General features: G+C 47.1%; 51 protein-coding genes and 1 riboswitch (2 of these 52 running past the window's edge). Of the genes, 13 read left to right on the top strand and 38 right to left on the bottom strand.

All coding sequences use genetic code 11. The annotated features are described in order from the left end of the window. The 7 genes from C792_RS0108250 to C792_RS0108280 all read right to left on the bottom strand — a co-directional run. On the bottom strand, positions 1–1100 hold the 5' portion of the coding sequence (locus C792_RS0108250; protein ID WP_017548997.1) for a M20 metallopeptidase family protein. The gene continues 37 nt to the left of window position 1, outside the view; the window shows 1100 of its 1137 coding nt (coding positions 1–1100); it begins with the start codon at positions 1098–1100; its stop codon lies beyond the left edge, outside the window. Then, entirely contained in the window at positions 1093–1809 is a 717-nt protein-coding gene (dapD, locus tag C792_RS0108255) for a 2,3,4,5-tetrahydropyridine-2,6-dicarboxylate N-acetyltransferase (protein ID WP_017548998.1), read from the bottom strand. Before dapD ends, C792_RS0108250 begins: the two co-directional genes overlap by 8 nt. Positions 1810–1813: 4 nt before the next feature. Beyond that, the gene (dapB, locus tag C792_RS0108260; protein ID WP_017548999.1) at positions 1814–2545 is read right to left on the bottom strand and encodes a 4-hydroxy-tetrahydrodipicolinate reductase; all 732 of its coding nucleotides are present in this window, start codon (positions 2543–2545) and stop codon (positions 1814–1816) included. Then, entirely contained in the window at positions 2542–3435 is an 894-nt protein-coding gene (dapA, locus tag C792_RS0108265; protein ID WP_017549000.1) for a 4-hydroxy-tetrahydrodipicolinate synthase, read from the bottom strand. Before dapA ends, dapB begins: the two co-directional genes overlap by 4 nt. 6 nt (positions 3436–3441) lie before the next feature. Beyond that, entirely contained in the window at positions 3442–4422 is a 981-nt protein-coding gene (locus C792_RS0108270) for an aspartate-semialdehyde dehydrogenase (protein WP_017549001.1), read from the bottom strand. An 18-nt stretch (positions 4423–4440) separates the two neighbouring features. Beyond that, positions 4441–5643 carry an aspartate kinase gene (locus tag C792_RS0108275; protein WP_017549002.1) on the bottom strand — a complete coding sequence of 401 codons (1203 nt, stop codon included), beginning with the start codon at positions 5641–5643 and terminating at the stop codon, positions 4441–4443. A gap of 80 nt (positions 5644–5723) precedes the next feature. Then, positions 5724–5901: riboswitch (Lysine riboswitch) on the bottom strand. 85 nt (positions 5902–5986) lie between these two features. After that, positions 5987–7591, bottom strand: coding sequence for an ABC-F family ATP-binding cassette domain-containing protein (locus C792_RS0108280; protein WP_017549003.1), 1605 nt, complete (start codon positions 7589–7591; stop codon positions 5987–5989). An 85-nt stretch (positions 7592–7676) separates the two neighbouring features. Between C792_RS0108280 and C792_RS0108285 the strand changes: the two genes are divergently transcribed. Together C792_RS0108285 and C792_RS0108290 are read left to right on the top strand one after the other, a co-directional pair. Then, positions 7677–8402 carry an NAD-dependent protein deacylase gene (locus C792_RS0108285; RefSeq protein ID WP_017549004.1) on the top strand — a complete coding sequence of 242 codons (726 nt, stop codon included), beginning with the start codon at positions 7677–7679 and terminating at the stop codon, positions 8400–8402. A gap of 11 nt (positions 8403–8413) precedes the next feature. Further along, positions 8414–9283, top strand: coding sequence for a CvfB family protein (locus C792_RS0108290; protein ID WP_017549005.1), 870 nt, complete (start codon positions 8414–8416; stop codon positions 9281–9283). Positions 9284–9326: 43 nt separating this feature from the next. Here C792_RS0108290 and pepF read toward each other — a convergent pair whose 3' ends face one another. After that, entirely contained in the window at positions 9327–11132 is a 1806-nt protein-coding gene (gene pepF / locus C792_RS0108295; protein WP_017549006.1) for an oligoendopeptidase F, read from the bottom strand. Between the two features lie 146 nt (positions 11133–11278). Between pepF and C792_RS0108300 the strand changes: the two genes are divergently transcribed. After that, positions 11279–11626, top strand: coding sequence for a hypothetical protein (locus C792_RS0108300; protein ID WP_026090294.1), 348 nt, complete (start codon positions 11279–11281; stop codon positions 11624–11626). Between the two features lie 562 nt (positions 11627–12188). Here C792_RS0108300 and C792_RS0108305 read toward each other — a convergent pair. Next, complete coding sequence (locus tag C792_RS0108305) at positions 12189–12749, bottom strand: recombinase family protein (protein WP_017549008.1); 561 nt, start codon at positions 12747–12749, stop codon at positions 12189–12191. Positions 12750–13183: 434 nt separating this feature from the next. Here C792_RS0108305 and C792_RS0108310 point away from each other — a divergent pair, with 434 nt between their 5' ends. Then, entirely contained in the window at positions 13184–14743 is a 1560-nt protein-coding gene (locus C792_RS0108310) for a BCCT family transporter (RefSeq protein WP_017549009.1), read from the top strand. Positions 14744–14820: 77 nt separating this feature from the next. Here C792_RS0108310 and C792_RS0108315 read toward each other — a convergent pair whose 3' ends face one another. From C792_RS0108315 to C792_RS0108330, 4 genes are read right to left on the bottom strand one after another with little or no spacing between them, the layout of a single operon-like run. Further along, a complete protein-coding gene (locus tag C792_RS0108315) occupies positions 14821–15117 on the bottom strand; it encodes a hypothetical protein (protein ID WP_017549010.1) in 297 nt (98 codons plus the stop codon). A 53-nt stretch (positions 15118–15170) separates the two neighbouring features. Further along, positions 15171–16415, bottom strand: a complete 1245-nt coding sequence (locus C792_RS0108320) for a peptidoglycan bridge formation glycyltransferase FemA/FemB family protein (protein WP_017549011.1) — start codon at positions 16413–16415, stop codon at positions 15171–15173. Between the two features lie 24 nt (positions 16416–16439). Next, positions 16440–17702, bottom strand: a complete 1263-nt coding sequence (locus tag C792_RS0108325) for an aminoacyltransferase (protein ID WP_017549012.1) — start codon at positions 17700–17702, stop codon at positions 16440–16442. A 10-nt stretch (positions 17703–17712) separates the two neighbouring features. Beyond that, positions 17713–18972, bottom strand: coding sequence for an aminoacyltransferase (locus tag C792_RS0108330; protein ID WP_017549013.1), 1260 nt, complete (start codon positions 18970–18972; stop codon positions 17713–17715). Between the two features lie 197 nt (positions 18973–19169). Between C792_RS0108330 and C792_RS0108335 the strand changes: the two genes are divergently transcribed. Then, complete coding sequence (locus C792_RS0108335; protein ID WP_017549014.1) at positions 19170–19826, top strand: sigma factor-like helix-turn-helix DNA-binding protein; 657 nt, start codon at positions 19170–19172, stop codon at positions 19824–19826. Continuing rightward, positions 19823–20167: a hypothetical protein gene (locus tag C792_RS0108340; RefSeq protein ID WP_017549015.1), complete on the top strand. Its 345-nt coding sequence runs from the start codon at positions 19823–19825 to the stop codon at positions 20165–20167. The genes C792_RS0108335 and C792_RS0108340 overlap by 4 nt, the downstream gene beginning before the upstream one ends. 24 nt (positions 20168–20191) lie before the next feature. On the opposite strand, the gene C792_RS0108345 is transcribed toward C792_RS0108340, so the two are convergent. Continuing rightward, the gene (locus C792_RS0108345; protein ID WP_017549016.1) at positions 20192–21454 is read right to left on the bottom strand and encodes a Y-family DNA polymerase; all 1263 of its coding nucleotides are present in this window, start codon (positions 21452–21454) and stop codon (positions 20192–20194) included. A 93-nt stretch (positions 21455–21547) separates the two neighbouring features. Next, on the bottom strand, positions 21548–21952 hold the full coding sequence (locus C792_RS0108350) for a sporulation protein (protein ID WP_017549017.1): 405 nt from the start codon (positions 21950–21952) through the stop codon (positions 21548–21550). 128 nt (positions 21953–22080) lie between these two features. Between C792_RS0108350 and C792_RS0108355 the strand changes: the two genes are divergently transcribed. Beyond that, entirely contained in the window at positions 22081–23094 is a 1014-nt protein-coding gene (locus C792_RS0108355; protein WP_017549018.1) for a cation diffusion facilitator family transporter, read from the top strand. A 33-nt stretch (positions 23095–23127) separates the two neighbouring features. On the opposite strand, the gene C792_RS0108360 is transcribed toward C792_RS0108355, so the two are convergent. Then, a complete protein-coding gene (locus C792_RS0108360; protein WP_017549019.1) occupies positions 23128–24096 on the bottom strand; it encodes an LCP family protein in 969 nt (322 codons plus the stop codon). 160 nt (positions 24097–24256) lie between these two features. Between C792_RS0108360 and C792_RS0108365 the strand changes: the two genes are divergently transcribed. Further along, a complete protein-coding gene (locus C792_RS0108365) occupies positions 24257–25210 on the top strand; it encodes a DUF1002 domain-containing protein (RefSeq protein WP_040608784.1) in 954 nt (317 codons plus the stop codon). Positions 25211–25249: 39 nt separating this feature from the next. Here the strand turns inward: C792_RS0108365 and C792_RS0108370 are convergent, their stop codons facing one another. The 3 genes from C792_RS0108370 to parE form a co-directional block, all read right to left on the bottom strand. Further along, entirely contained in the window at positions 25250–26719 is a 1470-nt protein-coding gene (locus C792_RS0108370) for an alanine/glycine:cation symporter family protein (RefSeq protein WP_017549021.1), read from the bottom strand. Between the two features lie 71 nt (positions 26720–26790). Then, positions 26791–29202, bottom strand: coding sequence for a DNA topoisomerase IV subunit A (parC, locus tag C792_RS0108375; protein WP_017549022.1), 2412 nt, complete (start codon positions 29200–29202; stop codon positions 26791–26793). Then, positions 29199–31178, bottom strand: a complete 1980-nt coding sequence (parE, locus tag C792_RS0108380; protein ID WP_017549023.1) for a DNA topoisomerase IV subunit B — start codon at positions 31176–31178, stop codon at positions 29199–29201. The genes parC and parE overlap by 4 nt, the downstream gene beginning before the upstream one ends. A 217-nt stretch (positions 31179–31395) precedes the next feature. Here parE and plsY point away from each other — a divergent pair, with 217 nt between their 5' ends. Both plsY and C792_RS0108390 read left to right on the top strand, forming a co-directional pair. After that, positions 31396–31980 carry a glycerol-3-phosphate 1-O-acyltransferase PlsY gene (gene plsY, locus C792_RS0108385; protein ID WP_017549024.1) on the top strand — a complete coding sequence of 195 codons (585 nt, stop codon included), beginning with the start codon at positions 31396–31398 and terminating at the stop codon, positions 31978–31980. A gap of 17 nt (positions 31981–31997) precedes the next feature. Then, positions 31998–32279, top strand: a complete 282-nt coding sequence (locus tag C792_RS0108390) for a HesB/YadR/YfhF family protein (protein WP_017549025.1) — start codon at positions 31998–32000, stop codon at positions 32277–32279. A 60-nt stretch (positions 32280–32339) separates the two neighbouring features. On the opposite strand, the gene acnA is transcribed toward C792_RS0108390, so the two are convergent. Together acnA and C792_RS0108400 are read right to left on the bottom strand one after the other, a co-directional pair. Further along, complete coding sequence (acnA, locus tag C792_RS0108395; RefSeq protein WP_017549026.1) at positions 32340–35042, bottom strand: aconitate hydratase AcnA; 2703 nt, start codon at positions 35040–35042, stop codon at positions 32340–32342. 174 nt (positions 35043–35216) lie between these two features. Then, positions 35217–35579, bottom strand: coding sequence for a hypothetical protein (locus tag C792_RS0108400; RefSeq protein ID WP_017549027.1), 363 nt, complete (start codon positions 35577–35579; stop codon positions 35217–35219). Positions 35580–35791: 212 nt separating this feature from the next. Here C792_RS0108400 and mscL point away from each other — a divergent pair, with 212 nt between their 5' ends. Continuing rightward, positions 35792–36166 (top strand): large conductance mechanosensitive channel protein MscL, encoded by a 375-nt coding sequence (gene mscL / locus C792_RS0108405; protein ID WP_017549028.1) that lies wholly within the window; start codon positions 35792–35794, stop codon positions 36164–36166. Between the two features lie 45 nt (positions 36167–36211). Here mscL and C792_RS0108410 read toward each other — a convergent pair whose 3' ends face one another. The 17 genes from C792_RS0108410 to C792_RS0108490 all read right to left on the bottom strand — a co-directional run bounded on the left by C792_RS0108410 (position 36212) and on the right by C792_RS0108490 (position 55997). Then, positions 36212–37621 carry a YfcC family protein gene (locus tag C792_RS0108410; RefSeq protein ID WP_017549029.1) on the bottom strand — a complete coding sequence of 470 codons (1410 nt, stop codon included), beginning with the start codon at positions 37619–37621 and terminating at the stop codon, positions 36212–36214. 134 nt (positions 37622–37755) lie between these two features. Next, positions 37756–39027: a bifunctional folylpolyglutamate synthase/dihydrofolate synthase gene (locus C792_RS0108415; RefSeq protein WP_017549030.1), complete on the bottom strand. Its 1272-nt coding sequence runs from the start codon at positions 39025–39027 to the stop codon at positions 37756–37758. A 3-nt stretch (positions 39028–39030) separates the two neighbouring features. Then, positions 39031–41658, bottom strand: a complete 2628-nt coding sequence (locus C792_RS0108420) for a valine--tRNA ligase (RefSeq protein WP_017549031.1) — start codon at positions 41656–41658, stop codon at positions 39031–39033. A gap of 290 nt (positions 41659–41948) precedes the next feature. Then, a complete protein-coding gene (locus C792_RS0108425; protein WP_017549032.1) occupies positions 41949–43022 on the bottom strand; it encodes an AbrB family transcriptional regulator in 1074 nt (357 codons plus the stop codon). 88 nt (positions 43023–43110) lie between these two features. Continuing rightward, the gene (locus C792_RS0108430) at positions 43111–43650 is read right to left on the bottom strand and encodes a c-type cytochrome (RefSeq protein ID WP_017549033.1); all 540 of its coding nucleotides are present in this window, start codon (positions 43648–43650) and stop codon (positions 43111–43113) included. Positions 43651–43723: 73 nt separating this feature from the next. Beyond that, on the bottom strand, positions 43724–45010 hold the full coding sequence (gene hemL / locus C792_RS0108435; RefSeq protein ID WP_017549034.1) for a glutamate-1-semialdehyde 2,1-aminomutase: 1287 nt from the start codon (positions 45008–45010) through the stop codon (positions 43724–43726). Between the two features lies 1 nt (position 45011). Continuing rightward, positions 45012–45992, bottom strand: coding sequence for a porphobilinogen synthase (gene hemB / locus C792_RS0108440; protein ID WP_017549035.1), 981 nt, complete (start codon positions 45990–45992; stop codon positions 45012–45014). Continuing rightward, positions 45982–46695: a uroporphyrinogen-III synthase gene (locus tag C792_RS0108445; RefSeq protein ID WP_040608788.1), complete on the bottom strand. Its 714-nt coding sequence runs from the start codon at positions 46693–46695 to the stop codon at positions 45982–45984. Before C792_RS0108445 ends, hemB begins: the two co-directional genes overlap by 11 nt. Next, positions 46682–47605 carry a hydroxymethylbilane synthase gene (hemC, locus tag C792_RS0108450; protein ID WP_017549037.1) on the bottom strand — a complete coding sequence of 308 codons (924 nt, stop codon included), beginning with the start codon at positions 47603–47605 and terminating at the stop codon, positions 46682–46684. The genes C792_RS0108445 and hemC overlap by 14 nt, the downstream gene beginning before the upstream one ends. A gap of 14 nt (positions 47606–47619) precedes the next feature. Further along, on the bottom strand, positions 47620–48444 hold the full coding sequence (gene ccsA / locus C792_RS0108455) for a cytochrome c biogenesis protein CcsA (RefSeq protein WP_017549038.1): 825 nt from the start codon (positions 48442–48444) through the stop codon (positions 47620–47622). A gap of 15 nt (positions 48445–48459) precedes the next feature. Next, entirely contained in the window at positions 48460–49809 is a 1350-nt protein-coding gene (hemA, locus tag C792_RS0108460; protein WP_017549039.1) for a glutamyl-tRNA reductase, read from the bottom strand. Between the two features lie 137 nt (positions 49810–49946). Next, entirely contained in the window at positions 49947–50534 is a 588-nt protein-coding gene (gene yihA / locus C792_RS0108465; protein WP_017549040.1) for a ribosome biogenesis GTP-binding protein YihA/YsxC, read from the bottom strand. Between the two features lie 66 nt (positions 50535–50600). Continuing rightward, complete coding sequence (gene clpX / locus C792_RS0108470) at positions 50601–51860, bottom strand: ATP-dependent Clp protease ATP-binding subunit ClpX (protein WP_017549041.1); 1260 nt, start codon at positions 51858–51860, stop codon at positions 50601–50603. A 143-nt stretch (positions 51861–52003) separates the two neighbouring features. Beyond that, positions 52004–53290, bottom strand: coding sequence for a trigger factor (gene tig, locus C792_RS0108475; protein ID WP_017549042.1), 1287 nt, complete (start codon positions 53288–53290; stop codon positions 52004–52006). A gap of 84 nt (positions 53291–53374) precedes the next feature. Then, the gene (locus C792_RS0108480; protein ID WP_017549043.1) at positions 53375–54322 is read right to left on the bottom strand and encodes a hypothetical protein; all 948 of its coding nucleotides are present in this window, start codon (positions 54320–54322) and stop codon (positions 53375–53377) included. Further along, positions 54312–54932 (bottom strand): hypothetical protein, encoded by a 621-nt coding sequence (locus C792_RS0108485; RefSeq protein WP_017549044.1) that lies wholly within the window; start codon positions 54930–54932, stop codon positions 54312–54314. Before C792_RS0108485 ends, C792_RS0108480 begins: the two co-directional genes overlap by 11 nt. Positions 54933–55016: 84 nt before the next feature. After that, positions 55017–55997 carry an acyltransferase family protein gene (locus C792_RS0108490; RefSeq protein WP_017549045.1) on the bottom strand — a complete coding sequence of 327 codons (981 nt, stop codon included), beginning with the start codon at positions 55995–55997 and terminating at the stop codon, positions 55017–55019. A 269-nt stretch (positions 55998–56266) separates the two neighbouring features. Here C792_RS0108490 and C792_RS0108495 point away from each other — a divergent pair, with 269 nt between their 5' ends. Continuing rightward, positions 56267–56923, top strand: coding sequence for a potassium channel family protein (locus C792_RS0108495; RefSeq protein ID WP_017549046.1), 657 nt, complete (start codon positions 56267–56269; stop codon positions 56921–56923). 523 nt (positions 56924–57446) lie between these two features. Then, positions 57447–57671, top strand: the beginning of a protein-coding gene (locus tag C792_RS14665) for an Ltp family lipoprotein (RefSeq protein ID WP_020379993.1). It continues 618 nt past the right edge of the window; only the first 225 of its 843 coding nucleotides appear in the window; the start codon lies at positions 57447–57449; its stop codon lies off the right edge, out of view.

Here is a 57671-nt window from a genome sequence, read left to right on the forward strand (position 1 = left end):
ACATCCACAAGTACTTTTTCATCAAAGTTGAATGTGGATGTATGGAGCCCTCCTGTATATCCTTTATCTTCGTTCCTGCTTCCGAAAAACACAAAATAGGAGGGGGCAAGTTTATTATAGAAACTGAAATCCTCCCCGAAAAGATAGGGCTTCTCCTTATCGACCGCTTCCACTTTCATGTTTCTCAAAGCTTCGTCCACCGTATTTCTGAGTGATGCATCATTCATCACCGGCGGGTAGCCTTCATTAAATGTCACGTTTACTTCTGCACCAAAAAGAGTTTCCGCAGTTTCACCCAGCAGCTGCAGCCGGTCTTTTATCACTTTAAGGTCTCCAGGTACATAAGTTCTGACTGTACCTTCGAGATAACCACGGCTTGCAACCGTGTTTATCGCTTCCCCTGCATTCATACTTCCTATATGGACAATGTTCCTATTGAGTCCGTCCAGATGAAAATGCTGCAGCTGTGAAATCTGGGTCGACAGATGCATCAGCACTTCTACGGCCGATATGCCCTGATGCTTTGAAGCGACATGGCTGGATTCACCCGCTATACGGAAACGGTATTCAGTTGCACTTGCTGTGATGGCTCCGTCCCTGAGCATGACTTTACCCTCATCTTCATCCGGCATAAGGTGGATTCCAAAAACGGCTTCCACTTTTGCCACGGGTTTCCAGGATCGGAGGAGTTGATCTGCCCCGGCAGCCGTTTCTTCGGACGGCTGGAATATAAAGACAACATTATGGGGGAGAGCCCCTCTTTCCTTTAAAATCCTGCACCGCTGCACAAATAGCATCAGGGCTGTGGTATGGCCGTCATGGCCACATGCATGCATCCTGTTGTCAGTCCTGCTCCTGAATTCCACATTGTTTCCTTCATGGATGGGCAGTGCATCGATATCCGCCCTGAAGGCAAATGTGCGGTCTGAGTTTCCGTCCATATATGCAACGACCCCCGTCTTAAGGGGGCGTTCATAAGGAATATTCAATTCATCGAGGAATCTGATGATATGTGCCGTTGTCTGAACTTCTTCCATGCTTGTTTCTGGAATCTGATGCAACAGCCTCCGGTGGGTGACCGCAAAATCAAGATCAGTCATTTAATTTCCTCAATGCTGAGACAATTTCACGTTTTGAACTGTCAACATCCTGCGACTGCTTGATCACTTTGGCCGGTGTGCCTGCAACTACCGCACCGGCTGGTACGTCATCAGTGACAATTGCGCCGGCGGCAACGATGGCACCGGCACCGACTCTGACCCCTTCCAGAATTACTGCATTCGCACCAATCAGTACATCGTCTTCGATGACTACCGGGGAGGCACTCGGTGGCTCGATGACCCCTGCAAGGACGGCACCGGCACCGACATGTACGTTCTTGCCGGTGACTGCACGTCCGCCGAGGGAGGCATTCATATCAATCATTGTGCCTTCTCCGACGATGGCACCGATGTTGATCGTTGCGCCCATCATGATGACCGCACCGTCTTCAACCACTGCATTTTCACGGATGAAAGCTCCGGGTTCGACACGCGCATTTGTCGCTGAGAGATCTTTCAATGGAATTGCTGAATTCCTTCTGTCCATTTCCACTTCTACTTCTTCAATAATATCCTCATTGGCATCCTGGAAAACTTTCCAATCTGCATAATCCCCGAAAACTGTTTTGGAATTTTCACTGCCGAATACTTTCAGTGTATCGGGGAAGCCGACACCTTCAAAATTGCCATTTACATAGACCTTCACCGGTGTCACCTTGTGCGCATCGCTGATATACTGGATGATTTCCTCTGCTGTAAAGTTTTCCATTGTACTATCTCTCCTCGAATAAATTATTATAGTCATAAAATCCATCTGAATGCTTTACTAACTCATTTGCCGCTTTCAGCGCGCCATTTGAAAATATTTCTTTTGACTGCGCCTGATGCCTGATTTCAATCACTTCATCATCTTTTGCAAAAATGACGTCATGAGTGCCGACAATCGAGCCTCCCCTGACTGCACTGACACCTATCTCTTCAGGTTTTCTCTTTTCATGGATATTGGACCTGTCATATACAGGGTAACTGCCATCACGGTGGTCCATTGCCGTATCCAGAAGTTTCACAAGTGTGCCGCTCGGTGCATCCACTTTCTTGTTGTGATGGCGTTCTATCATTTCAAGGTCGAATTCATCAAGCATAGACAGGGCTTTTTTCAGAACCTCGTTCATGACATGGACACCGTAGCTCATATTGGCGCTGAAGAACACTGGTGTAACGGTGCTTTTTTTCTTCAGACTGTCGATGATCTTTTCTTTCTCACCGGTGGTCGCGATGACGAGCGGTGTTTCCACTTCATCTTCGAGCAGGGGCAGTATGAGATCCGGGTGTGAAAAATCAATTGCCACATCGGCATCTGCCGCGTCAATCGATCCGAACACAGGGTAGGGCACATCCCGTTCTTTGTTCCTTAGAATGACGCCGGCAATTTCATGCCCTTCCTCTTCGGCAAGCCTCGCTGTAATCTTGTTCATTGTGCCGTAGCCTATGAGAAGGATCCTCATACAAGCGTTCCCTCCCTGAACTGTCTGAGCGTTTCGATGACTTCATCCAGTGCATCGTTCTCGAGTGGGATGAGAGGCAGTCTCAGTTCATTGTTCCCGTATCCGAGCTCTGCAGTCATGGCCTTTACCGGAATCGGATTTACATCGACCTGTACTGCACTGATCATCGGCATTACACGGTTGAATCTGTCCTGCGCCGAAGCATCACCATTCTGGATCCGTTCATAGACATCCTGCAGCTCACCGGGGATGATGTTGCCGACCACTGAGATGAGCCCTTTGCCGCCCAGTTTCACAAAATCATGCATATTATCGTCATTGCCACTGTAGAGTACAAAATCCTGATTCTCTGTAAGTGCCAGGACTTCCCTGGTATATTCAAGGTCTCCCACCGCATCTTTCAGGGCGACGATGTTCCTGTGAGTGCTCAATTCACGTACTGTTTCCGGCTCAATTGTCATGCCGGTTCTTCCCGGTACATTGTACAGTACGGCCGGCAACTCTGTATTATCAGCAATTGCTGTGAAGTGGCGTATCAGCCCCCGCTGGTTACTTTTGTTGTAGTAGGGGGTGATGAGCATGATCGCGTCCGCACCGATTTTTTCAGCGTATTTCGTCAGTTCGATGGAAGCGCTCGTCGAGTTTGTCCCGGTTCCGGCGATGACAGGAACACGGCCGTCTACAGTCTCTACACCGACACGGAGCAGTTCCCGGATTTCCTCGGCACGTAAAGTGGGGGATTCTCCGGTCGTTCCATTGATGATGAGTGCCTGCGCATCATTTTCAATCAAATACTCAATATGATTCCTGAATGCCCCGTAGTCGATCACGTCATTTCGGAACGGCGTGGTCATTGCAACTCCAATACCCTCGAAAATTACAGTATTCATAATGAATTACTCCCTTTCCATGATTTGTTTGAGAATTTGGACTGAATTCTGTGCTGCGCCTTTCAGTATATTATCCGCAGTGCACCATACATGGAATGTGTTCCCTAAGGAATCATCCCGTCTAATCCGCCCGACAAATACTTCTGGTCTTCCCGTAGACTCAAGAGGCGTTGGATATTCGTTGCTTTCAGGATTGTCCAAAAGCATGATGTGGGGGATATTCCTGAATGCATCCCTTACTTCTTCTTCCGTTGCCTCATTTTCAAGAGTCACGTTCATATGGACACTGTGAGAGTTCGATACCGGGACCCTGACACAAGTGGCCGACACTGCGAGGTCCGGCAGTCCAAGAATCTTTCTGGTTTCATCAATCATCTTCTGTTCTTCTTTTGTATAGCCATTTTCAAGAAACACATCGATGTGCGGAAGTACATTGTCATAAATCGGCCGGGGGTAGGTCGTCGGTGCTTCACCCCGTGCTCCTTCTTCGAGATCCCTGAGGCCGCCGGAACCTGAGCCTGATACTGCCTGATAAGTCGTATAATTGACACGTTTCAGACCAAATTTTTCCTTTAAAGGCTGGAGTGCCACAACCGACTGTATAGTTGAACAATTCGGATTCGCGATGATTTTCCTGTCAAGCTTCGGCGCATTTATCTCAGGCACTATCAGGTCGATGTCTTCATGCATCCGCCACTGGCTGGAGTTGTCGATGACGATTGAACCGTTCTCTTCAAACAGCGGGGCAAACTGCCTGCTTGTGGAACCTCCGGCACTCATCACTACATAATCGAACCCCTGTTTCGGCGTTTCTTCAGTCAGTTCCTGTACTGTCAGCTCTTCACCCATAACCTGAAGACTCTTTCCGGCTGAACGGGCTGAGGACAGCAGCGTGATTTCATCTGCCTTGATACCATATTGCTCAAACATCTCGATCATTTTTGTTCCTACAACACCTGTTGCTCCTACAATAGCTACTCTCACCATTAACATTCTCCTCCTGATTTATAGATCAAATGCAGTGGCAAGTGATTCCACTGCATCTTTACCGTATTCTTTATCAACGACATAGGAAATACTGATTTCAGATGTCGTCGTCTGGTAAAACCTGATGCCCGAGTCATTAAGTGCCATGAAAGCTTTCGATGCAACACCAGACATGTCGCGCATCCCCGAACCGATGATGGAGACCTTGCAATAATCCGTCTCCAGTATCAGCGACATGTCAGGATGAAGCAGCCTTATCTCAGCGAATATCTGATCCAGCAGGACTGATTCAGCATCATTCACTGTAAATGACAACTGGCATCCGTCGTTGCCCGACATCTGTGAAATCATATCCACATTGATGGATTCTTGGTCGAATTTTTTAAAGAGATCGAACATCAGAGTCGATTCGGCACAAGGTTCAAAAATAGTTGCATGGATGATATCCTCATCCAAAGCGGCGCCAATCACCGCCTTCCTTTCGAGCACTTTGCTGTCCTGCATAATCCATGTTCCTTCCTCTTCCGATAATGTTTTCCCCAGATACAGCGGGATGGAATGGTTCTTCGCAATCCCAATACTCCGTGTTTCCAGGACTCCCGCACCGAGAGCGCTCATTTCCATCATCTCTTCGTAGGAAATGCTGTAAATCCGTTTTGCTTGTTCATATACTCTCGGATCTGTTGCATAGACGCCGTCGACATCCGTATAGATCTCGCAGGGCATCCCGCAGCTTGCTGCAATTGCCACTGCAGTAGTATCAGAGCCGCCGCGCCCCAGGGTTGTGATTTCATTCTGTTCGTTCATCCCCTGGAACCCTGCGACAACCAGGACATCGTTTTCCTGCAGGGCATTTAGCAGACATGCTTCGTCTACCCCTGAAATCATGCTTTTCATATGGCTGCCGAACGTTTTGATGCCTGCCTGGAAGCCTGTCATCGCCTTTGTCTTTACACCAAGGTCCTCAAGCACTATCGAAAGATAGGAAATCGTCTGCTGCTCCCCGGTTGTGACGAGAAGGGCAATATGATCGTCTTTCGGGGCAGGGGAGAGTCTTCTTACATTGGAAAGCAGTTCGTCCGTCGTCCCGCCCATCGCGCTGACTACAACAATGAGTTTCTCGCCCAGAATTGTCCGGTCCCTGAGTGACTCAGCAATTTCTCTGATCTTGTCAAAATCTCCAACTGAAGTACCGCCAAATTTCAAAACACTGTTTTCCATATTTCCCCCCTGTATATAGAAGGCACTCGCTCAATAAAAAAACAAGTCCGGCGGAATGCCGGACTTGTTCTGAATTTATCTACAAGTGATGCACTCCATTATTCAAAAAAATAATGACAAACCTGTAGCTCTTAACCACCAGATCCAACGGAACCCTGCTGCAACAGGGAACCATTTCGGCATCGCACCCTTTCACACGCTCCAGTTCGCAGACTGTCAAAAGCGGTTACTGATGATTGATGCGCCTCATCCATATTTGCTATTTAATTATAAATGTCATTATACATACAACTCATGGTTCTGTAAACTCATTTGTTGAAATTTTATATAATAATCTAAAAACTCAGTTCCTGATCAGACCTTTATCACGGAGGTACTCTTCATATGTTGTCTCTTTGACAATTGCGCCAGTCTGCTCGATTTCAAGAACTTTATTGGCGATTGTGTTGATGAACTCGAAGTCATAGGAAGTGAAGATGATGGAACCTTTGAAACTTTTGAGTCCTTCATTCACCGCAGTGATGCTTTCAAGATCCAGATGGTTCGTCGGTTCATCAAGCATGATGACATTGGCCTGGGACAGCATCATGCGGGAAAGCATTGCGCGCATTTTCTCTCCGCCGGAAAGGACATTTGCCTTCTTCTTGGCTTCCTCTCCGCTGAACAGCATGCGTCCCAAAAACCCTCTCAGGAAAGTTTCCGTCTGTTCTTCAGGCGGTGCGTACTGGCGCAGCCAATCCACAAGGCTCGTGTTGACGCCATCGAAATACTTGCTGTTGTCCTTTGGCATATAGCTCTGGGAAGTCGTCACACCCCATCTCACTTCACCTTCGTCGGGAGTGATTTCACCGGCAAGGATTCGGAGGAGGGTGGTGCGGGCAATTTCACTGTGGCCGATCAGCACAGTTTTATCATACGGCTGCAGTGTGAAGCTCACGTTATCCAGCACTTTGACACCGTCGACAGTATGCGACAGTTCATTGACATAAAGAAGATCGTTCCCGATTTCACGTTCAGGTGTGAACTTGACGTACGGATACTTCCTTGAAGAAGGCTTGATATCATCGAGCTCGATCTTGTCGAGCATCTTCTTGCGGCTTGTTGCCTGTTTGGATTTTGAGGCGTTGGCACTGAAACGTGCCACGAAGTCCTTGAGCTCCTTGATTTTCTCTTCTTTCTTCTTGTTCTGTTCCTGCGCCATCTGCTGGGCAAGCTGGCTGGACTGGTACCAGAAATCATAGTTACCGACATAGAGCTGGATCTTTCCAAAGTCGAGGTCGGCAATATGTGTACATACGTTATTCAGAAAGTGTCTGTCATGGGACACGACGATCACTGTGTTGTCAAAGTCGATCAGGAAGTCTTCAAGCCACTGGATGGCTTCAATGTCCAGTCCGTTTGTCGGCTCATCGAGCAGAAGGACATCAGGATTGCCGAACAGGCTCTGGGCGAGCAGCACTTTGACCTTCTGATTGTTTTCAAGTTCAGACATCTGGCTGTCCATCAGCTCCGGTCCGATACCAAGACCATGGAGCAGGCCTTCTGCATCCGCTTCGGCAGTCCAGCCGCCCATCTCTCCGAATTCTCCCTCAAGTTCCGCAGCACGGATACCGTCTTCGTCGGAAAAATCGGGCTTCATGTATATTTCATTCTTTTCCTTCATAATTTCCCACAGTTTCGTGTAACCCATCAGCACGACATCCAGTACACGCTGATCTTCGTATCCAAAATGATCCTGCTTCAGTACAGCGAGCCGCTCATCTTTCCCCATGCTGACATGTCCTGTCTGAGCATCCATTTCTCCGGATAATATCTTCAGGAAAGTCGATTTCCCGGCGCCGTTGGCACCTATCAGACCATAGCAGTTCCCCGGGGTGAATTTAATATTTACATCTTCAAACAACTTGCGGTCACCAAATCTGAGACTCACATCAGTAACCTGTAGCATAGGCATTCTCCTTTAATGATATTCTTAAGCGATGATACCACATTTATGGTACCATTGAAATATAATTCGAGGGGGCATGTTACCTATGGATACCGATTTGCGACGGTTTAAAGAGATAATGGATGAAGGTCGCCGCATCGTGTTCTTCACAGGGGCCGGCGTCTCTGTAAAAAGCGGCATCCCTGACTTCAGGAGCATGGGCGGTCTGTTTGATGAAATATCTAAAGAAGGACATTCGCCGGAATACCTGCTCAGTGCCGACCATCTGAATGACGATCCGGAGAGCTTTATAAAGTTTTACAGAAAGCGGCTTTTATTGGCTGATAAAACACCGAACATCGTTCATCAATATATTGCTGAACTGGAAAAGGAAGGCCGGTCTTTGGGGGTCATTACACAGAACATCGACGGCCTCCACTCTGATGCCGGCAGCAGACATGTAGATGAGCTGCATGGGACGCTGAACCGCTTCTACTGTGTAAGCTGCAGCAGACAGTTCTCCAAGGAAACGGTAATGTCACAGGATATGAAGCACTGCAGCTGTGGTGGAGTACTGAGGCCCGACATCGTTCTTTATGGTGAAATGCTCGACGAACAGGCGATATTCTCCGCGATTGATAAAATATCAAATGCAGATGTCCTGGTCGTCCTCGGCTCATCACTGGTCGTCAACCCGGCAGCCGCAATGACCGGTTATTTCAACGGGGGGCATTTCATCATCATCAATAAAGATCCGACATCATTCGACCGGGACGCAACGCTCGTATTTAACAGGGATATGACCGAAATCATAGAATCCATCCAACAATAAGGAGTTAATCAATGGAACACATTTCAGGTACAGTACAATTTTTGGAAGTGATCAAAAAAGAAGGATCGACGTATCATCTGAAGACGGAAGAGGATACGTATATCCGCATGAATGCCTCGGCATCTGACGAAGAGTATGAAATAGGCGAGGATGTCAGCGCATTCATCTATCCGAACCGCAGTGGTGAATTGTTTGCCGCACCGGTTGTCCCAACTGTCGGTATTGATAAATACGGGTTTGCAAAGGTATCGGAAGTCAACCGTGACGGTGCATATGTGGATATCGGTGCACCGAGGGAAATCCTCGTGCCTTGGATCGACCTTCCAAAGCTGAAGTCAGTATGGCCAAAAGAGGGCGACGAAATCTACATGAAATTGAGAGCTGAAAGCGACAATCAGCTGTACGGCCGCCTGATTTCGGAAAATGAAGTTGCGGAACGCTTCACGCCGCTTAAAAAAGCAGATTTTGCAGAACTGAAGAACAAATGGCTCGAGGGGCGGCCTTACAGGCTGCTCAAAGTGGGTACCTTCCTGCTGACTGACGACGGCAGAAAGGTTTTCGTCCATGAGTCCGAACGGGAAGATGAGCCAAGACTCGGTGAACTAAAGAAATTCAGGGTAATCGGCATCAATGATGAAGGCGAGATCAACGGTTCCTTCCTCAAACAGGCATATAAGAAGATGGACGACGACAGCGAGAGAATACTCGATTACCTTACTAAAAACGGCGGTTCCATGCCGCTCAACGACAAAAGCTCTCCGGAAGATATCAAAGAGGCGTTCAACATGTCAAAAGGCGCATTCAAACGCGCCCTCGGCCGGCTGATGAAAGAGGGCAGGATAGAGCAGACAGTCTCGGAAACATATATGAAAGAGCAGTAAAACATTAATGCCTGGCTGGGAGGTCCCAGCCAGGCATTTTCAATCATCCTTCTATTTCTTCTGTCAGTTTTTCCAGTTCATCCACCAGTTCGCCGATGTAATCGATCATTTCCTTGAGCGGCTTATCTGTAGTGATGTCGACACCCGCCATCTGCGCAAGCTCCACCGGTGATTTCGTGCCGCCTGATTTCAGCACTTTGAGCCAGTCATCGACTGCCGGCCGCCCTTCAGAAAGAACGCGTTTGCTCATTGAAGTGGCAATCGTCAGCCCCGCCGAGTAAGTATACGGATAAAGGCCCATGTAGTAGTGCGGCTGCCTCATCCATGTGAGTTCTGCACCTTCTGTGATTTCCACATCATCTCCCCAGAACTCCGAGATAACCCGGCGTTTCAATGTGTTCAGATCACCGGCAGCTACATTCTCATCATTATCCACCATTTTGTAGACTTCGCGCTGGTATGCAGCTTCAAGGAGGTGGGTCACGCAGTTGTGATAGTATGTCCTGGAAATGATTGAACTGATCACCCAGCGCTTGAATTTTGGATCATCCGAGTTCTCAAGCAGATGATTGGCCATCAGCATCTCATTCATCGTACTTGGTGCCTCGATGAAATACATCGAGCTTCTTGCATCGAATACATTCTGTTCACGGTTTGCATTATAGAAATGCCCGGCATGTCCGAGTTCATGTGCGAGAACGAATACTTCCGTCATGAGTGATGTCCATGAAATCAGTATATATGGATGTGTCCCGTATGGACTCGAACAGAATGCCCCGGTGGATTTCCCCTTATTCTTCACGAAATCAATCCAGCGCTCATCATAGGCACGATTGACCATCCCGAGATAGTCATCCCCCATGATGGCCAGTGCATCATTGATGTACCTCCGTGAATCTTCGATACTGATTTCAGGTTCCGACTGGGGATCCAGGGGCATCTTCAGATCTTCATATTTCATCGTATCCAGACCGTGGACGCGTTTCAGCAACTTTGCATACCGTCTCATGTGCGGCGCCAGGTCCCCCATGATCATGTCGATCTGACGGTGATACATTTCCTGATCCACCTTCTGTCCATGAAGCAGATAATCGATTACAGATTCGAACCCCCGCAAGTCGGAAGTTGTCTTTTCCCTCTTCAGCTGAAGATTATAGGTGCCGGCCGTCGTATGCTGATATTCCCGGAGCTTGTCACTGAAGGCCCGGAATGCATTCCGTCTGATTTCCGTATTTTCATGGCCTTCCAGATTACCTTCGAATGACAGATAGGAGAGGGGAATGTCCACACCATCTGCCTCAAAAGTACCGAAGTCGATATCAAGCAGCTTCGTCTTGTTGTAAAGCTCATAAGGGCCGTTGAACACAGAAGAGTAGGAGGCAAGCACTTTCTCGACCTTAGGGTCCAGCTGATACGGCTTCTGTCTCAACAGGTCATCGATGAATACTGACAGGTCGGGCGCCTGTACTTTGATATCCTCGAGCACTGATTCATCCAGAGCCAGAAGCTCACTTTTGACAAAGCTCGTTTCACTGCTGAAATATGCAGAGACATTCGAGGATGCTGAGCTGAGCTTCTGTGATTCTGCATCACTCTGATCGGCAGAAAGACTCAGGCTCGCATAGGTTCCGATCGGCACCAAAGATTCGGCCAGAGACTTCAATTCATTGATTGCCCGGACTGCAGTCGCGGCATCCGCCAATTTACCGGCATAACGTCCGGAAAAATCTGCCACACGCGGCCTGAACGATTGTACAGCCTCATAAAATGCATCATCCGATGGGAAAAGGTCTGATAGGTCCCATGTATGCTTTTCTTCAACCTGACTTCTAGATTTAAGTTCTTCCATATAATGTGAACACTCCTTTAAATTTCGAAAACCGAAGTAATAACTCGATTATACATGAAAATTCAAAAAATTTAAATCGTTAATAGACGATATATTATGTTTTAATTATTGCCGTTGCGAGAATATTATTATGAAGCGAGGTGAATATGATGATTCAGGATGTCAGTTTTTATATTATCAGTATACTAACAGTGCTCATACTCAGTGCACTGGTGCCATTGGCTTTGAAGAAATACTTCATCATCCCCGTATTGACTTTTATTGTGATGATTCTTGCCGCATTCGTCATTCCAAATTTCATAGAAACGACGAATTGGGAGGCACTGACGGGATACGCCGTTTTCCTTGGAATATTGTCCTTATTGGTCAGTATCCTGATGTGGTTCTATACAAGGGGCAGACGGAAGAAGAAAGAAGTTGCCCAAAGGGAAATGGGTGAGCAGCACACAGAAGATGATACAGATGAGAAAAGCAAAAAAAGAAGGAGGAAATAAAAATAAGCTGCCGGTTACGGCAGCTTATTTTTAATGACAGAGCAAAGCGGGCGCGTGGAACCATTTTCTACTCGCAGGGATGAAATTCCTGACAAAAAGGAGATTCACCGTCATGATGGTTCACCCGGGGTATATGAAGTAAACATAACTGGTCCGGGACGAATTGGAACAGGCAGAAAGCAGATAACGACGGCGGTGTAATTTGTAATCATAAGCGCGGTGAATTTCATAATGCATTACAGCCGGATTTCAAATGAAATGAACAGTTAAATGATATTATGGCACTCACAGAAGACCATATAAGTATAGAACAGCTGACTGTAATTAAAATATTATCATCTGCAGAAGACCCAGGGTTACAGACAGTCGCAATATGATCAGTGGAAGAAATACGTCACCGGCGTAGGGCCCTCTTTTGCAAACACCCATAACTTCCTATAATATATATTATGTAAACTTTATTTTTAAAAATTTAAAAAACCCTCTCAATGATACCCGAATTCATATAGAAACAGCCGGTTCGGCATCTTCACCCGAACCGGCTCATGTTCATCATGGCATTCTATTGCTCTTTTGATTCATTTACGACTTTATATACAGTCGCTCTTGATACACCGGCCATTTCCGCAATTTTACTGCCTGTATATTGCTGTGTTTCATACAGCGACCTGATCATCGCTTTCTTATCTTCGCTGACTCCGGGTCTGCCACCGTTTCTGCCGCGTGCTCTCGCTGATTCGAGACCTTTCTTTGTCCTTTCGCTCATCAGGTTCGCTTCAAGCTCTGCAAATGCCGACATCATCGTGAAAAACATTTTTCCCATCGGATCTTTTGTCGTGATATTCATATTGATGATTTCCAGATCGATCCCGCTTTTTTCAAGTTCAGTTGACAGTTCTATCAACTGTTTCGTCGTCCTTCCAAGCCTGTCCAGCTTTGTGATGACCAATGTGTCACCATCCCGCATGTAATCCAGGCAATTCTCAAGCTCTGTCCTGTCGGTTTTCCTGCCACTCACCTTTTCTGAAAATATTTTGATGCATCCTGCGTTTTCGAGCATATCCAACTGGCTTGTCAGGTTCTGGTGCCTTGTGCTCACTCTTGCATATCCTATTTTACTCATTTTTACATCCCTTCCATATAATGTATTTAAAAGGTTATAAGTTGATTATAAACCGACTTTGAATAAAATACAACAAAAAATACAACATTTAATACACTTTATTCAAAATTAGTTAACTTTATATAGTTGTATGTAAAACCCTCGTTAAATAGACTTGTAAATTTTAACCTTCAGGTTACAAAAGTATTCAACTATCAGAATTAATAATTTTTGATTTTTTTCTTGACTCTGGACTTAATACGCTTTATTGTTATAGACTGTTTGTTTTTGAAATGGTTCTATGTAATTGATATTCTGTGTATTCAAGCAGATGTTTTAAAGTGGTATATAATGATGACAAAATCTCAGCAACTTCAACATTATCTCTTTTCTCATCATATACATCCCTACCTTTTATAAACAGCAACTACACATTCAGAGAAAGAAGAGATAACTTGAATCATGTAAAGGGAAAAAATAATTCTATCGACTGGCCAGTGTTTATCATCAGCGGCGGTACATTGCTGTTATTTGTAATAGCCGGCATACTAAACCAGGACTTTGTGACGCGCCTTGTCAATCAGCTTTTCACACTCTCTGCAACATATTTCGGCGGCGTCTACCAGATTATCATGCTGATAACTTTCATAATGGCCCTGGTTTTAGCGTTTTCTAAGTACGGCAATATTCGACTGGGTAAAATGGACCGGCCTGAAATCGGTAATTTCAGATGGATTTCCGTGATTATGTGTACTCTACTGGCAGGTGGCGGCGTATTTTGGGCCGCTGCCGAACCACTCAGCCATTTCCTGCAAGTGCCGCCCCACTTTGAAGGAGTTTCTGGCGCCACATCTGAAGCGGTGGTTCCGGCACTTGCAACAAGTTTTGTAGACTGGGGCTTCCTTGCCTGGGCTGTACTCGGAACACTCGGCACCATCGTTTTAATGTACGCACACTATCATAGAAATGCTCCATTGAAACCAAGATCGCTGCTTTATCCCCTTCTCGGTGATAAAATTTCTCAAAAAAATGTACTCGGTACTCTCATTGATTCATTCTCCATAATCGCTGTAGCAGCAGGAACCATCGGACCAATTGGTTTTCTTGGCCTGCAGGCTGGATATGCTTTCAATCAGCTGCTTGGCCTGCCGAATACATTTTTAGTACAAGCAATCATCATTACGGTTGTTGTAATCATAGCTGCCATATCAGCATTGACAGGTATATACAGAGGAATTCAAATATTAAGCACTTACAATGTCATACTTTCTGTCTTTCTTGTAGCAGCCATATTGACTGTCGGACCGGCACTTTTCATATTCGACAATTACATCGAGTCGTTTGGTGTGTATATTCAGAACTTTTTCACCATGAGTACATTCCGGAGGGATGATGTCTGGCTAAGTGCCTGGACCGTATTTTTCTTTGCATGGTTCCTGGGATATGCACCGATGATGGGCATTCTCGTCGCACGTATATCAAGGGGGCGTACGATACGCCAACTTGTCATTGCAGTAGCAATTATTTCACCGGTCGTAACCACTTTCTGGTTTACTGTAATCGGCGGAACAGGCATTTTTCAGGAAATCTCCAATCCGGGGGTCATCTCTTCTGCACTTGACATCAACGGCGCGCCTGCAGCGATGATCGCCACTACAGAACAATTACCCATGGGCTTCATACTCGGCTTACTGTTCATGATAGCTACTGTCGTATTTGTACTGACTACCACCGATTCGATGGCCCTGGCCATTTCAATGGCTATCACGGGGGGCGGCGACCCCTCCGGGGCCATGCGTGTTTTCTGGGCGCTGCTAATGGGGGCTGTGGCAATATTGCTGCTGACTATCGGTGAGGATAGTATCAGTTCATTACAATCCTTTATCGTTGTAACCGCAGTACCAGTCGCACTTTTGATGGTGACAACATTCTGGACTGCGCCTAGAGTGTGCAGAGAACTCGCGCATGAACAATTTAAAACAACTACAGAGAATACAAATAAACATGGCAGATAATATTATGAATAAAGCCCGGGTGCTGTACAGCACCCGGGCTTTTCTTTAGTTAATATTCAATTTTTGCCCCGTCTGTATTATGCTCCATTACTTGACAGGGGATTCTTTAATTCATCAATATATTCTTTTCCCTCGAGCAATGAAAGTCCCAAAGTTTCCCTTGCCTTTTTAACCGCTTTTATATCGTCTCCCTCTTCAATAAGTTTACGCAGCTCATCATTTATTGGGTTTTCTGGTATTTCCGTTTGATCAGTCAAATGATCCAATGTCTGCTGCATAGATTTCATACGCTGTTCCAACCTGGTTACCCGTGAATGCATAGAGACAGCTGCCAATATAATCAGTAAAACAGCAATGGCAGGCATATACCCCATTCCACCCGCCCCCTTTCTTTCAGCAATTGACTTCCCGAACAGACGCGGAGTGACTATACCTTATTCAATTTTTCCGCTATCATGTATACCGGCTTATTAAATACTTTATAAAATGTTCCTGGTAACTCTTCAATAAAGGTATTGTAGCCCTTTTTGAATTTGTAAACACCATAGTCTTTGGAGTTTTCCGTGAAATCACCTGTGAGCCCGAAGAAATTGAATCTTGGAAGCCCCAGCTCCTTCGCTTTCCTAATCATTTCCCATGTCGTAAAGTTCGTACCCATGAACATCGAATGTTCCGGATAGCTGCCGCTGAACAGATAGACCATCTCATGGTTGTTATAGTAGTACATCGCCGCAGACAGCTCAATGGTATTGCCGTATTCTTTCTGAACCTCTCCTATTTTGGCGATTCTTTTCTGTTTATTCGCTACCAGATCTTTCATCTCATTCAGGCGCCCCTTCATGCGCTTTGTCCCCTGTCCGCTCTCGAGTTTTTTCTCCATATCGGACTTTTCGGCCTCCAGGGCATCAAGCTCTTTGTTCAGACGCTCGAGGTATTTGTCCACTTCGATATAGCTCAGCGTTAGATAGGTCCTGTCCTTCAGCGTTTTGAGCAGATTCTTGATCTTTTTACCACTTACCGGATCGAAGCCGATGCGTTCTTCTGTATCTTTATAGATTTCTACGAACTTGTCATACTCATCTTCATCCAAATACCTGAGTTTCAGATCCATCTGTTCCACTGCACGTGTGTTGTACCGCGTCTTCGAATCCATGTTCCTGATCAGTTCGTCTTCACTTTCTGTAATGTCCAGGATTGCCTGGTGTCTGAGAAGCTCTTCAGTGACAAGCTGTTTCGTGAACCCTTGGTGGGTGTAGCCGAGTTCTGTGTAGATGTCCACGATTTCAGTATTGTTCTTTTCACTGTCGATGACTTCGCCTTCGCCATTTCTGATTCTATATATATGGTACGGTGAATGGATGAGTTTCAAAGCATGGTTCCTCTTCACGTAATCATCGATTTCACCGAGAAAGAACGCAAGACGCTCGTTTGTGAAATTTTTGATGAGCGGTCCTGTGTGGGAAGTGAACAATCTGTACCTTCTGAGTACAGGGGTCGCACTCAGCATGGACACACCCACAAGCTCTTCATCGTCATAGAGCCCGAGCAGATGCACTTCCTGGATTTTGGATATATAGTCATAATAGAGTGCATCATGCAGGTAATGGGAATAACTGTCATAGTCTTCCATGAATGCCTTGAAAGTACTCTCCTGGATTGGTGATGTTTGCATGTTTAGGACAAACCCTTCCTGATTTTACTTTTTCATCTGCTGCAGTTTGCTTTTCACCTTGTAGATGTTGTACTGGAGCGGGCTGATTACTTTTACGAAATCTCCGACAAGCTCTTCGATTTCTGCATTGAAGCCACGTTTGAAACGGTAGACCCCGTAGTCTTCACCATCTTCCGAGAAATCGCCGCTGACACCGTAGAAGTTGTACCTGTCAATCCCCTTTTCCATGCAGTATTTCATCATTTCATAATGCATCATGTAAGGACCGACGAATTGGGCGAACTCAGACGAGCTCGCTCCGGAATTGTAGACCATTTCATAAGGCGTTTCGAAATAGATGCCGGCGGCAAGATTGATGATCCTGCCTTCCCGCTCTTTTATTGCGTTGGCTGTCCGCCAGTCCGCCTGCAGCTTTTCAATCTGCTTTTCAGCCTCGGCAATCTTGTTCAGTGTCTTGTCATTCTTATTTTCTTTCTCCATCATCTGGCTGTGCTTTTTCCTCACGTCATCCAGCTGGTCCTTCAGGTTGCCCACATATTCATACAGATCAAGGTAGGCAAGCGGAATGAGGACCTTGTCCCCGTATGTTTTCTTGAAGTTGGTAAAGTACTCTTTGGGATTTGGATGTGTAAAGAAACCCTGGCGCTCACTAGTATCTTTATAGAGTTCCATGAAAATATCTATTTCATCCACATCGAGGAAACGAACTTTGACTCCAAATTTCTGCGCTTTTTTTATATTGCGCTTCCTCTGTGAATCGAACGATTTCACCAGTGATTTCTCATCAAATCCAGCGAGACCCAGAACGCTCATCCAGCGTGCCTGCGAGGTTCTTGAGTACCCCCGGGTGAATCCCTGGTGCACGTATCCCTCATCCTCCATGATCTTTATGAGATGATCCTGCGTTTCATAATCTTCTTTCCCGTTTACATCCTTATCATACTTTTTGTAGATCCAATTCGGGTCCAGCTTGACGTAAAGGCCGTTATTCGCCTTGAGATATCTCGAAAGCTCCTGCAGATAGAATCTGACAAGACCGTGATTATGATAGTCGAGGACAGGACCGCGGTTGGAATAGTAGAATTTTTTCCCCATTCCGGTATTTTTTAGTGTGAAAAGGCAGGCTGCCACAACTTTCCCGCTCCTATCCTTTACACCGAGAAGACGGACTTCCTGTCCGTCCTGCTCCCTGTTAGCCTTATTTTCTATCATCTGAAAAAAGGCGGATTCCTCCCCTTTTTCAATATATTTCTGGTATTCCTCTTCAGTGAGTTCCGTAAATTTCATTCTCTTTATCCTACCTTCCTGTGAAAGTGCGCAGTTTTACAAGGCCTTTATATGCAGTATATACCGGTCTGTTGACCGGTTTGATGAAATCCCCGATATATTCAAACACTTTGGCATTGAAGCCTTTTTTAAACTGGATTACGCCGTAATCTTCCGCTTCCGGGGTGAATTCACCGCTGATTCCGTAGAAATTGTATACATCAATATCATTTTCAAGCGCATAGTTAATCATATGCCACTGGATCAGATAGCTCCCTGCAAAATGTCTGAACTCGTTTGCGCTGCCGCCGGCGAGATAGACCACTTCGTGCGGTGTTATGAAATAATAGGAGCTCGCCACTGGCAGTTCCCTGCCGTGTTTTTGGAGAAGTGCTTCGCCTTCGGCAAGCTTCTCCTCGATATTTTCCAGTTGTTCAGCAAGGTTTGTGATCTTTTTCTCCGCCTTTTTGTTGGCCGGATCCTTTTCCAGGGTCTTTTTTGCCTTATCGATATTTTTGACCAGCTGATCACGGTCTTTCTGTGTCGATTCATTATATTCCTCAAGATCCACATAGACGAGCGGAATCAGTACGTTATCCCCAAAATGCTTTTTGCGGCTGATGTAGTATTCATCATCCCGGTCTATGAATGCCTTCATCTCGGAAGTGTCTTTCATGAATTTCCTGAATACATCGATTTCGTCAAGTTCCAGATAGCGCAGATGAAGACCGTTCTTCTGCGCTTTTTTGATGTTCCGCTTCCGCAGGCTGTCCATATCTTCAAGCAGTGTTTTCGGGTCCTTGCCAGCGAGGTCCAGTACGGAATGCCATCTGATCTGGACCACCGGATCGAAACCTTTGGTAAAACCTGTATGGCTCCACCCAAGGGCCTTGAAATAATCGAATATATATCGGTTTCCCATATCTTTGGTGATTTCTCCGTCATGAGTGCGTTCTTTGATGACTTCATAAGGATCCACTCTTGCATACATCACTTTTTTAGGTTTTAGAAACTCTGTCAAACCTTCGAAAAATGCATCAAAAACACGTTTGTCACTGTAATCCATCACAGGTCCACGGTTCGTGTAGGCGTATTTAAACACTTTCATCACAGGAGTCAGTGTCACAAGGCTCGCTGCCTTTATTTCTCCGCCATCCCTGACTCCGACCAGGTATGTTTCCACTCCTGCATCCTTTTTCAGATTATAGTTATCCACTGTCTGGGTGAAGTGGCTGAAATGAGCCTGTGTAAACCGCTCGAATTCCTGTATCGTTAACTCTGTAAATTGCATAATGGCACTCCTGTCACCTATTTTTGATACCTAGATTATATTATCAGATTTATACTGCCTTCTCCATCATTTCCCTGAGGGCCTCATTTTAAATTCGCTTATTAAGACGAATTTTAATTAATTCGCTTATTAAGACGAATTTGTGTATAATCTGACTTACAGTCGTCTGTATTATAACATTGAGGAGGTTTTCACACATGATATCATCCCTGATCATGGACATTTCCGGCAGTTCCGGAGCGGACAAAGAAGTTTTCGATGACCTGAAGACATTGGAATCCGACATAAGGACGTGGATTCTGGATGATGACTTTTCCCATGTCGACTATCGCATGGGAGACGAACTTTTTGTATTATCCTCCACTCCCCACAATACCCTTTTCATAGCAATTTATGCCAAACTGCTGTGGCCCCACAATGATTTCCCGCTCAAATGCAGTTTCCATACAGCAGATGTGGAACCGCCGGCGGGAGACCCCGAACAGTGGAGCCACCAGTCGATCAAAGATACGAGGGAGGCGCTCGGGGAGATCAAAAAATCGGCAATCCAGGATTTTACATCCCCGGGTCTGCCGGACAGGATAGCCATTCCTCTCATGTACTTGACAGATATCATCAATAATATGACGCCGCTCCAGCGCGAAGTCGCTTTGCTGAAACTCTCTGGCAGGCGCCAGACAGACATTGCGCGTATCCTTGACAAGAACGAATCTACAGTCTCCGCCCACTACAGCAAATCCCGCGGCCGGCAGTTCAGCATAATCATGACGTACCTTTCCGATCATTACGGCATCTCCCGCGAAGGGGTGCATGGCCGTTTCCGGGAGTCGGTTGAAAGGAGATTCAAACCATGAAAACACTGCTCATTTCACTTTCAGTCCTGATGTATATTGCGAGCGGATGGCTTATCAAACAGCTGCTCAGCCTGCTCTCAGGCATAAAATATAAGAAAACCGATAATATCGGCATGACAATCGGGTACAGTGAGAGACTGCTTGCAGTAATATTCGTCGTCTTCAATCAATATACTGCCCTTGCGCTCATCATAGCAGCCAAGTCAATATTGAGATTCCCTTCCGGAAAAGAAGATAACAGGGTGCACAAGGAAAGTGAATACGTACTGGTCGGCACAATGCTGTCACTGGTCTTCGGCATTTTAAACGGGCTCCTTGTGCTTTATGCCCTCAATCATTAGAAGCGGTCCCGCACCGCTTCTTTTTTACCGTTTGTGGCCGGCGATAAGTCCATCGCGGTGTTTAAGAGTGGAAGGTTCAGTACAGCTGAGCGCCCGCATCACACTCAGCTGCCCGTATCTCACTTTCAGGTCATCGACAGTCTTCATGAGCGATTCCTGGCGTCTCAGTGCGCCGGTATCTTCAAACAGGGACATTTGGCTTGCGCTGTCCGGAATGAAATTCGTAAGGGTCACACTGATGGTCCGGTACAGTGCACGGGGGTCTGCAATGCTTTTCAATATATTCCATATCTCTTTCATCATGCGATTGCTGCTGTTCGTCCCTCCGGGAATCGTGAACTGTTTCCTATATATACGTCCATCTTTCGTACCGACGGCAATCTGCACGGTTTTTGCAAACCTTCCGGACAGCCTGAGCCGGTGCGTCACTTCATCCACATGTTCCAGCACGACGACATATATCTCCCTGAATCCGTAATCCTGCATCAGAATCTGGCTTTTGCAGATGGACGGCGAGTGCACAGTGTGCTTCTCCCGTATTCTGCTGGAATCGATGCCGTTTGCATGCAGATGCCAGTCGACACCTATGATGCCGAAGTCCTGTTTCAAATACACGGGGGAGTACCGTGCCAGATCACCGATTTTGAATATGCCCCGTTCATTGAGTTTCACTTCACTACGCCGGCTGATTCCCCAGAAGTCCCGGAGGGGTTTGATCGGCCAGAGTTTGTCGGGCACATCGTGATAGCGCCATTCCGCAATGCCGTCCTCCATCTTTTTGGCTTCGATATCGAGGGACAGCTTGCTGAGCAGGAGATTGTCTCCTATGCCGACAGCGCATTCTATCACAGTCTCATCGTATATTTCATTTTTGAGTTTTATGGCCAGCGCCTCCGGCGTGCTGGCAAAAAGGTGCCAGCTTTCTGTGACATCCATGAAAAATTCATCCACGGAGTACTGGTGGAAATCTTCAGGTTCCACATACTTCAGGGCGATCTCTGTAATCTTTGCCGAATAGTCCAGGTAGGTCTTCATCGAAGGGTTGATGATGTAGATGTCTCTCCTCTGTGGTATTTCAAACAGCCTGGATCCTGTTTTGATGCCTATTTTTTTGAGTTCTGCAGTTGCAGCAAGCACCACCGCACCAAGACTCTTCGTATCCGCGACCACAGCAAGTTTTGTGGTCTTTGGGTCCAGACCCTTTAAAATGCACGATACACTCGCAAAGAAACTTTTCTGATCGACACAGAATATATGCCTTTTGGGGCAGATATTATAGTTATACATGACGGACCCTCCTTTATGGGAACATATGTTCTCATAAACATGATATCACAATTGAGCGCCTCCCAAACAAAAACAATCCCTCAAGGGATTGTTTTATCCTGTGATATGGATATCGTCCTCGTCATTCGCATCAATCGAGCCCGGAAGCAGCACTTTCGTATGGAGTTTGACAGAGTGCCCATCGTCACTCACCACCAGACCGGATACGGAAAATTCAAAAGGGATGTCGATGGTCTCCCCCTTTCCGACAGTCAGCGTATGATCAAGCCTGGTAGCCTGTATCACTTCCTGATACTCATCAAAATCGGAATCTTTGCGGTAGCCGCGGGTCACTTCATATAATGTGAGCTCAATGCCGTTGAACGTCTGTGTACTGTCCCCGCCCGTAACTTCTATGACACCACTTATCCTGTCTTCCGTCCGGTAGGAGGCTTGCGACAGCCGGGTGTCCACTGTCACGCCTCCGATGCCGATTCTTGTCAGCAGATTTTCAAACATAAGTCGACCCTCCAGATAATAATGTTATACGCTTACTACACATTTAGCCTGATATCAATAAACTTAATCCAGAATGGGTATAAGAATTCATACGGCATATTAAAAAATTCATAAAGGGGATGAACAGAATGAATGATATATTAGAACTGCTCAAAAAGGGGAGCACGGCATCGCTCACTGCTGCCGTCATCAACCTCCTGATCGCCGGGTTGAAAGGGGCTGCATTCCTGTTCACAGCCAATGTTGCCATGTTTGCCGAGATGATGCACTCCCTGGGTGATGCCATCAACCAGTTTTTTGTCTTCATCGGTTCGAGCCTCTCCAAAAAAGCACCGACGAAGCGGTTCCCCTTCGGGTTTGGCCGGCTCGTCAACCTGGTCTGCCTGTTCGCCATAATTGTAGTAGCCATACTTTCATATGAAACGGTGAAGGAAGGTATCCACCATGTTGTCGAACCGCTGCCGACCGGAACGGATACAACAATGCTGCTGATCAACATCGGTGTGCTTGCAATTGCTGCATCACTTGAAGGCTTCGTGCTGTATAAAGCAGGCAAAGAACTGCTGCAGCAGGCCGGACAACCCTATGACGGCCTCAAGCCGCTGACACTGAGCTATCGACATATGAACCGGGCAAAGCCGGCAACAAAACTCGTCTTCCTGGAGGACACGGTGGCGACTATCGGGGCATTGCTCGCCATCATCGCAATCCTGATCGGCCGTTTTACGGGCTTTGCACCGTCCGAAGGAATTGCCTCCATCATTATTGGTCTCATGATGTTCTATATCGTTTATAAAGTATTCATGGAAAACGCAGCAGGCGTCCTCGGAGAAAGCGACCCCCATATGGAACAGAGAGTTTCACAGATTGTTCTGAGACATGATGAGATCACAGATATACGGAAACTCTTCGTCATAAAGGAAGGTGATGACCTCCACGTTGAAATCGTGGCGGAGACCGACCCCGACATAACAGTGGAACATGCAAATGAGATCCGCGATGAAATCGAATCACTGATACTTCAGCAAAATCACGTGGCAGACGTCAACACCGAGTTCGAAGTGGATGACGGGCGACGGACATGGCCAAAGACTGCAGAAGAGATGAACCGGAAGTCCAAAAATAAAAATTCCGGATATTAAAAAAGGATGGCGGCCGCCATCCTTTTTCATATGCTATTGTTCATCCGGTTTCCCTTCAAGAAACTCATGCAGCTCCTGATTGTTTGCTTCAAAGTCCAGATCTATGACATTGCCCGCATGCGGTGTATCCATGAACTGATAAGTGTCCTCCACAGGCAATGTAAGAGTATCCATATTCTTATCGCCCCGGACGAGGAACGAGGACATCATGCGATACATTTCACCATCCGACATGCTGGTGTTGACATGTCCCATGCCTGTGCCCGCAATCTTCGGCAGCTTGAAGATGTTACCGATGGATACCGCCTCACTCTTCACCGCATCAATCACCTGTTGCTGACGCCTGACGCGTCCGAAATCCCCTTCTGCATCATGACGGAACCTGGCGTAGGCAAGAAGATCACTGCCCCCCAGACGCTGTGGCCCTTTCTCCAGCTCAGTATCGATTTTTGCGGACATATCCTTTTCGACATCTATCGGGATGCCATCTTTGTTTATGACATCCACTAAAGATTCAAAAGCGGCATAATCAACGACTGCATATTCTTCGACCTCGATGCCGAAATTCTGGCTGATTGTCTGCCTGAGCAGTTCCACACCGCCAAGGGAATAGACGGAATTGATCTTATAGCTCTGATAGCCGGGGATATCCACGTAGATGTCACGCATCAGTGAAATCAGCTTCATATCCTTCTGCATATAGTCATACTGTGCAATCATGATTACGTCCGTGCGTTGTGAACCATCCACTTCCCTGTCTGCCCCGAGAAGCAGTATATTCTTCTTGCCGTCTCTGTCATCCACTCCGTTGAACTCATGTGCCCTTTGTTCCACGCCGTTCTCTATTGCGATATCAACTCCTGATTGATAGGAGAAATATATATATAATGCGCCTCCTGTTAGCAGCAGAAGTATTATGAGGGGAACCATACCCCGCTTGCGCAGCCTTTTCTTCTTCACTGTGTGCGCCGCCTTCTCAGAGCGGCTGTATTCGTTATCCATTATCATGCTCCTGAAAATAATCTACTGAATCAGTTTACCTGTTTTGAAGCAATTAATAAAGAAATATCATGGACAGGGCATGCACAGACCATGATATTGATTGAGCCGGCATCCGACATTATAGTAATATGAATTGAAGACAAAAGGAGTGAGGGATACCATGATACGAAGAATGCTGCCGTTGATCATAATTTTATTGCTGGTGCTGCCCGCGGGCGCAAAAGCTGCTTCGGAATGGAGTCAGGCAGTTACCATCTACGGTGCAGGGCTTGAAGACGACAGGGAGCTGCTCGATGCGACGGGTGGAATACTTGGCACCACTGAGGAAGACAAGGTGGAATATGTCAGAAGCGGGGATGTTGAAAAGTATCTTGGCGTGATATACGACAATTCCGTCCTCAAATCCAGCATACGCATCCTTCAGAAGGATGCCGGAGCAGGACTTGACATTACTGTCGATGAAAGCATGGGACAGATTACGGAAATAACAGAAGAGACATACAAAAATGCACTGCTGACCTCAGGCATCACCGATGCGGAAGTGGTCATCGGCGCAGCTGAGGATGTCACCGGCGAAAGTGCACTGGCCGGCATATACAAAGCCTATGAAGCACAGGGGGAGGAAATAGATCCTGAACGTGCACAGAATGCACAGGATGAACTGGAGACAATCTCGGAAATCACCTCAGAGAACAGCGGTGTGGAGGGATTCTCCCAGGAACAGCTGAACAAGATGATTACCGAGATCAAAATCCAGGTCATCGAAGCCGGTGGAGATCTCTCTGAAGGTGAAATCAGGAATATCGTCGGTGAGGAGCTCGAGGCAAACGGCCTGAACGGCATACTGAGCCAGGATCAGATTGAACGGATTGTTGTCATCATCATGAACATACAGGATTCCGGCCTGTTCCAGAGTGAAGAGGCACAGCGTCTCCTTGACAGTTCCAAAAACCTGATTGATGAAATCACTTCAAGTGAAGGGTTCCAGGATGCCAAAGATACTGCGCAGGAACTGGGCAAAGACATACAGGATTCCGGCGCATGGGAAGCATTCAAAGATGCGGTCTCCGACTTCTTTGGGAAAGTGGCGGATTTCTTCAGATCACTGTTCTGATCCAATCAAAAAAGCGGACATGATGTCCGCTTTTTTTGGTTATTCCGCTGTGTCATTCTCTCTGTAGGAGTAGCGGTTTTCACCCCACTCGTCCACATCAGAAAGATCTGCTTTGATATTGTTTGTCTGGAACACAGGGTTGATGCCCTGTTTCAGCTGTGATCTGTAATCTGCTGCCACCTGGAATACTATACTGCTCAGCGCAAATACTGCCACCAGGTTGGTAACTGCCATGAGCGCCATAAACATGTCAGCTGTTGCCCATGCCGTTTCCAGATCCATGACCGCACCGATGAATACCATGATGACAACAAGTGCTTTGAATGTGAAAAGTACCCCTTTATTTTCTTTAATATAATTCAGGTTGCTCTGACCGTAAAAGAAGTTCCCGAGTATAGAACTGTAGGCAAAGAGCAGAATGACAATTGCAATGAAAGTGGCGCCGAAGGAACCGATCTGTGAAGTCATCGCCGCCTGTGTCACCTGGATGCCCTGGATTGCATCTGCACCATACTCCAGGTCGGTATACATAAGTATGATGATCGCTGTCGCTGTACATACAACCATGGTATCGAAAAATACACCAAGGGATTGTATGAGCCCCTGCTTGACAGGGTGGCTGACTGCAGCTGCAGCTGCTGCATTTGGGGCGGAACCCATACCCGCTTCGTTTGAAAAGAGCCCACGCTGGAAACCGTTGAGGATTGCTGCACCCACTGCACCGCCAAATGCTTCACGGATACCGAAAGCATTTGCAAATATAGTGGAGATCATTGGAATAATCTGGTCATAATTGATGATTAATATTACCAGTACAACCGCAAGATAGATGACAGCCATGACAGGCACAATATATCCGGTCACATTGGCTACCCACTTGGCTCCCCCGAAAATGACAAGGGCGGTAAATGCGGCTATAATCACACCGATGACCCATCGGTCAATATTGAACGCTTCCTCATAGGCATGGGCTATGGTATTGGACTGGAGTCCGTTGAAGACAAATCCGAATGTGACTGTAATGAGAATCGCAAAGAATATACCCAGCCACCTCTGGTCAAGCCCCTTTTCCATATAGTAGGCAGGGCCGCCGCGGAACCCGCCCTCTCTGTCCTTTACTTTGAAAACCTGTGCCAGCGTGGATTCAAAGAATGCAGTCGCTGCACCGAAGAATGCAATCACCCACATCCAGAATACGGCACCCGGTCCCCCGAGTACGATTGCTGTGGCGACCCCGGCGATATTTCCGGTTCCGACACGTGAAGCGGCACTGATTGTGAATGCTTTGAAAGGAGAAATACCTTTTGAACCATCCGGTAAACTCTCCGCTTTTTCCTTCAATACACGAAACATTTCCCTGAACCATCTGAACTGGACGAACCTGGAGCTGATGGAAAAATATAACCCCGCGAGTATTAGAAGGCCGATGAGGAAGTCTCCCCAAAGAAGCGTGTTGCCGACTTCTACTATTGATTTGAACCAATCTGGTATAATGCCTTCAAAATCCATAAAAAAACACCTCCTGCATGATATTAAGTATTATATCACTACAGGAGGAAAGAGGAAATTCAATATATAGATTATGTGAACGCTTCAAACATCACTTCATTCACTTCACCAAACGTATTTTCATCAACAATAAACGAACCATTGGAGTACTTGCCGCTCATTCTGATTGATTTTGCATTGGTCCTGAATTCGGATGCTGCAGATTTGAGCAATATATCAATATCATCTTTAACGAGCCTCGCATTTATCAGGCGATGCGGTTTCGATTTGATATCCTTCAGCAGCATGTTGCCAACCTGTGCTCTTGAACCTTCTTCAAAAAGGTTGAGCTCCGTACGTTTTACAGAACCTCTTTGGGACACTGTAATCAGATATTTCTGGTCTGACACCAGGCCGGCCATAATGATGCAGTCATCGTCTTTGACATTCATCGCCCGGACACCCTGTGCTTTAAGACCTGTGTTGTTGACTTCGGAAACAGGGTATCTGAGCGTCATCCCTTTGCGTGTGACAAGGAGAATATCCTCCTCTTTCGCATCCGACAACTCCACAGAGACGACTCTGTCATTGTTTTTAATACCCATGCCCGCTATCGGCCGTTTGATGCGGGTTGCTTCATACGCATCAAGCCCCGTTAATTTGATCTGGCCACGCTCTGTTACCATAACTACAGTGGTTTTGCTGTCATACTCTCCGATGAGAAATGCAGTGAGGGGGGTTTCATCGGATTTGAGATTGAACCTGGTTGAAAGATGTTGCCCATTGTCCTTCCATTTGATGTCCTGCAGTTCGTGGACAGGGATGATCATGTAGTTGCCATAGTTAGTGAAAACAAGGCAGTGCTGCAGCGTATGCCCTTCTTCCAGCATGATCAGCCGGTCTTCCTGCTTCATCCCGACCTCCCCGATTGTACTTGCATTATAGCTCCGCATACTCGTGCGTTTGATATATCCCTCTTTAGTCACTGAGACCATGACATCTTCTTTGGCGATGAGCACTTCTTTTTCCAGTTCTATTGTCTGAATTTCATCTTCGATGACACTCAGCCTCGGAGATGAGTACTTTTTCCGTATTTCTTTCAGTTCCTTTTTAATCACGGAGAGCAATTTCTTTTCATTACCCAGGATTTCCCGCAGCTGATTGATGGTGTATTCGAGTTCATTGTGCTCCGTCTCAAGTTCCACAATATCTGTATTCGTCAGCCTGTACAGCTGAAGCATGACAATGGCTTCCGCCTGGACTTCAGTGAAACCGAACGCTTCTACCAGATTGTCCTTGGCATTCCGCTTGTTTTCCGATTCCCGTATTACACGGATCACTTCATCCAGTATGGACAGTGCTTTCATCAGCCCCTCGATGATGTGCATCCGCTTTTCCGCTTCTTCAAGTTCATATTCAGAACGGTTACGGACCACTTCCTTCTGATGTCTGACATAGGCTTCCAGTATTTCTTTGAGCCCAAGAAGCTTCGGCGCCCGGTCACTGATAGCCACCATGTTGAAATTATAGGAAACCTGCAGGTCCGTCTTCTTATAGAGGTAGTTGATGATGCCCTCGACATTTGCATCCTTCCTCGTTTCGATGACTACACACTGCCCGTCCCGGTCTGTTTCATCCCGGACTTCGATGATGCCGTCCACTTTCCGATCTGCACGGATTTCATCGACCTTCTTCACAAGACTCGCCTTGTTCACTTCAAATGGCAGCTCATCGATGATGATATGGGTCTTGCCGCCTCTTACATCCTCGGTCCTCACTTTACTGCGGACAATGATTTTTCCCCTGCCCGTTTCATAGGCTTTCCTGATTTCGGAGACACCCTGGATGATGCCGCCCGTCGGAAAGTCCGGCCCTTGGATGATTGTCATCAGTTCGTCGATTTTCACCGTCGGCTTATCTATGACCTTGAGTGTTGCATCGATGACTTCCTCGAGATTATGCGGCGGTATTTCAGTGGCATAACCGGCGGATATTCCCGTCGTGCCGTTTACGAGAAGGTTCGGGAATCTGGCCGGCAGGACGACCGGTTCAACTTCTGTGTCATCAAAGTTATTGATGAACTGAACCGTGTTTTTCCTGATATCCCTAAGCATTTCATTGGAAATTTCAGAGAGTCTCGCTTCCGTATAACGCATTGCAGCCGGCGGATCCCCATCCACGCTACCTTTGTTGCCATGGATGGTGATAAGCTCTTCTCGCATCTTCCATTCCTGTGAGAGCCTTACCATGGCATCATACACACTTGTATCCCCGTGCGGGTGATAGTTACCGATGACGTTACCCACAGTTTTGGCGGATTTTCTGTATCCCCTCTCGAATGTGTTGCCCTCTTTGTACATCGCATACAATATCCTTCTCTGCACCGGCTTCAGCCCATCCCTGACATCAGGGATGGCCCGGTCCTGGATGACATATTTACTGTACCGTCCGAAACGGTCGCCGATGACATCCTCCAGCTGAAGCTGCTGAATATGATCCGTCATGAAGTTTCACCACTCTCTTCCAATTTTGCCACATCATCATTTTCAAGAATGCTGTCCTGCTCTTCCAGCGTGAAACTCACATTCGATTCTATCCATTTACGCCGCATTTCAACATTATCCCCCATGAGTGTCGTGACACGTTTCAGCGACAGTGCTTCATCTTCGATCCTCACCTGGATCAGCGTGCGTGAATCCGGGTTCATCGTCGTCTCCCATAGCTGGGCAGGCATCATTTCACCAAGCCCCTTATAGCGCTGGAGTTCGACATTTTTACCCAATTCCTTCTGTGCCTCGGCAAGCTCATCTTCCGTCCATACATAGCGCACTACTTCCTTGCCTTTCACTTTCTTTTTCAGCTGGAAGAGCGGCGGCAGTGCGATATAGATTTTGCCTGCATCGAATAAAGGACGCATGTAATTGAAGAAAAACGTCAGAAGAAGCACCTGGATGTGTGCCCCGTCCGTATCAGCATCGGTCATGATGATGATTTTATCGTAGTTTGAATCCGCCACTTTGAACTCATTCCCGACTCCCGCGCCGATCGTATGGATGATCGTATTGATCTCCTCATTTTTGAATATATCCTCGAATTTCGCTTTCTCGGTATTGATCACCTTACCGCGGAGGGGGAGGATGGCCTGGAATTTCCTGTCTCTGCCCTGTTTTGCAGAGCCGCCGGCGGAATCCCCCTCGACCAGATACAATTCATTTTTTTTGGCATTCCTGCTCTGTGCCGGGGTCAGCTTTCCGGACAGGAGAGTATCCTTGCGCTTTTTCTTTCCGTTCCTCGCCTCTTCACGCGCCTTCCTTGCTGTTTCCCTGACGTTTCTTGCCTTGATGGCTTTTTTGACGAGCTGGGTGCTGAGTGTACCATTCTCTTCAAGATAGTAGGGAAGATGATCCGCCAGAAGCGCCTCCATCACATTTCTCGCCTCACTCGTTCCGAGTTTGCTCTTCGTCTGCCCTTCAAACTGAAGCAGATCTTCCGGGACTTTTACAGAGAGCACTGCAGTCAGACCTTCCCGTATATCATTCCCTTCAAGATTCTTATCTTTATCTTTCAGTTCATTAATCTTCCTTGCATATTCATTGAAGACACGTGTAAAACCTGTTTTGAAACCAACTTCATGTGTGCCCCCGTCTTTCGTCCTCACATTGTTGACAAAGGAGATGACGGTTTCACTGTACTGATCATTGTACTGGAAACTGACTTCGGCGAGTATGCCGTTGTATTCGCCGGAAAACATGCTGATTTCCCCGATGGAATCCTTGCCTTCATTCAGGAAATCGATGAACGCTTTCAAACCGTCATCATATTTGAATGATTCCTCGAGCGGCTCCTCAGGACGTCTGTCGGTTATGCTGATCCTGAGCCCTTTCTGGAGAAAGGCGGATTCCCGCATCCTCTCCATGATCGTTTCAAAATGGAACACCGTGCCTGATTTGAAGATTTCCGGATCGGGTTTGAAAGTCACTTCTGTGCCGGTCTTTTTTGTCTTGCCAGCCGCAGTCAGCGGACGGTCAACTTTGCCGCCGTCTTTGAATGACATCTCATGGATTTTGCCGTCCCTGAATATCCTGATTTCGACCCAGGAACTGAGTGCATTGACAACAGAGGCACCCACGCCATGAAGTCCGCCGGCAGTTTTGTAGCCGCCCGAACCGAATTTTCCGCCTGCGTGCAGCACCGTGAAGATGACTTCCGGTGTCGGACGCCCGGAAGCGTGTTTCCCCGTCGGCATGCCACGGCCATTGTCGGTCACTGTTATGCTGTCATCCTTGTTGATCGTGATGAAAATTTCATCACCATATCCATTGATGATCTCATCCACAGAGTTGTCTGTAATTTCGTAGACGAGATGATGAAGTCCCCGATGATCCGTCGACCCTATATACATACCCGGCCGTTTCCGCACCGCATCAAGACCTTCCAGTATTTGTATCGATTCATCTGTATAAGTATTCTGTCTTGCCAAATCAGGTATCCTCCCACAAACGTACGTTCGTTTAATGTAATCTCTTACTATTTTTATACAAATCTTTGGCGATTGCAACCCTAAGCTCCATTTTACACGGTTTTTACATTTCAAGCCATTAGTTTACGATAACATTAATATGTAAACTAATTTGTGTTAGGTGCAGATAGTTTTTTATGGTAAACTGTTAGTACCTGATGATAAAGGGGTTTTTAATTTGGAAATACTCATTTCACTGTTGGTGTTCGGTTACCTGATCGGAGCAGTACCTTTCAGCCTTCTCATCGGGAAATGGTTCTACAAGATCGACCTGAGGGAACATGGGAGCGGGAACATCGGAACTACCAATACATTCCGTGTACTCGGTAAGAAAGCGGGAATCCTCGTACTCATAATGGATATGATGAAAGGGGCAATCCCTGTCTGGACGGCAATGCTCATAGACACCGACTTCCACGTATTCCTGCCGGGACTGGCTGCTGCACTCGGCCATGTGTATTCGATATTTTTGAAATTCAGGGGCGGCAAGGCTGTTGCCACGAGCGCAGGTGCTGTGCTCGCATATAATCCATTGATGTTTGCTATATTACTGAGCGTCTTTCTACTTACTTTAAAAACCAGCAAATATGTGTCTTTGTCCAGCATAGTCAGCGCCGTCCTGTTCTTCATCCTTTCCCTTGTTTTCCGCGACCCTCTGCTTATCGGATTATCTTTTGTCATTGCCGTAGTTATAGTTGTTAGACATATATCCAACATTAAACGTATAATGGACGGCACAGAGTCAAAGATTACATTCATGTAGCGAAAGGATTGATCAGCATGCTTAAAGTCACTGACAATGCAGTTAATTGGATGAAAGAAGAACTCGACCCCGAAAACGGCCAAGGCGTAAATATCTATGTAAGATATGGTGGAGAAACCCAGCTCAAGCAAGGCTTTTCCCCTGCCCTTACAGTCGACACCATCCCTGACGACAGTAAGGTCTTCGAATACGACGGTATAGACATTTTCATAAAAGAAAGCGATCTTTGGTACTTCGAAGATTCAGAGCTTACAGTTGATGTTAACGATCAGGAAGAAATAGAATTTTCAGATAATTGAAAAATGATTAAAATGAACAGCCCATCTCACATTGAGATGGGCTGTTTTCATGAAGCCTTCTTATTTGAGTTTGTTTCTGAGAACAAGCTGCAGAATTCCACCGTGGCGGTAGTAATCCACTTCAACTTCAGAATCAAAGCGCGCTTTGACTTTGAATTCTTTTTTCTCACCTTTGTCATTCGTTGCTGCAACATCGAGAAGGTCTCCCGGTTTCACTGACTCGTCAACCTGTATGTCAAATGTTTCGCTGCCATCGAGACCAAGTGAATCCGCATTTTCGCCATCAACAAACTGCAACGGCAGCACACCCATCATTACAAGGTTTGAACGGTGGATACGTTCATAGCTTGCCGCAATGACTGCTTTGACACCAAGCAGGTTCGTACCTTTGGCAGCCCAGTCACGGCTGGAGCCCATGCCGTAATCGTCTCCTGCTACGACGACGAGACCTGTACCGTCCTGCTGATACTTCATCGCTGCATCATAGATACTCATCACTTCACCTGTCGGCCAGTAAGTTGTGAATCCACCTTCTGTACCCGGTGCAATCTTGTTGCGGATACGGATGTTTGCAAAAGTACCACGCATCATCACTTCATGATTTCCGCGGCGGGAACCGTATGAGTTGAAGTCCCTAGGAGATACACCCTGTTCGATCAGCCATTTTCCTGCCGGTGTATCCTTGCCGATCGCACCTGCCGGTGAAATGTGGTCTGTTGTCACAGAGTCCCCGAATTTACCGAGTACACGCAGACCGTTAAGCGACTCTACTGTACCTGCTTCTGTCGACAGATCCTGGAAGAATGTCGGATTCTGGATGTAAGTGGATTTCGGATCGAAATCGTAGAGCGGTGCATCGGTTGTTTCAATATTGTTCCAGATTTCATTGGAATCAAATACGCTTTCGTATTCTTTCCTGAACAATTCAGGTGTCACTGTACTCATGACTGCATCCCTGACTGCTTTTGTGGAAGGCCAGATATCCTGCATGAATATATCATTGCCTTCTTTGTCCTGGCCGATCGGTTCAGATTTAAGGTCAATGTCCACAGTTCCTGCCAGTGCGTAAGCAACCACAAGCGGCGGTGAAGCCAGATAGTTCGCTTTGACAAGCGGATGGATCCTTCCTTCGAAGTTACGGTTACCGGAAAGTACAGAAGACACTAGCAGATCATTGTCCACGATTGTTTCTGTGATTTCGGGCTTGAGCGGACCGGAGTTGCCGATACACGTTGTACAGCCGTACCCGACAAGGTTGAAGCCGAGCTTATCAAGATATTCCTGCAGGCCTGAGTCTTCAAGGTACCCTGTAACGACTTTGGAACCCGGAGCCAGTGAAGTTTTGACATAAGCAGGCACTTCAAGTCCTTTTTCAACCGCATTCTTGGCAAGCAGACCTGCACCAAGCATTACGTACGGGTTGGATGTATTCGTACAGGAAGTGATGGCAGCAATCACCAGATCACCTGTGCTGATTTCAGCAGTCCCACCATCTTTGAAGTTGACTGTACCTTTTTTGTCGAATTCAGATTCGTCCATGCCGTGGCCATGGTTACCGCTTTCGGCTGTAACGGATTTTCTGTACTCATCCTTCATCTCTGACAGCGGGATGAGGTCCTGAGGACGCTTCGGTCCTGCGAGTGAAGGTTCCACCGTTGAGAGATCAAGATCCACTACATCAGTGTAAACTGCTTCCTCTTCCGGATTGAAGAACATGCCATTCTCTTTCAGATACTGTTCCACAACAGCAAGATGCTCTTCGGAACGGCCTGTCAGACGCATATAGTCGATCGTTTCAGAATCGACCGGGAAGAAACCGCAGGTTGCGCCGTATTCCGGTGCCATGTTTGCGATTGTCGCGCGGTCGGCGAGTGGAAGTTCAGTGACCCCCTGGCCGAAGAATTCAACGAATTTGCCGACCACCCCTTTTTGACGGAGCAACTCAGTGACACGAAGCGCGAGGTCGGTCGCTGTTGCGCCCTCAGGCAGTGCATTGGTCATCTTCACACCGATGACTTCTGGCACCGGGAAATATGAAGGCTGACCGAGCATTCCCGCTTCAGCTTCAATTCCGCCGACACCCCAGCCAAGTACGCCGAGGCCGTTGATCATAGTAGTATGGGAATCCGTACCTACCAAAGTATCCGGATAAGTCACGAGGCCACTCTCTTCCTCTCTGACATGCACAACATTAGCAAGATACTCGAGGTTGACCTGGTGCACGATACCTGTTGCAGGCGGTACAGCTTTGTAGTTGTCAAACGCTTTAGTCGCCCAGTTCAGGAATTCATAACGTTCCTGGTTTCTTTCGAACTCAAATTCCATGTTCTTCTGGAGTGCATCATGCGTACCGTACTCATCAACCTGAACAGAGTGGTCGATGACGAGATCGACAGGCACTTCCGGGTTGATCTTCTGAACGTCGCCGCCGACATCATCCATCGCTTTCCTGAGTGATGCAAGATCGACAACTGCGGGAACACCTGTGAAATCCTGAAGAATAACACGTGATGGTTTGAACGGCACTTCGTTGCCTTCATTGTTCCCCTTATCCCACTGTGCCAAAGATTCGATGTGTTCATTTTTGATTACTTTGCCATCATACTGTCTGAGCACCGATTCAAGCAGCACTCTGATTGAGTATGGCAGTTTGGAAGTTTCCGAAAAACCTTTTTCAGTAAGGGTTTTCAAACTGTAGTATTTGTAATCCTTACCGCCAACACTAAATGAACGCTTTGCAGCTTCATTTAAATTCTGACTCATAGTTAATAGCCCCCTATCAATATTTCAGTCATGCGACTGCTCATATCAATTGTATAACTTAAATTTATGGATGTAAACGAAACTCAACTTGAAAAAGACGTAATTACGATACAAAAAAATGACCTATAGTAATAAGCACTGCTTATGGCCATAGGTCGGAGACATAACTATATATTAATTGTTCTTTCTGTTCCCTTCCCTCTCCCGTTCCTCTTCGTATTCTTTCATCATCTTCTCATAACGGGTTCCTTCATAATCCGGTTCAATGAGCAGGTTCAACGCTTTCTGTTCGTCGGAAATATCCTTGTAGGTCGCTATCATTACGAATATCAGTATGATGGAGAACGGAAATGCCGATGCGATTATGGATATGATCAGTCCCATCGGCATGTTATTGAACATTTCGAACATGATTTCCTCGGTGGCAAGGTCTCCGAAGCCACCAAACGTTTTTTCTGCTTCAATTGCACCGACACCGAATACACTGAACCAGAAAAAATGGGGACTGCGGGGCCCATGTTGTATATGTTGGTGCAAAATTATCCTCCTAAAACACTTCCCCATACTACCACAGCCTTAACCGGCTATCAATTTGCATTTTATGACACTAGCTCTCTCCGGCCGCAGCATTTCATAAAGAAAATAAATACAAATTGTGATTTTTCATTTGTATCTACAAGTGATAAGTGGCATATTATTATTTGCGCAGCCTTAACAAATGTGCAATCTCAAATGAAGGAGGATTGGTTATGTGGAAAGAATTCAAAGAATTCATTGCCCAGGGGAATGTACTTGATCTGGCAGTGGCAGTAGTACTTGGTGCTGCATTCGGGAAGATTATCACTTCACTCGTTGAAAACATCATCATGCCTGCCATCGCTCTTATTTTCGGTGACACGGATTTCGCTTCAAACTGGTCTTATATGGGTATTACTTACGGTGTGTTCATCCAGTCCATCATCGACTTCCTCATTATCGCGGCAGCAATCTTCCTGTTCGTCAAACTTGTCAACAAAGCATCCAGGAACAAGTTTGTTGAAGAGGAATCAGAGGAGGAGCAGGTACTGCTTCTCAGGGAGATCAGGGACGCATTGCAGGACAAGAATGATAAACCTGAACTTTAACCCAGAAAGGGGGACGGCGGTCTGATCCGCCGTCCCCCTCTTTGATCATGTTATATTCAGGATTGTCGCAACCACCAGGGCAAGTGCGGCTATGCCCAGCCATGTCAGTGTTATTTTCCATACGAATTTCACCCATTTGATATACGGAATACCTGACACGGCAAGAACTCCCATCAATGATGCCGATGTCGGAATGATTGTGTTGGTGATCGCATCACCGTATTGGTATGCGAGCACCGCAATCTGTCTTGGAATCTCCTGAAGATCGGCAATCGGTGTCATAATCGGCATTGTAGTCACCGCCTGTCCGGAACCGGATGGGATAAAGAAGTTGATGATGACCTGTATGACAAGCATGCCGAGCACGGATATTGACTTCGGCAGATAATCCAGTACACCGCTCATGCTGTTGATGATCGTGTCGATGATGACTCCTGATTCGAGCACTACAAGTATCGCCCTCGCAAAACCGACGATTATTGCACCGTAAACGACAAGTTTCATCCCTTCTATGAAGGCATCAAAAATATCATTAACTTTCATGCCGCCGACAAATCCGGCAATGATGCCTACAAGGAAAAAGTTTGCTGAAAGTTCGGTAAGGAACCAGCCGTGCTGGAAAATCCCGTAAACATTGATCACAATCCCCAAAAAGAAAGTGAGCAATATAAAAATATGACGCTTTTTCAATTCGTTGAAGTTCATCACATCTTCTGTAAAATTCACCTGACCGGATTCCGACTCATCAAATATGATGCTGGATTCAGGATCGTTCTTCACTCTTCTGGCATAGTGCATGACATACCAGATACCACTGCCCAGCACGAGAAGATAAATGACAGCCCTGAATTCCCAACCTGAGAAAATTGTGAGTTCTGCAATCTCCTGGGCAATGCCGACAGTAAATGGATTGAGCATCCCCCCGATGAAACCGGAAGCCGCCCCGAGAGTGACCATGGCGGTACCGACAAGAGCATCATATCCGAGAGCGGTGGCAAGTACAATTCCGATTGGCACGAATATGATTGCCTCCTCCGACATGCCTGTGGTAAAACCAAGAACCGAGAATGCGAACATGATTACGGGAATCATCAGCTTCTCATTCCCCCGGACCGTCACCATGATCTTCTGTATCGCCGCTTCTATAGCGCCTGTTGCCCGGATGACCCCAAACGCACCCCCTACAAGGAATATGTAGAAGATTATCTCACCGCCATCAACCAGGCCGGCGGGAATCGATTTGAAAAGGTCAAAGAATGAAACCGGGCTCTGTTCTACCGTGCTGTAACTGTCCGGCACCACTTCAGTCCTTTCGTTGACTTCCACTCTTTCAAACTCTCCGGCGGGTATTACATAGCTAAGTGCTGCCGAAATGATGACTACAGCAAGCAGAATGGCATAAGTATGCGGAAACCTGGGTCCCTTTTTGATATTCTCCGTCTCTTCTTTCAACATAAAATCCCCCTGTTAAATGATAACTCCATTATACATATAGCAAGGTTAAATGTCAGAATAATTTAATAAATAAAGGGAATAAAAGCACAGCTATTGAAAACCCCGGTAAATCCTTTGGATGTACCGGGGTAAGTCTACTTGTTGTTAAAATACTTTTTCACTTCACTGATGAAGTACAGGCTCCCTGTAACAAGGAGCATATCCCCGTCGAATTCTTCCATGAAGCGTTTGTAGTCACTCACTCCATGTTTATCGGGATGATTCACCGTCTCGTATATCTCTTTTATTGAGAGTGCCTTTGGAAAATCGAAATGGGTCACATTAAACTCATCAGCGATGACTGAAAGCATATCCACCATGCTGGCAAGCGGTTTGCCCTCTATCGCCGAGAACAACACAGATATTTTTCTATCATTGTAGTTTTTCCTGATGGTATCGACCAATGCTTCCACCGCTTCATTATTGTGTGCACCATCCAGGACGATCAGCGGCTCGTCCTGGATTTTTTCGATCCGTCCGGGCCATGTCATCGCTTCAATCCCGTGGATCAACTTATTGAAGTCGAGCATGGCTTTATCATTGTCGTGCAGTTCAAGAAGCGCGGCAATTGCAAGTGCCGCATTCTCTTCCTGGTGCCTGCCTGCCATCTTCAGCTGTATATCCGGAAAATCATACTGTCCGTACTGGAACTGGAATTCACCCTCTTCGGCATCCCGCACCAGGATGATGTCCCTGCCGAGTTCGATTCCTCTGGCATGGTTATCGTCGAGCACTTTGTGTATATAATCCCGTGCACTGTCATCTTTAACGCTGAATACGAGCGGAATACCCGGTTTGATGACGCCGCTTTTATCCTTGGCAATATCGAGCAGCGTATCGCCGAGGATATTGGTGTGGTCGAGACCGATGCTTGTCAGTACTGTCATGATCGGTTCGAATACATTTGTCGAATCGTTTTGGGCACCGAGACCCGCTTCAACGATGACGAAATCGACGGATCTGAGCCTTCCGAAATAGACGAACATCATCATCGTGATTATTTCAAACTCGGTTGCTGTACCGAGATCCGTCTCCCTCTCCATATCTTCACTGACCGGCCGGACAATTTCAACGAGACGCACGATATCATCATCGCTGATGGCCTGCCCGTCAACAGAAATGCGTTCATTGAATGTTTCTATATATGGCGAAGTGAATGTACCTACGCTGTAGTCATTATGATTCAGCGCATGTCTCATATACGAGACGGTGGAACCTTTGCCGTTCGTTCCGACAACATGGATCCCGTTGATATTCTTCTCCGGATTCCCTATTCTCCCGAGCATCCATTCCATTCTTCTGACACCCGGTTTTATCCCGAATTTGATACGTTCATGAATCCAGTCGAGACCATCTTTGTAATTCATGTTCTAACCCTTTCTTTTAAGGCTGTCCAGACGTCCTTTCACTTCATTGTACTGGGACTGGTAGCCGAGCTTTTTCTCTTTCTCCTTATCCACGACAGCTTGCGGGGCGTTGCTCACGAACTTTTCATTGCCGAGCTTGCCGTCTACACGCTTGAGCTCTCCTGCAAGACGCTCAAGCTCCTGCTCAAGCCGTGCAGCCTCCTCTTTCATATCAATAAGACCGGCAAGGGGCAGTATGACCGTCGCACCTTTGACCACATCTGTTTTTGCATCATCATCCACCTGGATGCTTTCCGCAACCTCAAGTGTCTGCGGATTACAGAACCTGTCGATATAGCTGCGGTTCGTCTCGACAGCTGCCCGCCTTTCTTGATCCTTCACTTCGATCTGGATATCGATCGGTCTGGACAGCGGGGAGTTCACCGCACTTCTCGTCTGCCTCACCGATTTGATGATGTCGACAAGCAGCGCCATACCTTCCTTGGATTCCGGATATTTATGGTTTTCATCCGACACCGGCCATTCGCTGACAACGATGGAACGGTTGCTGTCGACCGTCTGATAGATCTCTTCGGTAACGAACGGCATGAACGGATGGAGCATCTTCAGAATGCTGTCGAGTGTGTGAAGCAGCACCGACCGTGTCATCGCCTTCTCTTCGTCCGTACCTTCGGTCATGGGCACTTTCGCCATCTCGATGTACCAGTCACAGAATTCATCCCAGATGAAGTTATAGAGGAGGCGCCCCACTTCGCCGAACTCGTATTTCTCTGACAGCCTCGTCACGTCCTCGATGGTTTCATTCAGGCGGGTGAGGATCCATTCGTCGGCAAGCGTCTTTTCGCCTTCAAGATTGATATCAGCCATGCCGAAATTTTCACCGATGTTCATCAGACTGAATCTTGATGCATTCCATATCTTGTTGATGAAATTCCATACCGACTCCACTTTGGCATCAGAATATTTCAGATCATGCCCCGGTGTTGACCCTGTAGCCAGGAAGTACCTCATTGCATCTGCCCCGAACTGGTCGATGACATCCATCGGATCGACGCCGTTGCCAAGTGATTTTGACATCTTACGGTTCTGTTCATCACGTACAAGCCCGTGGAGCAGCACATCATCAAATGGGTTTTCCCCGGTGTGCTCAAGGGAGGAGAAGATCATTCTCGCCACCCAGAAGAAGATGATGTCATAGCCGGTCACAAGGACATTCGTCGGGAAGAACTTCCGGAAATCCTCCGTTTCCTCCGGCCACCCCATCGTTGAAAACGGCCACAGGGCACTTGAGAACCATGTATCCAGCACATCCTCATCCTGCTCCCAGTTCTCTTCATCCGCCGGCGGTTCCATTCCCACGTGGATTTCTCCCGATTCCTTGTGGTACCAGGCGGGAATCTGATGTCCCCACCATAGCTGCCTTGAGATGCACCAGTCGCGGATATCTTCCATCCATCTGCGGAAAGTGGCATCAAAACGCTCTGGTACGAAGTCGATTGGATTTTTAGAATCCTGGTTGTCCAGACTTTTTCTGGCCAAGCTGTCCATGCTCACGAACCATTGTGTGGACAGGTATGGTTCGACGACCGCGTCACTTCTCTCGGAGTGTCCGACAGAATGGACATGCGGCTCTATTTCAATCATCAGCCCCTCATCTTCAAGATCTCTTACCAGCGCTTTCCTGCACTCGAACCGATCCATCCCGTCATACTTACCGGCAAGCCCGTTCATGGAACCGTCCGGATGCATTACATTGATGCGCTCGAGATTATGGCGTTCACCGATGACGAAATCGTTCGGATCGTGGGCCGGTGTCACTTTCATCACGCCTGTGCCGAATTCCTTGTCCACATATGCATCGGCGATGATTGGAAGTTTCCTGCCGACAATCGGCAGTATTGCATTTTTACCGATGATATCCTTATAACGCGCATCTTCAGGATGCACAACTATGGCTGTATCCCCGAGCATCGTTTCCGGACGTGTCGTGGCAATCTCCACATGACCACCGTTTTCGAGCGGATATTTCACATGATAGAAATTGCCATCGACTTCTTTATGGATCACTTCGATGTCACTGAGGGCCGTCTCTGTTACCGGGTCCCAGTTGATGATATATTCCCCGCGGTAAATCAGACCTTTATTGTACATATCGACAAAGACTTTGCGGACCGCCTTTGACAGGCCTTCATCCATGGTGAAGCGTTCCTTGTCATAATCCAGACCCAGGCCGAGCTTCTCCCATTGGCTCCTGATGAAATTTGCATATTCCTCTTTCCAGTTCCATGCATGCTCCAGGAAACTTTCCCGCCCGATTTGATGCCGGCTGATGCCCTGCTCACGGAGCCGGGCATCCACTTTTGCCTGAGTTGCAATACCCGCATGGTCCATACCGGGAAGATAGAGTACTTCGTAGCCCTGCATCCGCTTCATGCGTGTGATGATATCCTGGAGCGTAGTGTCCCAGGCATGGCCGAGATGCAGCCTGCCGGTCACATTCGGCGGCGGAATGACGATGGAATACGGTTCTTTGTCCGACGTCGCATCAGACTTGAAATAGCCTGCCTCCACCCATCTTTGATACTTGCCTTCCTCGACTTTTGCCGGATTGTATTTCGTAGGCATATCCATAATTATCTCTCCTTAATTTTTGCATAATAAAAACCCCCGTCCAGAAATAGGACGGGAGCTCCGCGGTACCACCTAAATTCAGCATTGCTCATGCTGCACTTGAGATGATTAACGCTCATCAGACGTCCCGTCCTACTGCATTTTCAGACGGAATCAACATGCAGACTACATCCGCGGTGTGCTTCGGTATGCTTTCAGCCCGCGCATACTCTCTTAAACCCGCACTTCCGTGACCTTCTGCCGTGATGTTTATAGATTTAATCTTATAGTATTCCAACCAGCAGGAACTGTCAAGTTTCTTTCCCGTCCTGACTGCGCCGCCTGCGGTTCCTGGACAGGATGATGTTGATCACCGGTGCAACTATCAGCAGGATGAAGAAAATCCTGAATATGTGATAGCTTGAGATCATTGCGATGTTCGCCCCCATCTCCACTGCAACTATGATGATCTGGCCGATGCCGCCGGGCGCTGCGCTCAGGAACAGATTATTGAAGTTATGCTCCGTAAACAAGATGAAGAGGATGACAATCAGGAATGTGCCCAGTATAAGGAGTACGTTCTGGACAAGCATTGACACGACCATGCGTCTGTTCAGTCTGCTGACCAGTGAAGAGATCTGGATGCCGACACGGATTCCGAACAGCACCTGTGCAAGGTACATGAATTCCACATTGAGGGCAAATGTATGGTCGGTGGCTAAGTTCCACACCAGCACGCCGATCATCGGGGCAATCATCACAGGGACCGGAAACTTCAAAAGTTTGAGGACGAACGTAAGCACCACTGCTCCGGCGGCCAGCATGAGCATTTCAGGCACAAGCACAGAGGTAAGGTTTGGTTCAATGTCGTCCGGTATGCCGGGAACACCGTCTGAAAAAATACTGGCAATGAAGGGCACCAGAATGACAACGAGGACAATGCGGGACATCTGTGTGAGAGTGACCAGAAGCAGGTCGGCGCGTTTTTCCTCCTCCGCCATCAGAATCATCTGTGAGAGTGCTCCGGGTGTAGTTGCAAGAACCGCCGTTTCATATGTACAACCTGTCATTTTAGTGAAAAACCTGGCCAGTATCAGGCTCAGGATGACGACCATCAAGGTAAGCAGTACGATATTTAACACATCATCCTGCATATCGATGATTGTCTCCTTGGTGAAGGTGGAGCCGATTTCGATACCGATGATGAAGATGCCGATGTCACCCATCCACTTCTTAAATCCTGTATCCCGTCTGGTCAGCCGCTGGAAGATTACTGTTGCGATCATCGCCCCGAAGAGCCACGGCAGGATCATGCCGGCTGTCTGTAATATCCATGAAAGAGTTGTTGCCGCAATAAACAGGAACAGCAGCCTCAAGTATTTCATTATGTGAAACCTCCCCTTTGTACCATCTGTATGCCTTTGCCGCAAACAACAAAAACTTCCACATCGAATGCGGAAGTTTTCGAATCAGTTATTGGCCTGCCATGAATTCATAGAGTGCAGTCAGGTCTTCATCAGCAATCTGATCCTGGCTGAATGACGGCATTGATCCCCGGCCGTTTCTGACAACATCAGTGAATTCACCTTCCTCGAGGCTTGTGCCTGCAAGCGCAGGTCCCATGCCGCCGGAGAAGTCCTCACCATGACAGGATGCACAGTTGTCGCGGGCAAACCCTTCAGCATCGAAGTCGCCTGTGGATGCCTCTTCGCCACCGCCTTCTCCGCCGCTTTCCTCTTCGCCACCGCCGGATGATTCTTCGGAAGACTCCTCTTCCTCTCCTCCACCGGTAAGCGCAACACCGCCGTTACCTGTGGCGAGGTGTATTACAAGAGGAATAAGTAACAACAGGATGATGATCGGAGTGATCCAAACAAGCGGGTTTCTCTTGTCATCCTCTTTGTGTTCAATCATTTCTCTGTTTTGGCCGTCGACGAACGTTTTGTCTTCGTCTCTCTGCCCTTTCATGAATTTGTCTTTATCGGACACATGCTTGTCCTTATCATTTGCCATGTACACAACCTCCATTTATGTGTTTAACTCAATTATACACTTTATTTATTTTCCGTAAACGGTATAAATTGCGTTATTCTGCTTTAATTTTGTCCAGGGCATTACTGAATGCCGTCAGTGTTTTACTTATATCCTCTTCGGTATGTTTCGTTGAAAGGAACATGCCTTCAAACTGGGACGGCGGCAGGTATACGCCCTCTTCAAGCAGGCTGCGGTACATTTGGGCAAACAGGTCGAGGTCGCTGGTATTCGCCGAATCAAAGTCTGTAACCGGTCCTTCAGTGAGGAAGAAACCGATCATCGAACCGGCGCGGTTGACAGTAATCGGATAGCCTTTTTCACTGAATATTTCCTTCAGACCATTCTCAAGCATATCGCCGAGACGGTTGAAATATTCATAGCTCTCCGGCGTGAGCTGCTTCAGTGTTTCAAGGCCCGCCGTCATGGCAAGCGGGTTCCCTGAAAGCGTCCCCGCCTGGTAGATGTCGCCGGTCGGTGCAATGTGCTCCATGATATCGCGCCGGCCACCGTAGGCGCCGACCGGCAGTCCGCCGCCGATGACTTTTCCGAGGCATGTGAGGTCGGGAGTGATACCGTAATGCCCCTGTGCGCAGTTATACCCCACCCTGAAGCCTGTCATGACTTCATCAAAAATCAGGAGAGTTCCGTTCTCCTCTGTAATCCTGCGGACGAAATCAAGATAGCCTTCCACAGGGGGGACGACTCCCATATTGCCGGCAACCGGCTCCATGATTACTGCTGCGATGTCTTCGCCGAATTGATCGAACGCTTCCTTCAGGCTCTCTTCATCATTGTATGGCACCGTGATCGTGTTGGCGGCCGTACCTTCCGGCACTCCCGGAGAATCCGGAAGCCCGAGAGTCGCCACCCCGCTGCCCGCTTTTATGAGCAGCGAGTCACTGTGCCCATGGTAGCAGCCTTCGAATTTGAGGATTTTGCTCCGCCCTGTGAATCCTCTTGCAAGCCTTAGGGCCGCAAGTGTTGCTTCTGTACCTGATGACACCATGCGTATCATTTCCACAGAAGGCACACGGTCGATGACCAATTCCGCCAGCTCGTTTTCAAGTGATGTCGGTGCGCCGAAGCTGGTGCCTTTTTGGGCCGCTTCAGAAACAGCATCCACCACTCTGTCGTCGCTGTGGCCGAGGATGAGCGGACCGAAACTGAGCACATAGTCGATATATTCATTGCCGTCGACATCATATGTCCGGGCATCTTTGGCATGATCGATGAATACAGGATCCATCCCTACTGAATTGAACGCCCTGACAGGACTGTTCACACCGCCCGGCATGAGTTCCGTCGCTTTCTTATAGAGTGCCTTTGAATTTTCGTACATGTTATTCCGTCCCTTCATCAATCATTCTGCAAAGATCTTTTGCGAAATAGGTGATAATCATATCCGCACCGGCACGTTTCATGGATACCATCTGCTCCATGATCACTTCCTCGTCAAGCAGCCCCATATCAATGGCGGTACGTGTCATTGAGTATTCTCCGCTTACATTATACGCCACTACCGGTACGTTTGAGCTGTTCCTGACATCACGGATGATATCAAGATATGACAATGCAGGTTTTACAATCATCATATCGCATCCCTCTTCAAGGTCACTTTCAAGCTCACGCTGTGCTTCAAGACGGTTTGCCGGATCCATCTGGTACGTCCTCCTGTCACCGAATGACGGTGTGGAGTCGGCGGCATCCCTGAAGGGGCCGTAGAACTTCGAGGCATATTTGATACCGTAGCTCATAATCGGAATATGGCTGAAGCCGTTGTCATCGAGGCCTTTTCTGATTTCACTGACAAACCCGTCCATCATGTTGCTCGGAGCAATGATATCCGCCCCGGCCCCTGCCTGTGACACTGCTGTCTGGACGAGCAGCGGCAGGGTACTGTCATTATCCACATCTTGGGTTTCACTGTCGATCAGACCACAGTGTCCATGATCTGTATATTCACAGAGGCATGTATCCAGTATCACAAGGATTTCAGGATGGAGCCTTTTGCTGATCCTGCATGCTTCCTGCACGACACCATGGTCATGGTATGCACCTGTACCTTCGGGATCCTTTTCATTCGGAATGCCGAAGAAAATGACGGACTTTATCCCCAGGCGGCTGACTTCCTCCAGTTCTTTTTCAAGCAGGTTCAGCGATACCTGGAATACACCTTTCATCGACGGCACTTCTTTTCTGACATCATCCGCTTCCACTACGAATATCGGATAGATGAAATCTTCTTTTGTCACTCTGGTCTCCCTGACCATATCTCGCATGAACGCCGTCCTTCTCATACGGCGATGTCTGTCAAAATTCATCGTTACACCTCTGATTAACTCTTTTTTCAAGCATGTTGAACATATCCTGCAGTGTCTCTTTTTCCGGCTGGATACTGTCGATCCCCCGTTTTTTTAATGCATCATGCGTCACATGGCCGATTGCTGCCACTGTCACATTTTCAAGTCTGCCCTTGTCTAATCTGCCGGTAAAGGCTTCTACACCCGACGGACTTGAGAAAGTGACTGCATAAGCTCCTTCGTAAAGCAGTCTTTCAATCTTTGCAAGTGACTCTCCATCCGGGACTGGGTGATAAAGCGGGATACGCGTGACCTCCGCACCGGCATCACTCAGGTACTCATACATGAGCGGCCGTGCGTTGGCACTCACGGGATAAAGGATCCGTTCACCTTTATTTACAGCAAACTCCTCCATGAATTTTTCCTGGCTATAGCCGCTCGGTTCAAAATCGACATGCATACCATGCTCCTCCATGGCCTCACTCGTCCTTTTGCCGATACTGGCCAGCCTGTTGAACTTGACCCTGCCAAGGAACGGGGCAAAATGTTCCACCGAATTCGGGCTGGTCAGAACCAGCCAGTCGTATTCCCCATCCAGCATGCCTTCGTTGAAGGGCAGGAGCTCGGTCCTGATCACCGGTGCATGCTCAATGGTAAAATCACCGGAACCTGCACTTCCCATTCTGCTCTGCGTAACAATTACAACCGGTTTAGAGTGATTCATTGATCCTGTCAATGATGTCCTTGGCCCCGATACGTTCCATCTCATCCGCTACAAGGTTGCCAAGCGTTTCCGGATTTTCATGGGATTTTCTGACAAGATACTGCTCACTGCCATCTTCAGGCATGATGAGGCCCGTCAGGTACAGCTCACCATCTTCATATTTTGCATGCCCGCCAATGGGCACCTGGCAGCTGCCGTCCATGCGCTTCAGAAATGCCCTCTCGGCATTTGTACAGGCTGCATCTTCCTCGGAATGGACCTTCTGCAGCATTTCAATGAGGTCCCTGTCATCCGAGCGGCACTCTATGCCGAGCGCGCCCTGGGCGATTGCAGGGATGAAAGTTTCAGGATCCAGATATTCAGTCACGATATCATCGGACCATCCCATACGCTTCAGTCCGGCCGCAGCAAGGATGATTGCGTCATATTCACCAGATTCCATCTTTTTGATGCGGGTGTCGATGTTTCCGCGCACCCATTTGACTTCGATGTCATCCCTCATTGCCAGCAGCTGGGCACCGCGGCGGAGACTGCTCGTTCCTACCACGCTGCCGGCCGGCAGATTTTTGAACGCCACCTTGTCGTTGGAAAGAAAGGCATCGCGCATATCTTCACGCTGCGGCACACATGCGATGGTAAACCCTTCTGACAGGGTGCTCGGCACATCTTTCAGACTGTGAATCGCCATGTCGATTTCCTTGTTTTCAAGCGCCTGTTCGATTTCTTTGACGAACAGGCCTTTGCCGCCGACTTTTGACAGCTGCACATCCACGATGCGGTCACCTTTGGTGACAATTTCCTTTATTTCGATGTCTATGTCAGGGTAATGTTCCTTCAGACTGTCTATGAACTGCTTTGACTGTGTCAATGCCAGGCCGCTCCGTCTTGATCCTACGATAAATTTCCGCATTCGGTATTTCTCCTTTAATAACCCCAGAAATGGAACTGGGAGAGTTGTGTGATGAAAATATAGTTAAGCATACAAATGAAGAAGATGATGACATTCAATTTAGCAAAGCGCAAAATATTGTGTTCCGTTTTCAGATGGAACAGCAGTGCGGCATACAGCAGCAGCACAATACATGTACCGAGGACTTTGATATCGGTGAATATCCCCGCGCCCATTATATTGATGCCCCACATTGCTCCGAGCAGGATGCTGATCGCCATGCTGCACACACCGAAAAGCAGCGTACGCACCATCATCTTTTCTGCCGTCCCCACGCTGAATAATGAAAAGAAAAGTCTGTTGAAACGCTTCTTTTTCAGATTATCATACTGGATGATATAAATCACGGCATGCAGGGCAGAGACGAAGAACAGAACATATGCAAGCAGGGCAAGCCCGACATGGATGACAAGAAGTTCATTCATCAAAGTGGAAACTTCGGTCGTCTTCGAGTATTGGACCGGTGCAAAGGTATGGACAGCGAACAGTATGAAAGCGGTCAATACATATATGAACAATGCAATTTCCGAATCACTCCTCCTGTAGTGGAGGAGACCGGTCATTATTATAAGTATGGACAGCGCATAGAGACCCTCAAATGTAGTCTGGACCGGAATACGGCCAATGCTTACACTGATGCCGATGAACCCTGCGATCTGCAGTCCTGCCGCAGCAATTGCAACATAAAACGAAACCTTCCTGGCCTGGCGATTTCTGAAGAACAGATCGTAGCTCAGCGCAGAAAGGCTTATAAAGTATAGTAATAGAATAAATTCATGGATGCGGAACATAAAGTCCATATGTTACCCACCTGTCTAATCGAGTGCGAGCTCCTGTTTTCTGGCGCGGAGCCTTTCCTGATTTTTGGCTTTATCCTGCTGTCTGATCTCATTCACTTCGTCTTCGATGCCGAACAGCTGCTGGATTTCATCCAGTTTTACATCCGCTTTTCTGCTGCCTGCAATCTCTTTCGTATAGATGATGGGATCTTTGAGCATCTGGTTTATGATACTTTTCATGTGTTTGGAGACGATCGTCCGCTCACGATCGGTCATCTCCGGCATTTTTCTTTCCACACTCTGGAAGGTATCTTCATGTATATTGAGCGCCTTGGATCTGAGCGCCTGGATGACCGGTACAACACCCAGCATGCTCACCCACTCTTCGAAGCTGTCCATGCTCTCTGCAATCATCGCTTCAATTTTGAGTGCCTCTTCCTTGCGGGTGGAAAGATTGGCATCCACGAGTCCCTGAAGATCGTCCACATTATACATATAGACATCATCCAGGCTGCTTACACCGGGCGCGATGTCACGTGGCAGGGCAATGTCCATCAGCACGAGCGGCTCCCTCATCTTCCTGTCAGCCAGAGCGTTCCTGACCATATCTTCAGTAATGACATGGTTTCTCGCCGCTGTACTTGAAATGACAATGTCGGCATCCGCAAGCTGCGCTTCCAGGGTATCGAATCGTGCACTCTCACCGCCAAAATGCTGTGCCAGCGCCTGTGCTTTGTCCTCTGAACGGTTGATGACCGTCAATTTATTGATACCGTTTGATGTCAGGTTGAGCAGGGATTGCTCCGCCATTTCACCCGCGCCGATCACCAGGACTTTGCTGTCGCTTATATTAGAGAAGATCTTCTTGGCCAATTCAACCGCCGAATATGAAATTGATATTGCATTTTTTGAAATATCCGTTTCACTGTGTCCGCGTTTTGCAACTGTAATCGCCTCTTTGAAGAGCTTGTTGAAGACTGTTCCTGTCGTATGTTCCTGTTGTGCAGTAAAGAAAGCCTCCCTGATCTGGCCAAGAATCTGCGTTTCTCCCAGCACCATGGACTCAAGACCTGCAGTCACACGATACAAATGATGGATGGCTTCGTCCGCCACCTTCACATCCGTGATGCTCTTCACTTTTTCAAACTCAAGACCGAACCAATCCGAGATGAATTTCTGGGAATAATATTTGCCAGTATGCACCTGGTCACTGACCACATACAATTCAGTACGGTTGCATGTAGAAAGCAGTACAGCCTCAAGTATGCTTTTTTGTTCTCTTAATCTGTGGAGTGCCGGAATGACTTCCTCATCTTCAAAAGCCACCAATTCTCTTTCTTCGACACTCGCTTTTCTGTAATTCAGACTTAACGCAATAACGTGCATCCGAATTGCCCCCCAATTCATATTGCACCTTCACGAGGTACTTATAACATATATCATTTTAACAGAATGTGAACATATTATCCATGCCGCCACGCTTATTTATACTGATTATAAATAAGAATTTTTTGTGAACATCTTCATATGTGGTCGGCAATCGTCTGGATGACGAGCGGCAGGTTCCTCTTATCCGTTGATGAGAACGGTATTATTGTGTCCCCCTCCTCAAATTCTATGCCCTCTTTGATTATTTTCAGATGCTTCTGCACTTTGCTTTTTGGAACTTTGTCCATCTTAGTACACACGACAATTACCGGTATTTCATAATATTTGAGGAAATCATACATCAGAATGTCGTCTTCGGTCGGTTTATGCCTCATGTCTATAAGCTGGATGACTGCTTTTAAAGCGTGCCTTTCCGTAATATATGCCTCTATCATCGCGCCCCATTTCTCACGCGCCTTCTTTGATTCCTTTGCATACCCGTAACCGGGTACGTCCACAAACACGAACTTCGCGTCCATATCATAGAAGTTGAGCGTCTGGGTCTTTCCCGGCTTCGAAGAAGTTCTGGCGATATTCTTCCTTCCCGCCACTGCATTGATGAAAGACGACTTCCCAACATTCGATCTTCCACTGAGTGCTATTTCAGACAGCCCGGTTTCGGGATACTGGTCAGGGCCTACTGCGGATATGAGAATATCCACACTTCCCGGATTTATTTTCATATTTCCACTCCTTTCAGCAAAAAGAGCTGTCCGGTTAAAGACAGCTCAGGTGAATTTATCATTCTCTTATGCGCTTTTACGTTCCGGATCCAGCAGTTCACCGTTTTCATCATAGAGCAACGGTTGCGCTTCATCCTGAATGGTTTCCCTCGTAATCTTGACTTTACGGATCTCTTCATTTGAAGGGATGTTGAACATGATGTCAACCATGCGCTCTTCGATTATCGAACGGAGACCGCGTGCCCCCGTCCTTCTTTCGATGGCGAGCTCACTGATTGCATTGAGTGCATCCTCATCAAACTCAAGTTCGACGTCATCGATCTCAAGCATTTTCTTATACTGTTTGACAAGCGCATTTTTAGGCTCCGTCAAAATGGAGTTGAGTGCTTCGACATCAAGCTCCTCAAGATAGCTGATGATTGGTACACGGCCGATAAATTCAGGAATCAGACCGTAGCTCTGGAGATCGTCCGGACGCACGCGGCTCATGATTGCATCTTTATCGTCGAATTTCTCGCTGGATGCACCGCCGAAGCCGATGACCTTCTCACCGATCCTTCTCTTGATTATTTCATCCATGCCGTCAAATGCACCGCCTATGATGAACAGGATATTTGTCGTATCTATCTGTATTGACTCCTGGTTCGGATGCTTTCTTCCTCCCTGCGGAGGCACGCTGGCTGTCGTACCTTCAAGGATCTTGAGCAGTGCCTGCTGAACGCCTTCACCCGATACATCCCTCGTAATTGAAGTGTTTTCGCTCTTTCTGGCAATCTTGTCGATTTCATCGACATAGATGATTCCCTGTTCTGCACGTTCAACATCAAAGTCTGCAGCCTGGATCAGTCTCAGGAGGATGTTTTCAACATCGTCACCGACATACCCCGCTTCAGTCAGGCTCGTCGCATCCGCAATTGCAAACGGCACGTTGAGTGTCCTTGCGAGTGTTTGTGCAAGGAGCGTCTTACCACTGCCGGTGGGACCGATGAGGGCAATATTACTTTTTGAAATTTCAACACCGTCCTCATTGTTCTGGTTGATGCGTTTATAATGGTTGTAGACCGCTACACTCAATGCGCGTTTCGCCTTTTCCTGGCCGATGACATAGTCATTCAGGGATTCGAGAATCTCCTGCGGCTTAGGAATATCAGTGATCACTTCAGTCTTCTCTGATTTGAGCTCCTCTTCGATGATTTCGTGGCACAGTTCGATACATTCGTTACAAATATAAACACCGCTGCCTGCTATCAGCTTCTTAACCTGTTCCTGGTCCTTCCCACAGAAAGAACAAGTCAGGTTAGTGTCGTCTTCATTAAATTTAAACATTTTCAACACCTCTTTTTTCATTCCTGTAAAATATACTAGATATAGGCGGCAAAATCAAATAACTGGTTTCAGACTTCTCAAAATGAGTAGAAAAGCTCTGCAACAACTGTTACAGAGCTTCGTTCTATTTTGGCTATAATCTGTTATTCAGCTTTTTTCCTGTTGTCTACAAGCACATCGATCGCCTTTTGAACTTTGAGATCTTCATTCAGCATGGAGAGGTCTCCGAGTGTTGATTTGATATCTTCAACTTTGATACCGAACTGCTCACTCATTTTTTCGAGCTCTGCATCCACATCAGCCTCAGCCACTTCGATATTTTCATCGACAGCAATCTGCTTCAGTACGAGGTTTGTACGTACGCGTTTTTCAGCATCGTCTTTCATCTGATCACGCAGTGCATCCTCATCCTGTCCGGAGAGCTGCTGGTACATTTCCATGTTAATTCCCTGCTGTGACAGACGCTGCTCAAATTCCTGGAGCATTCTGTCAGTTTCAGTTTTGATCATTGCTTCCGGGACGTCGATTTCAGCGTTGTCAGAAGCCTGTTCAATCAATTGTTCTTTCATTGAAACGTCAGCCTGGTTCTCTTTTGCTTCCTTAAGGTCTTTTTCAAGTTTTTCTTTAAGCGCATCCACCGACTCGACATCCTGGTCGAGTTCTTTGAGAAGGTCTTCATCAAGTTCAGGCGTTTCCTTCACTTTGATAGAGTTTATCTTCACCTTGAAGACCGCTTCTTTGCCTGCAAGCTCTTCAGCATGGTACTCTTCAGGGAAAGTGACTTCAACGTCTTTCTCTTCGCCGTTTTCAAGACCGATGACCTGCTCTTCAAATCCGGGGATGAAACTTCCGGAACCGATTTCGAGGTCATAGCCTTCAGCTTTTCCGCCTTCGAACTGCTCGCCGCCGACATACCCGTCGAAATCCAGATTGACGATATCCCCTTCCTCAACCTTGCCTTCGTCTTTGACAACCATTTCCGCATGGGATTCGAGCATGCTGTCGATTTCTTTCTGAACGTCCTCTTCAGTCACTTCAGTATCAGTTTCTTCGGCCTCGAGACCTTTGTACTCTCCGAGTTCAACTTCAGGTTCAACAGTTACTTTGGCAGTGAAAACAAGGTCTTTGCCTTTTTCCATCTCTTCGATATCCACATCCGGCTGATCAACCGGATTGATGCCCGCCTCTTCGACAGCTTCTGTGTAAGCTTTGGGAAGAAGGATATCGAGTGCATCCTGGTAGAGTGATTCTACACCGAAACGCTTCTCGAACATCTGACGCGGTACTTTACCTTTTCTGAATCCGGGTACAGATACCTCTTTGGATACTTTTTTAAATGCTTCATCCAGGGCGGAGTCCACTTCCGTCGCCGGAACTGTTACTGTCAGTACTCCTTCGTTACCCTCTTGTTTTTCCCACTTTTGAGCCATAGTCTAATTCCTCCGTTAGTACGTAATTTCAATTAACCAATATAGTATAACACATCGATTTTCCATATCCAACAATGGATTTGATCAGCGCCTTGCCGCAATCGACTCTTCCATCGAACGTATCCAGCGGAGCGCATTTTCATCTGCATCGGATTTCCTCTCATATTCAAGGTTTAACATTTCATGCAGAATCAGTAAATAACTGTCTATAAGACTATCCGGATTTACATCCGGTGTCAACGGATAACAATGGATGATATGGGACATCACCATCGCCCTCGCCGATTCATGGAATTCGGGCATGCGTTCCTCCACCCCTTCCAGAACTCCCTGGAGGACCACCTCAGACAGTTCCGTCTCCTCGAGCAACTCGAGCTCCGACGGCTTCCGCCTCACCTTCTTACCGAACTTTTCAAATTCCACCGGGGTACTGTCGCCTGCTTCCCTCAGATAAAGGAGCATGAAAGTGATGAGCTGATAGTCTTCCGCTTCGGGCAGCAATCTCCGGACAAGGCCGGTGTATCTTGCGTTCTGTTCATCCGTCCATTTTGCCAGCACCTCGAGTTTCTCGTACTGCATCATCCCCCGGAAATCATCCGGCGTCACTTCAGGTTCCTGAGGCTCCGGGCGGTTTTCATCCAACGCCTTCTTGGCACGATGTCTGAGAGCTGCGACTTCGATGCGGAAGCCCTGCGGAATACTCTCTTCCATGAGATGGTCGGAAAACTCGATCACTTCAAAATATCTGCCCAGTTCAATGAGCGCGCTCAGCAGATAATACATATGGGTTTCGTAGTCACCTGCACCTTCATTCATCGCGAGCAGCGCATCATCGACGATGAAATCTGCACCATCGGTTCTGAGCCGTGCTTCATAGTATTTTTCAATCAGTTCAAGTTCCGGAGCAGTATGATCCCTGTACTGGGTGTACCTCCCGATGTAGGTGGAATATTCCCCCTCATCATAAAGCTGCTTCATGTCGCGTTCCGCTTTCTTCAGGAAGCGCCTGTGTGAGCTGACCTTATCCGGCATAAGCATCCCTGATGATCAGTTCACTCCAGGATTCATACGGGGACATGCCTTCCAGGCTCCCGTCTTCCGCCCAGATCAGTTCCAATGTGTCCTCCTCTTTGGATGATACAGTTGCAGGATCTACTTTCACGCTCAGGACCAGTCCGATGTGCACCCGTCCCACTTCATTGTCATCGTCGTTTATAAGACCCATGATTTCCATATTCTTTACCGAATCGGCAGAGAGCCCGACTTCTTCTTCCAGCTCCCTGGCCGCATTGACGGAAAGTTTCGAATCGATGTCCGCCACTTCCGGCACATCGTTCATATGGCCGCCGACGCCGATTGACAGAAGGCCGTGCAGGCGCTCCTCTCCGCCGCCACCGAGCCTTTTGTATACGAGAGTCGCCCCATCCTGCTCCGACTTTATCAGCACGTAGCTGATCAGCTGCTTATATGAAGGATCCTCCTCCATATCCCCGCGCCTTTTCACTTCAAAACCGCCGAAAGTGGAGACGATTTCCTTATACCTCGGGTCCTCTTTCCCGATAAAGCCATTGAAGGCATTTTTTTCATCATTGAATATGACAGATCTCGGTACAACCAGGATCTGTTCGTCAAATTTGCTCATTAAAATTCTCCTCCCAAGGTTAGCTGCATCATAACAATCTTATATAAGGCAGACTGTTTTGTAAAATAAAAATCATCAGCCTCATCATGTGTTTTTCAGGCTGTGCCGGACTTTGTTCTCCAGTTCGAAGAACAGGATGCCGAAGCCGAAACTGAGCACTGCACTGATGATTACATACATATACAGCGGCAGTCCGGCGAACAGATCCGGTATGAACCAGAAATAGACCATCTGTGTCAGGAAGACATGGTAAGAAGCGCGGCCGGCAAGGATCATGAGCCGGGAGAACGGATTAGTCCCATTGATACTGTACGCCTTCAGGCAGACGATCGTGAACAGCAGCGTATAGAAGAACGCCGGCGCATGCTGGCTAAGCCATACCGGCTCCATGATCAGTTCAAGGTCATAATAATTCACACCTGTAATGTAGATGACACTGAGCCCGGCCAACAGAATGAGCCACTTATAACTGATTCTGTGGTAATTGAACGAAAGCCACACCCCGAGCGTGAGAGCGAATATGTATCTCACAACGATGATCCGGTACAGATCCCTTGATACATCCAGCCACAGACAGACAAATTCAAGCATGAGACTTACAATGAGCAGGACGAAAGCCATGACATTCAGATTCTTTCTCATGATCATGTATATGAGGGGCAGCAGCAGCGTCGCCTGGATGATGATCGGCACAAAATAGCTGCCCGGCCCAAACCCCCCGGTAATGAACGAAACAGGCAGTTCACGGGGATTGAGTCCGCCTTTGAATATAAAGTACAGTACCACCTGACCGAGCCACACTGCCGCGAACGGATATATCAGCCTTTCGACCTTGCCATAGATGAAAGACGGACTATAAAATTCAGCAAGCGTTTCAAAATTCCTCTTCCTGTAGGAATTTGCAGTGTTGAAACCTGCCAGCAGCAAAAATACCGGAACCGCCTGCCATATATGGTAAGGCGAGTATGTTGCGTAGAGAAGATCCCTCGGAACACAGTGGATGAATATGACAGCGAACATGGCCATGGCCTTCAGGGCATCGATATTATAATTTCGCTCCTTCATTTACAGCCTCCTCCACAGATTTTAAATATTATCATAATCCAAATGGGGGACAGCTACAACTGAAAACAAAGTCGCTCGAAAACAGCGATGGGCTCCATCCTTACCAGCATCCTGATTGAGGTGGCCCTTCTTTTATCTGAACTGCGGGTTCAGCAATCCCCCGCTTGATTCAAAATATGAGATACCTTTCTGCTATTTACAATACCGGTTCACAGCGTTAAGATACCGTGGAGTATTAAAAACAAAGAACAGGAGCTTGGGGGATAAGTATGAAAAAATCATTCGCAGTATTTGGGCTGGGACGCTTCGGCGGCACGATGGTCAAGGAGCTGCACGATATGCATATAGATGTAATTGCTGTGGACAAAGATGAAGACAGAGTAAATGAGTTTGAAGGCTGTGCAACATATGCCCACTGTGCTAATGCGATTGACGAGGCGTTTCTTAAACAAATTGGTGTTCGAAATATTGACCATGCCTTTGTCTCATTCGGCAATGATTTGGAAGGCAGTATACTCACCTCTTTGATTTTGAAAGAGCTGGGCGTGCCAAAAGTCTGGGCAAAAGCCAAGAATGACGATCACGCTACTGTTTTAAATAAAATTGGCGTTGACAGGGTCATCCACCCAGAAAGGGATGTGGCCAAAAAAATCACAAAACATATTACCTCAGATAAAATGATCGATGTCATTGAACTGTCAGACAAATACAGTATGGTTGAAATTGAGGCGACTAAAAAAATTGGGGATAAGACACTGGCGGAATTGAATATCCTTTCAAAATATGGGTGTACCATCATAGGCATACAGAGAAATACTGAATTTATAATTTCACCACCCATTGATCAAACAGTTTCCGTCGGAGACATTCTTATAATGGTCGGCAGCAATAAAGACATTAAAAGGTTTGAAAAACACGCGGTGTAAAAAACGGGCTCTGCATTAAAAAGCTGGAGAAGTTGAGGTGACTTTATGCCAGTTTGGAATATAAAAATATATAAACTTGAAAATAGAGACAACTTGGTAGTTTTAAAAGCAACACAAGGACTTGGTAGACAGACCTTTGGAGAATATGAAATATATAACTGAATAAGCGTTAGCAAGCCACCTGCTTAAATTAGTGAGTGGCTTTTCGTTTATCTAAACTGTGAATTCAGTAACGCCTCACTCAACTCAAACGCAGTAATCTTTCCAACCATCTGGCCAGACACAACATTGATGTCTGCGTAATAATTATCCATCAGACCATCTTTCATTATACAGTACGATGATAAAAGTGAAGGCCTAAGAAAAGGTATGACTTCATTTACACATAATTATTGACGGTCCCCTTTACATATTAGAACCTCTGTTGTAATTAGCAAATATTCATCATTTATTTATATAAAGTTACTTATCAATAGTTACTTTATGATATGATTGAATTGTAATATATTAGGAGGTTATACATATGAAAGAAGAAAAGAAAAAGAAAGGTGGCTGCCTTAAATGGGCATCTATCATTATCGGTATACTCATTCTATTTGGCGCTTGTAACGCAGCATTTAGCGACGGTGGAGAAGACACTTCAAATACAGATGGATCTGACGCTGGAATGACTGAAACTGCAACAGAGGAAACGACTGAAGAAGTAACAGAGGAAAGTGCAGAGGAGGATACTGAAGAAGAAACAACT

The sequence above is a fragment of the Salinicoccus carnicancri Crm genome (assembly GCF_000330705.1).
In the GTDB taxonomy this organism is placed as follows: domain Bacteria; phylum Bacillota; class Bacilli; order Staphylococcales; family Salinicoccaceae; genus Salinicoccus; species Salinicoccus carnicancri.

Coding starts and splice junctions, on each gene's coding strand:
- dapD (WP_017548998.1), bottom strand. CDS start 1,809: ATGGAAAACTTTACAGCAGAGGAAATCATCCAGTATATCAGCGATGCG.
- dapB (WP_017548999.1), bottom strand. CDS start 2,545: ATGAGGATCCTTCTCATAGGCTACGGCACAATGAACAAGATTACAGCG.
- dapA (WP_017549000.1), bottom strand. CDS start 3,435: ATGAATACTGTAATTTTCGAGGGTATTGGAGTTGCAATGACCACGCCG.
- C792_RS0108270 (WP_017549001.1), bottom strand. CDS start 4,422: ATGGTGAGAGTAGCTATTGTAGGAGCAACAGGTGTTGTAGGAACAAAA.
- C792_RS0108275 (WP_017549002.1), bottom strand. CDS start 5,643: ATGGAAAACAGTGTTTTGAAATTTGGCGGTACTTCAGTTGGAGATTTT.
- C792_RS0108280 (WP_017549003.1), bottom strand. CDS start 7,591: ATGCTACAGGTTACTGATGTGAGTCTCAGATTTGGTGACCGCAAGTTG.
- C792_RS0108285 (WP_017549004.1), top strand. CDS start 7,677: ATGGATACCGATTTGCGACGGTTTAAAGAGATAATGGATGAAGGTCGC.
- C792_RS0108290 (WP_017549005.1), top strand. CDS start 8,414: ATGGAACACATTTCAGGTACAGTACAATTTTTGGAAGTGATCAAAAAA.
- pepF (WP_017549006.1), bottom strand. CDS start 11,132: ATGGAAGAACTTAAATCTAGAAGTCAGGTTGAAGAAAAGCATACATGG.
- C792_RS0108300 (WP_026090294.1), top strand. CDS start 11,279: ATGATGATTCAGGATGTCAGTTTTTATATTATCAGTATACTAACAGTG.
- C792_RS0108305 (WP_017549008.1), bottom strand. CDS start 12,749: ATGAGTAAAATAGGATATGCAAGAGTGAGCACAAGGCACCAGAACCTG.
- C792_RS0108315 (WP_017549010.1), bottom strand. CDS start 15,117: ATGGGGTATATGCCTGCCATTGCTGTTTTACTGATTATATTGGCAGCT.
- C792_RS0108320 (WP_017549011.1), bottom strand. CDS start 16,415: ATGCAAACATCACCAATCCAGGAGAGTACTTTCAAGGCATTCATGGAA.
- C792_RS0108325 (WP_017549012.1), bottom strand. CDS start 17,702: ATGAAATTTACGGAACTCACTGAAGAGGAATACCAGAAATATATTGAA.
- C792_RS0108330 (WP_017549013.1), bottom strand. CDS start 18,972: ATGCAATTTACAGAGTTAACGATACAGGAATTCGAGCGGTTTACACAG.
- C792_RS0108335 (WP_017549014.1), top strand. CDS start 19,170: ATGATATCATCCCTGATCATGGACATTTCCGGCAGTTCCGGAGCGGAC.
- C792_RS0108340 (WP_017549015.1), top strand. CDS start 19,823: ATGAAAACACTGCTCATTTCACTTTCAGTCCTGATGTATATTGCGAGC.
- C792_RS0108345 (WP_017549016.1), bottom strand. CDS start 21,454: ATGTATAACTATAATATCTGCCCCAAAAGGCATATATTCTGTGTCGAT.
- C792_RS0108350 (WP_017549017.1), bottom strand. CDS start 21,952: ATGTTTGAAAATCTGCTGACAAGAATCGGCATCGGAGGCGTGACAGTG.
- C792_RS0108355 (WP_017549018.1), top strand. CDS start 22,081: ATGAATGATATATTAGAACTGCTCAAAAAGGGGAGCACGGCATCGCTC.
- C792_RS0108360 (WP_017549019.1), bottom strand. CDS start 24,096: ATGGATAACGAATACAGCCGCTCTGAGAAGGCGGCGCACACAGTGAAG.
- C792_RS0108365 (WP_040608784.1), top strand. CDS start 24,257: ATGATACGAAGAATGCTGCCGTTGATCATAATTTTATTGCTGGTGCTG.
- C792_RS0108370 (WP_017549021.1), bottom strand. CDS start 26,719: ATGGATTTTGAAGGCATTATACCAGATTGGTTCAAATCAATAGTAGAA.
- parC (WP_017549022.1), bottom strand. CDS start 29,202: ATGACGGATCATATTCAGCAGCTTCAGCTGGAGGATGTCATCGGCGAC.
- C792_RS0108390 (WP_017549025.1), top strand. CDS start 31,998: ATGCTTAAAGTCACTGACAATGCAGTTAATTGGATGAAAGAAGAACTC.
- acnA (WP_017549026.1), bottom strand. CDS start 35,042: ATGAGTCAGAATTTAAATGAAGCTGCAAAGCGTTCATTTAGTGTTGGC.
- mscL (WP_017549028.1), top strand. CDS start 35,792: ATGTGGAAAGAATTCAAAGAATTCATTGCCCAGGGGAATGTACTTGAT.
- C792_RS0108410 (WP_017549029.1), bottom strand. CDS start 37,621: ATGTTGAAAGAAGAGACGGAGAATATCAAAAAGGGACCCAGGTTTCCG.
- C792_RS0108415 (WP_017549030.1), bottom strand. CDS start 39,027: ATGAATTACAAAGATGGTCTCGACTGGATTCATGAACGTATCAAATTC.
- C792_RS0108420 (WP_017549031.1), bottom strand. CDS start 41,658: ATGGATATGCCTACGAAATACAATCCGGCAAAAGTCGAGGAAGGCAAG.
- C792_RS0108425 (WP_017549032.1), bottom strand. CDS start 43,022: ATGAAATACTTGAGGCTGCTGTTCCTGTTTATTGCGGCAACAACTCTT.
- C792_RS0108430 (WP_017549033.1), bottom strand. CDS start 43,650: ATGGCAAATGATAAGGACAAGCATGTGTCCGATAAAGACAAATTCATG.
- hemL (WP_017549034.1), bottom strand. CDS start 45,010: ATGTACGAAAATTCAAAGGCACTCTATAAGAAAGCGACGGAACTCATG.
- hemB (WP_017549035.1), bottom strand. CDS start 45,992: ATGAATTTTGACAGACATCGCCGTATGAGAAGGACGGCGTTCATGCGA.
- C792_RS0108445 (WP_040608788.1), bottom strand. CDS start 46,695: ATGAATCACTCTAAACCGGTTGTAATTGTTACGCAGAGCAGAATGGGA.
- hemC (WP_017549037.1), bottom strand. CDS start 47,605: ATGCGGAAATTTATCGTAGGATCAAGACGGAGCGGCCTGGCATTGACA.
- ccsA (WP_017549038.1), bottom strand. CDS start 48,444: ATGGACTTTATGTTCCGCATCCATGAATTTATTCTATTACTATACTTT.
- hemA (WP_017549039.1), bottom strand. CDS start 49,809: ATGCACGTTATTGCGTTAAGTCTGAATTACAGAAAAGCGAGTGTCGAA.
- yihA (WP_017549040.1), bottom strand. CDS start 50,534: ATGAAAATAAATCCGGGAAGTGTGGATATTCTCATATCCGCAGTAGGC.
- clpX (WP_017549041.1), bottom strand. CDS start 51,860: ATGTTTAAATTTAATGAAGACGACACTAACCTGACTTGTTCTTTCTGT.
- tig (WP_017549042.1), bottom strand. CDS start 53,290: ATGGCTCAAAAGTGGGAAAAACAAGAGGGTAACGAAGGAGTACTGACA.
- C792_RS0108480 (WP_017549043.1), bottom strand. CDS start 54,322: ATGCCGGATAAGGTCAGCTCACACAGGCGCTTCCTGAAGAAAGCGGAA.
- C792_RS0108485 (WP_017549044.1), bottom strand. CDS start 54,932: ATGAGCAAATTTGACGAACAGATCCTGGTTGTACCGAGATCTGTCATA.
- C792_RS0108490 (WP_017549045.1), bottom strand. CDS start 55,997: ATGAAGGAGCGAAATTATAATATCGATGCCCTGAAGGCCATGGCCATG.
- C792_RS0108495 (WP_017549046.1), top strand. CDS start 56,267: ATGAAAAAATCATTCGCAGTATTTGGGCTGGGACGCTTCGGCGGCACG.